This window comes from Planomonospora alba (assembly GCF_039534085.1).
GTDB classification, from domain to species: Bacteria; Actinomycetota; Actinomycetes; order Streptosporangiales; family Streptosporangiaceae; genus Planomonospora_B; species Planomonospora_B alba.
Genome location: NZ_BAAAUT010000016.1, coordinates 54,611 through 111,122, shown reverse-complemented (window position 1 = coordinate 111,122; position 56,512 = coordinate 54,611). Strand labels below are relative to the sequence as shown.

Below are 56,512 nucleotides of genomic sequence, written 5' to 3'. Positions count from 1 at the left end.
CGGTCAGCTCGTCGGGCGCCAGGTCCTCCGGGATGTTCACCCGGGCGCCGTCACGGTCGAGGTAGGGACCGTAGCGGCCCACCCGGATCATGATGTCGGTGCCCTTGATCGGGAACGAGCTGATCTCCTTGGCGTCGATCTCCCCGATGTCGGTGACCAGCTCCTTCAGCCCCTCCTCGTCACCGCCGTCGCCGAAGTAGAAGCGGCGCAGCTCCGGCACCCGCTCCGCCCGGTCGTTGGCGATGTCGTCGAGGACCTTCTCCATCTCGGCGGTGAAGTCGTAGTCGACGAGGTGGCCGAAGTGCCGCTCCAGCAGGTTGACCACGGCGAACGCCAGGAAGGACGGGACCAGCGCGGTGCCCTTCTTGAACACGTAGCCGCGGTCGAGGATCGTCCCGATGATCGACGCGTAGGTCGACGGCCGGCCGATCTCCCGGTCCTCCAGCTCCTTGATGAGCGAGGCCTCGGTGTAGCGCGCGGGCGGCTTGGTCGCGTGCCCCAGCGTGGCGAGCTCGCTCGCGGTGAGCCGGTCGCCCTCGGTCAGGTTGGGCAGGCGCTTCTCCGCGTCGTCGCGGTCGGTGGCCGGGTCGTCGGCGCCCTCGACGTAGGCCCGCAGGAAGCCGTGGAAGGTGATCGTCCGGCCCGATGCGCTGAACTCGACCCGCTCGCCCGCGGCGGACGCGCCGCCCACCTTGACGGTGACCGACTCGCCGACCGCGTCCTTCATCTGGGAGGCGACGGTCCGCTGCCAGATCAGCTCGTACAGCCGGAACATGTCGCCGGTCAGGCCGGTCTCGCCCGGCGTGCGGAACTCCTCGCCGGAGGGGCGGATCGCCTCGTGCGCCTCCTGGGCGTTCTTCACCTTGCTGGCGTAGACGCGCGGCCTGTCCGGCACGTACGCGGCGCCGTACAGCTTGATGGCCTGGCTGCGGGCGGCGGCGACGGCGGTCTCCGACAGCGTGATGCTGTCGGTCCGCATGTAGGTGATGAAGCCGTTCTCGTACAGCCGCTGGGCGATCTGCATGGTGGTCTTCGCCGAGAAGCCGAGCTTCCGGCTGGCCTCCTGCTGCAGCGTCGTCGTCCGGAACGGCGCGTACGGCTTGCGGGTGTACGGCTTGCGCTCGACGGAGACGACCGTGTAGGCCGTGCCGGCCAGCCGCCCCGCCAGCGCCCGGGCGGCCTCCTCGTCCAGGTGGAGCACGTCGGCGGTCTTGAGCGTGCCGTTGCTCGCGAAGTCGCGGCCCTGGGCGACGCGCCGGCCGTCCACCCCGGTCAGCACGGCGGTGAACTCGCGGGGGCTCTCGTCGCGCCCGGTGTCGAACCGGGCCTGCAGGTCCCAGTAGCTCGCGCTGGTGAACGCCAGGCGCTCGCGCTCGCGCTCCACGACCAGCCGGGTCGCCACGGACTGCACCCGGCCCGCGGACAACCGGGGCTTGACCTTCTTCCACAGCACCGGGCTGACCTCGTAGCCGTAGAGGCGGTCGAGGATGCGCCGGGTCTCCTGGGCGTCGACCAGCCGCATGTTCAGCTCGCGCGGGTTGGCCACCGCCTCCTGGATCGCCCGGGGGGTGATCTCGTGGAAGACCATGCGGTGGACCGGGACCTTGGGCTTGAGGACCTCGCGCAGATGCCAGGCGATCGCCTCGCCCTCGCGGTCCTCGTCGGTGGCGAGGTAGAGCTCGTCGGCGTCCTTCAGCAGCTGCTTGAGTTTGCTGACCTGGGCCTTCTTGTCGGCGTTGACGACGTAGAGTGGTTCGAACCCATGGTCGACGTCGACGCCGAGGCGGGCCCAGGGCTTGCCCTTGGCCTTCTCGGGGATGTCGTCGGCCTTCTCGGGGAGGTCGCGGATATGCCCGATGCTGGACTCCACGACGTAGCCGCGCCCGAGGTACCCGGCGATGGTCTTCGCCTTGGAAGGCGACTCGACGATCACCAGGCGGGTTCCGCCGGCGTTGCCGTTCTTGGCTGGCACGCTGCTTCCTACCTCGCTGTTCGCATTCGTTCCCCGTTCGCTCCCCCTCGGGCTACCCGATCCTGGTCGGGAGCACTCCCGGGGGAAGCCGCAAGGACGCACAATAAATGCCGATGAGCACCGACGTCCCTCAGCCCACCTTTCGGAGACTAACCGCTGTGCTGGACTACTCCTACTTGGTTCTTCATCTTCCGCGTGGCACCTCCAGGAACGCGGCCCGGCAGATCCTGACCGAGCACGCAGAATACGGCGGCTGGGAGCTCGACCGCCTGCGACTGTATCCCGACGGCCGCCGGGACGTCCGACTGCGCCGGAAGATCATACGCGCGACCAAGACGATGTGACCTCGGACACGCTGTCCGGATCCGGACATGGCTTTGCCCGCCCCGGGCCACGCCCCCGGAACGGGCAAAGCGTCTGTGCCGCTCCCGGCGGAACCGGGAGGGCGCCCCGCGCCGGGCGGCGCGGCGAGCGGTACGGCCGCCGCTCACCCCGCCCGGCACGGAGCCCGGCCGTCGGGCCGGGTCGGTGGAGTCTCCGCCGTCCTAGCCGCGGACCCGGCGGGTGCGGACCCGGCGGGTGGCCGCGAACAGCGTGGCGGAGGCGGCCGCCATCCCTCCGAGCACCAGGGCCAGCAGCGAGCCGGAGGTCATCCCGGTCACGCCCGCGGGACGGGCGGCGCTCATCAGACCGATGTCACCGACGGGCACGGCCCTGGTCAGGCCGGCCGCGGGGAGCGAGGAACCGGCGGACCGGGCGGGCGCCTCGGAGAGCCCGGGGACGCTGCCGGCGGCGGGCGCCGCGGACGGGGCGCTCTGGCTGTTCAGCGCCGGGACGACGGGCAGCGCCGGGAGCAGGCCCGAGGAGCGCTTGCCGTGGTGCTTGCCCGACGGGCCGTGGCCCTTGCCGTGGTGCGAGCCGCCGACGTTCGCGCCGCCGAGGCATCCCGCGGCGGCGTCGCCCAGGACGGCCACCGCGTTGCCGCAGACGTTGACCGCCGCGGTGATCGGCGCGACGACCTGGTTGCCGCTCAGGATGCCGCCGTCGCCGCTGGTGCGGTTGCCGCCCGCACCGCCCTTGCCCGACTGCTTGACCGACGCGCCGCCCTTGCAGCCGGCGAACGCCTGGCCCAGCACGGCCCCGACGGAGTTGCCGCACACGTTCACCGGAGCGGTGATCGGCGCGACGACCTGGTTGCCGCCGAGGACGCTGCCGTCGCCGCTGGTGCGGTTGCCGCCCGCACCGGAGCCGCGGCCGTGCCCGCTGTGGTAGCCGTGGCCGGGCTTGCTGCCGCCCCCGGTCACCTCGGCGCCGCCCTTGCAGCCGGCGAACGCCTGGCCCAGCACGGCCCCGACGGAGTTGCCGCACACGTTCACCGGAGCGGTGATCGGCGCGACGACCTGGTTGCCGCCGAGGACGCTGCCGTCGCCGCTGGTGCGGTTGCCGCCCGCACCGCCCTTGCCCGACTGCTTGACCGACGCGCCGCCCTTGCAGCCCGCCTTGGCGCGGCCGACGACCGCGACCGCGTTGCCGCACACGTTCACCGGAGCGGTGATCGGCGCGACGACCTGGTTGCCGCCGAGGACGCTGCCGTCGCCGCTGGTGCGGTTGCCGCCCGCACCGCCCTTGCCCGACTGCTCGACGGACGCGCCGCCCTCGGAGCGGGCCGCCGACCCTCCGACGACGGAGACGGCGTTGCCGCTGATGTCGACCGGCAGGGTGATGGGGAGGTTGAGCTGGTTGCCGCCGAGGACGCTGCCGTCGCCCGAGGTCTCGTCGGCGAGGGCCGTGCCGCTGCCGAGGGCCATGACGCCCAGCGCGAGAAGGGCCGCAGGGCTCGTCCTCTTAACCCACGTACGCATGCTTTCAAGCTCCTTGTGGTTCATATAGGGGGTACCTGACATCCCGTGCGTGGCATGCGGAGGCGGACGAGGTCCCGGTGGGGACCCGCACAGCGGACACCCACGCAGCCGTCACGAGAACTGGAATCGCTCATCACCCGTTGTGCGGAACGGCTCCCCGCCCAGGGGGACCACGGCGCGTTCCGCCGACCGACGCGTCCATATGGGGAGACAAGGCCGGTCCGCGCGACGGGATCAGTCGGGAGAGAAAGAAGGGTCGTCCGCCGCTGTGCGGACGACGGGAGGGAGCACGCACGCGAGCGGTGCCCGCTGTGCCCGCAGGCGCGGGTCGAAGACGAACCGCGCGATGTCCCCCACCCCCGGTCCGAAGAGACCGGATCCACCGTTGCTCTGCGGAACGAAACCGTTCGCGCCGGCGTGGTCGACGGTGGAACGCGCCGGGGATCCCGGAGACGACTGGCTGGTGAGCCCGTCGACGCCTCGCCCGGCCATTGCTTCGGCGTTTCCTGTCGCCGACAGATGACCGCTTTCCGTGGGGAAGTCACCGGCCGGGGAGGCCGGTCCGGAAGCGGCCGCACCGAGGGCGCCGGAGCCCGCCGTCTCCGCTGCCGCCTCCGACACCACCTCTGTCACCGCGGCGGTGTCCGCGGCCGCCGGAGCGGCGCCGAGGAGCCCGAACACGACGGCGAGCAGCCAGCCGACGGCGAACAGGCCGCCGACCGCGAGGACCCGCCGGACGGTCGACCGGGCACCCGTCGCGGACCGCACCGCCCGGGCACCCCGGACGGCGGTCGCGTCATCGGAGGAGGGACCCACGGGCGCGCACGGGACGGCGGGCGGGAGAACCTCCCGCAGACCGTCCGGCGTGCGCGCCACGTGACCTCCCCAGCTCCTGGCAAGGCTGTGTGAACACAGCCCCCCTTCAACGGAGAGTTACGCTAGCACTACGTCGAGTCAGTGCAATGGTTTTTCGGAGAACGCCTCAGCAGCCGTCCAGGAAACGGTCAAGGACCCGCACGCCGAACCGGAGCGAGTCCGTCGGCACCCGCTCGTCCACCCCGTGGAACATCCCGGAGAAGTCCAGGTCCGCGGGGAGCCTGAGCGGCGCGAACCCGAAGCCCCGCATGCCCAGCCGGCTGAACGCCTTCAGGTCGGTGCCGCCCGACAGCGTGTACGGCACCGCCAGCGCCCCCGGGTCCTCGGCGGCCAGCGCGTCGGCCATCGCGCGCACCAGAGGACCGTCGAACCCGGTCTCCAGCGCGATGTCGTGGTAGACGAACTCCCTGGTCACGTTGGGGCCGAGCAGCTCGTCGATCGTGGCGAAGAACTCGTCCTCGTAGCCGGGCAGGAACCGGCCGTCCACGTGCGCGACCGCGCTCTGCGGGATGACGTTGGCCTTGTAGCCGCCCGCCAGCATGGTCGGGTTGGCGGTGTTGCGGAGCGTGGCGCCGATCATCCGGGCCAGCGGCCCGAGCTTGGCCACGGTCGCCTCCGCGTCGTCGGCGTCCAGCTCCAGCTCCAGCGCCTCGGAGACCTCGGCCAGGAAGGTCTTGACGGTCTGCGTCAGCCGTACCGGCCACTCGTAGCGGCCGATCCTGGCCACCGCGTCGGCCAGCTCGGTGACGGCGTTCTCGTCGTTGAGCATGGAGCCGTGCCCGGCCCGGCCCCGGGCGGTCAGCCGCATCCAGGCGATGCCCTTCTCGGCCGTCTCGATCAGATAGAGCCTGCGGGCCTCGTCGAGGGAGACGCTGAACCCGCCGACCTCGCCGATCGCCTCGGTGCAGCCCTCGAACAGGTCCGCGTGCTTGTCGGTCAGCCACTGCGCGCCGTACGAGCCGCCGGCCTCCTCGTCGGCGGTGAAGGCCAGCACGACGTCCCGCGGCGGGCGGCGGCCCTCGCTGAGCCGCTGCCGGACGACCGCGAGGATCATCGCGTCCATGTCCTTCATGTCGACCGCGCCGCGCCCCCAGACGCAGCCGTCGGCGATCTCCCCGCTGAGCGGGTGGTGGGTCCAGTCGTCGGCGTTGAAGGGGACGACGTCGAGGTGCCCGTGGAGCAGCAGCGCGTCCCGCGAGGGGTCCTCCCCCGCGACGCGGGCGACCACGTTCGCCCGGCGGCTGTCGGACTCCAGGATCCGCGGCTCCAGGCCGACCTCGGCCAGCTTCTCCGCGACGTACTCGGCGGCGGCCCGCTCACCCGGTCCCGCGTTGTCGCCGGCGTTGGTCGAGTCGATCCGGATCAGGTCGCGGCACAGCTCGACGACCTCGTCCTCACCATTGAGCGCGGTCATGTCGACTCCTTCGGTTCAGTACGGCTTGCGCCTCCCATCCTGCCGTCGCCGCGGCGGCGCCGGTATCCCCCCTCGGACCTCGACGGTTTCCGATATGACGCACGCTCAAAGGTTTGCTAACCTAGGTCCGCCGACGAGGGACGACGGTCTCGCGTGCAGGCACCACGTCCGGGTGGCGGAATGGCAGACGCGCTAGCTTGAGGTGCTAGTGCCCTTTGCGGGGCGTGGGGGTTCAAGTCCCCCCTCGGACACCCAGGAGGCCCCGAGTTTGTGCAGGTCACAGGCTCGGGGCTTTTGTGTTTTCGCCACCAGAACGAGCCGTGATACTGCTCTGATACTTCCGGCCTTGATCAGCCGTTGCCGCCCATGATGGCGGCGAACCTCTCGACCGCTTCACGCTGGATCGTCGGGAGGCAGTGCGAGTAGATGTCGAGCGTGATGCTCACCGTCGAGTGCCCGAGGCGCTCGCTCACGATCTTCGGGTTCACGCCGGCAATCAACATGATCGTGGCGTGCGTGTGGCGGAGGTCGTGGAGCCGGATGTCGGGCGGCGGCTCGATCCCCTGCTTGGCCAGTTCCCTACGGCAGCGGGCGAGATGCTCCTTGAACGTGCGGCTGAACCGCTCAGGGTGCCGCCACACGCCCTCATGGTCACCGAACACGAGAGCGTCGCCCTGGGCAAGCTTGAGGGCCAGGCCCCCGCGCTCCTTCTTGTGCTGACGGAGGAGTGCCACCGTCGCGGGGTCGAGGTCGATCACGCGGGCTTTGCAGCTCTTCGTGGTGCCCTCCTGGATCTTCTTCCCCTCCCCCTTGATCCTGATCAGCCCGACCGACCGTCGAACGCTCATCTTGCCCTTGTCGAGGTCGAGGTCCCGCCAGCGGAGCGCGAGGAGTTCACCGCGCCTGATGCCCGTGTAGGCCAGCACGAGCCACGCACTATGGAGGGCGCTGTTCTCCCGTGACCAGTCGAGGAAGGTCCGGAGCTGCTCGTCGTTCCACGGGTGCATCTCGGGGGCTTTGGCCTCCTTCGCGGTCGGCGGCTTGGCCTTGTCAGCGGGGTTCTTGGCGAGAAGGGCGGGCTCGGCATCGACTGCGGCCTGAAGCGCCGACCGCAGGATGGTGTGGATGTAACGGACCGTACGCGCGGACAGACCCTCGCCGATCAGCTCTCCCTTGCCGTTGCGCATGCCCTCCTTCTCCAACATCACGTACAGCGCCGTGATCTTCGCGGAGGTGAGGAAGCCAGGGGGATGCTGCCGATGTACGGCTTGAGGTGCAGCCGGATGTTCTTCTTGTACGAGGCGACGGTGCTGTCAGCCTTGCGCAGGCCGTTCACCCAGTCGTCGAGATAGCCGCCCGTGGTCTGCTTGGACGGCTCGATGAACTCGCCCTTGTCCACCTTTGACAGGGCCTCACGCACGGCCTTCTGTGCCGCCGCCCTCGTGGTCCACGGCCTGCCCTCGTCGTCCCGACGACGGAGCACGGGCTTCTTGGTCCCGTCCGGCTGAGGAACCATGAACTTGATTCCGAACTGCGTCTTGCCGTTGGCAAGCTTGTATTCGAAGACGCCACCCTCGCCGGGGGACCTCCGCCGGGGCTTCTTCTCGTCTTTACTGCTCACTCGTTCTCTGAGCTTGCTCCGCTTTGGCGGACACCTTCGGTGTGGTGATCAGGCCGCGACAGCGGCCTCGTAGGCGGCAGGGCTAACGTAGCCCAGACTGCTGTGCAGTCGATGCAGGTTGTACCAGCCCTCGATGAACTCGAAGACCGCGCTGCGGGCAGCGGCCCGGCTGGGCCAGGCCCGATCACCGAGCAGTTCGCCCTTCAGCGTGGCGAAGAACGACTCGGCCAGGGCGTTGTCCCAGCATTGACCGGTCCGGCCGGCCGACAGCCGCACCCCGAGCCGCTCGGCCAGCTCGGCGAACGCCCCACTGGTGTACTGAGCTGACAGCCGCGGTCCGAGTGGAAGATCACTTCTTGGGCGGGGCGGCGTCGTCGGCAGGCCGCTTGCAGGGCGTCGGCGACCAGCTCGGTGCGCAGGCGATCGGCGGTGGCCCAGCCCACCACGCGACGTGAGGCGATATCGATGACCGTGGCCAGATACAGCCAGCCCTCCTCGGTCGGCAGGTAGGTGATGTCCCCGCACCAGCGGGTATCGAGCGCGGCCGCATCCGGGGTGAAGTCCCGGCCGATGAGGTCGGGACGCAGCGCGGCGCACGGATCGGCGACGGTGGTCTGCTGCCGGCGGCGCCGGTGGCGGCCCTGCAGCCCGGCCGCGCGCATCAACCGGGCCACCCGGCGCCGGTCGCAGCCGGTCCCTTCCCGTTGCAGGACCGCATGGATGCGCGGAGCGCCGTAGGCGCCCCGCGAGTGCCGATGGACCTCGGCGATGCGCTCGGCCAGGTGCGCATCGCGCACCGCCCGGGGACCGGGCGCGCCCTGACGGCGGGCGTAGAAGGCGGATCAGGAGACCTCCAGCAGCTCACACGCCCGTTTGACGTTGTGGCCGCCCTGCTTTTCCGCCTCGATGAAGGGATGCACCTTCACCGGGTCTCCTTCGCGAAGAAAGCCGTGGCCCGCTTGAGGATGTCGACGTCCTCGCGCAGGCGGCGGTTCTCCCGCCGCAGCACGGCCAACTCCTCGCGCTCACTGCTGGTCAGCCCGTCACGTCGGCCGGTGTCGACCTCGGCCTGGCGGATCCAGTCGACCGCGGTCTCGGTCAGGTCGAAGTCCTTGGCCACCTGGCCGATCGAACGGTCTCCGCGCCGGCACAGCTCGACGATCTCCGCCTTGAACTCACGCGTGAACGAGCGGCGAGGACGCGGTTTCTTCTTCCCCATGTGCTCCATCATGGACATCCTTTCGGGGGCGAGCCCCTGATCTCGGATGTCCGTCAAACCGGATCAAGCCCAGTCGAACTCCAGGAGCATCGGGGCCGACGTGGCGTTGCGCTCGCGTTCCAGATGAGAACCATGTTCGGAGGGCATGACCGCGACGGTAAGAACGCGTGATACCGCACCTTAACGAGGTTGCTCGTCTTTGACAGAGGGCGAAGTGTGGGGGCCGATCTAGAAGACGCATGGCAATCTCTGGCAAACATCTTGAGTCCGGTCATCCAGCATGCAAACTCAAGCACAGCACGTCCAACCCCGTAGGAGGACCTTATGGCACTGCGATTCCTCGGTAAGGACCCCGACAGCCCCGACGGTGACTCGCCCACTGTCTGGGAGGACGGTGACGACTACATCCTCCAAGGCTTCGTCACCACCGAGCCAGCCGTCCTCGATCAGGTCGGCGACCTGCCAAAGGGGGAAACGGTGATCCGCTTCCCCAAGCGCATGATGCAGTTCTTCCCGGAGGTAGCCGGTGCCAGCCGGACGGACGCTTGAGCAACTCCTCGCCGACTGCCAGCACACCGCCGTACATCTTGAGATGCGTGACGTGTACGCCCTGAACGATCCCAAATTCGATGCGTGGAAGGCCGGCCATCGCATCGACCTCAACGACCGTTCCTCATGGTGGCGTCCGTGGCTCCAGAACATCGTGGACGCGGTTACTCGCGGTGTGGAAGTACGACGGGCGCGGATCGTCTCCGAGCCGGTCAGCAACTACATCCGGTACGAGTACGACATCACCGTGCCCAATCTCCGGGCCGGCGAGCAGGTTCGCTGGCTCCCCCGTCGTAGGGCGACCGACCTGGCCTTGCCCGGCAACGACTTCTGGTTGTTCGACGGCGCTACCCTGCTCATTCACCATTTCAGCGGCGAGGGCGACAAGGTGGACAGCGAAATCATCACCGACCAGGCGGTGACCAAGCTGTGTGCTGAGGCGTTCGAGGCCGTCTGGCAACGCGCCGTTCCTCACGAGGACTATCGGCCCGTCTGACCATCCATGAGCACGTTTCCCTCGTCCAGCGCCCAACGGGCGCTCGAAGTGATGGGCGCTCGTCTCCGGAGCATCCGACGCGAGGCCAGCCTGTCCGGTCGCGATCTCGCGCGGCTGGCAGGTTGGCACTCGTCGAAGGTAAGCCGTATCGAGCATGCCCAGCGCACCCCTTCCCCCGCCGATATCCGCGCCTGGTGCCGCCACTGCGGAGTGCCGGAACAAGCACCTGACCTGGTGGCCTCCCTTGAGGCGATCGAGGGGATGTTCGTCGAGTGGCGGCACATGGAACGTACTGGGCTGAAGAAGGCTCAGGAGGCGGTCGTGCCTCGATGGGAGCGGACACGCCACTTCCGCATTTACTCTTCCAAGCTCATTCCCGGACCGCTGCAAACCCGTGCCTACATCGCCGCCATCCTGTCGGCACTCATGCGGCGTCGCGGTCTCCGAGACGATGTCGAGGCAGCGGTTCAGGTGCGGGTGGACAAGCAGCACGTCATCCACGAGGGCGACCATCGATTCGCCGTGGTTCTGGAGGAGAGCGTCCTACGCGCGCCAATCGGAGGGGCTGACGTTATGGCAGGGCAACTCGGCCGCCTCCTCACCGTGAGCGCCCTGCCCTCGATATCGCTCGGCATCATCCCCTCGACGCTGACCGGTCCACCATGTGGCCTGTGGAGGGGTTCTTCATGTTCGACGACGCCGAGGTCACCGTCGAACTTGTCTCCGGCCACCTGACGGTCACACAGCCCCACGAGGTCGCCTTGTACGCGGGGGCGTTCGCCGAACTGGCCGCCCTGGCGGTGTATGGCAAAGCCGCCCGTGTTTTGATCACCAAGGCGATCCAAGCCGTGGATGGCTAACGACGAAGGACCTATTGGGAAAGTCTCTGGCGGCGCCACAGTTGTGCGGGGGCCTTCCCGATATCCCTATTGCGGTCGCATCAAGTCGATGTCCTCGCCCCATGCGTCCAGCACCGTGCCGTGCCCGGCGCGCCGGGCCGCTGCCTCGACATCGGCGAAGAGGCGTCGTTGCAGGGGCACGTCGCCCGTTCGTGAGATGCGGTCCACGGCGTCCAGCAACATGCCGGTGTCCCAATCGGGCAGCGGGTATCGGGTGAGTTCCCATTCGAGGTACTTGTTGTAGGGGCGGGGGCGTCGGTCCATTGCGAAGAGCAGCTCCAGCAGAAACCGGATGCTGTCGGCGGCGTCGAGGCGGGCGGCGAGTGAATGTCCGTCACGGTCGTTCTTGACGGAGCGGTAGAGGGAGTTGGCATAGGCGTCGAGCCATTCACCGGAGTCCTTGAATGCTTCATCGGCGTCCAGCCGTGCCTTGGCGGCCAGAATTTGGGCGATGCCTCCGTCGAGCCGATCGAGCGCGATCCTGGCGCGGGCGAGGGCGTAGCGCTCGAAGCCGGGCATTCCGGCCGCGCGAAAGTCGGCGAGGGAGATGATGACGAGGTCGAGTTCGGGGGTGCGGTGGCCCGTAAACCGAGTGAGATCCGATGTCGCGCCGTCGGCGAGGACGACGTACAGGTCATAGTCCGAGTGCTCGGTGATCATGTCGTCGTGGGCGTGGGAGCCCTTGAGGACGAGTCCGACGACGGCAGGGTCGGCGGCGGCGAGTTCAACGAATGCTTGGTAAGTGAGGGGCTGCTGAGCGGGCATCATGTGACCTCGGTGGGACGGCTACGCCTGTCAGGGCGGCCCCACCTGTCGGGGTCACCCGCACCGTTGCGGCGGCATCTGGCCTCCGCCCCGGAAGATCAACGCACGGCTGGACTCTATCGCCCGAGCCGTCGAAGAGGCAGCGAATCCGAGGGCGAGCACCGCCTGTCCTGATTCTTGGCGTGATACTGCCGCCTATGTATCCGGGTGTTCTTGGATGCACAAGCCAAAGATCGAAAACCGCTTTGGACCAGCTCACGGCAAGTTTCTAGGTATCCGGATGCCCCCCGTTGTCCCCCGGGTGCCGAGAGTTCAAGTCCCCCCTCGGACACATCTTCACCGATTGAAGAGCTCGCTCTCCGGAGCGGGCTCTTCTGCGTTGTTCCGGCTTGTCGTGCGGGTCCCTGTCCCGCACGCGGTGGTCCGCGGAGCATTCGTGTTCGTGATCCGCTGAAACCGGATCCCCATGGTCACCCGGTGCGCGCTCAGGCATGACCGGCCTCGCGTTCGGCGGTGTCCATGTCGTCGTCGGTGACGGTCCTCATGCCCGCGATGAGGAGGAGGATCAGCACGGCCATGGTGGCGAACACCGCGCGGAGCCCGAAGACCGAGGCCAGCAGGCCGCCGGCCGCGGCGCCGAGCGGGCGGGTGCCCCAGGCGACGAGCCGGTAGCCGCTGTTGAGCCGGCCGAGCAGCCGGTCGGGGGTGATCCGCTGCCGCAGGGAGACCGTGACCACGTTCCACAGGACGATCCCGGCGCCTCCGATGAAGAATCCCGCACCGGTCGGGAGAGGGTGAGTCGTCGCCGCCGGCACGCCGACCAGCAGTGCACCGCATGCGAAGGCCGTCACCAGGGAGCGCGCCCGGCCGAGCAGTCGCTCGATCCGTTCGGCGGCCAGCGATCCGCACAGGCTCCCGGCGGCGATGGCGGTCAGCAGCAGGCCGAAGGCAGGCTCCGGCAGCCTCATCGCGGACTCCGGCCCGACCGCGTACAGGACGAAGACGGCCAGTACCGCGTTGGTGGCGAAGTTGAACACGCCGACCATGACCGCGAGGGTGCGCAGCAACCTGTGGCGCCACAGGAAACGCAGTCCTTCGGCGATGTCGGCGCGCAGGCTGGTGCCTCCCTCCCGATCGATCCGGAACGACCCGCGCACCAGCAGGAGCGGGGCCACCGCGAGGATCCACATGATCGCGGGAGCGGTGAAGGCGACGGCGACGCCCGCGGCCATGAGAAGACCCGCGAGAGGCGGGCCGATGAACTCGTTCGCGGTCAGCTCGGCCGCGTACAGCCGTCCGTTGGCGCGTGACAGCCGGTCGCGGTGCACGATCTGGGGAAGGATCGACTGCGCTGCGGTGTCGTAGATCGTTTCTGCGGTGCCGAGGCAGAACGCGACGGCGTACAGCGCCCAGATCGAACCGGTGCCGAGCACGACGAGCAGCACGAGCCCGGCGAGCAGCGCGACGCGCGCCGCGTTGGCGGTGAGCATCACCTTCCGGCGGTCGAGCCGGTCGGCCATGGCGCCGGCGTGCAGCGCGAACAGCAGCCAGGGAATCGTCAGCGCGATGGTCAGACCCGCGATCAGCGCAGGGGAGCGGGTGACCTGCACGGCCATCAGCGGCAGCGCGATGCGGACGATGCCGTCGGCGAGGTTGGACAAGCTGCTGGACACCCACAGTTTCCCGTAGGAGGCGCCCAGGGATGATCGTCGTGTTGGAGAGGCGTGCGCGCGAGTGGAGTTCATCACGAATGGAGCTTCTTCCATCGATGGATAAAAATCGATCGATGTATTCCAGTCCACCAGTAGATACGATGACGGCCGTGGGCGAACAGGTCGGTGCCGGACAGGGACAGCAGCCGGACGACTCTCCGCGAGTGCAACGCAGACGTCGCGCGGCGACGGTCCGCGAGGCCAAGGCCCTGGCCCACCCCCTGCGCGTGCGCATCCTGCGCCTGTGCGCGCAGCAGGAGCTGACGAACAAACAACTCGCCGACCGGATCGGCCGCGATCCGGGTACGGTGCTCTACCACGTACGGCAACTCGCCGAGGCGGGATTCCTGGAGTCGGCGCCGATCCGCACCGGCGCCGGCGGCGCGCTGGAGAAGCCCTACCGGTCGACCGGGCTGTCATGGTGGCTGAGCACCCCGGTGGATGCCGCAGACCCACAGGCCGCACTCGCTCCGATCGAGGCGTTCCAGAACGAGCTTCGCGAGGCGGGCCCGGAGTCCGTCCAGACGTTCGCCCGGTTCATGCTGCACCTGTCACCCGAGGACGCCACTGCGCTGGAACGCCGCATCCTCGCGATCCTCGACGAGTACATCGCCACGGACGGCGAACGCCTCGGCGAACCGGCCTACGGCGGCATCGTCGTCCTCCACCGGCTCGCCGCCCAGTGAGACGCTCAGGCCGGGCCTCGCTCTCCGTCGCAGCTCCGCCAAGCGCCTGATCCACCATCCTACTTTCAAAAACAAGCTTATTTTTGAAAGTAGGCGAGCTACGATGAGCGCATGGCCGTTTCCGATGAGCGGACCCGCCTTGTGGTGGAGGATCTTGCCGACCTGCTCTCCCTCGCCCAGCACCGGGCCTCGGACCGCGCCCTGCACGCCGCCGTCCGGCGCATGACCCAGCGGCACGACCAGGGACCGCATCCCTCCGCGGTCCGCCTGGCGACAGCGGCCGAACTCCTCGATGTGACCCTCCCCACCGTCCGCGCGTGGATTCGCCACGGCGTCCTGGAAGCGGTGCCCGGGCGGGGTGTCGCTCGGGTCTCCGCCACCTCGCTGGCCAGAGCACTGGTCGTGCTGCGCGAAATGGAGGAGGGCGAGGCCGGCCACCGCCGCCTGGCGAGAGTCATCGACGCCCTCCGCGATCGGGACCTCCTGCAGCGAGCTCAGGACACCATGTCCGACACCGCTGATTTCGTGGAGTACTCCGAGGACGACCTGGAGGAGTTGCTCCGCTGATGAGCCGACGCGCTCGCCGCGCCGGAGAAGTCTCCCGACCGGCCCGGTTCCGCATCATCGTGGCCAAGCACGTCGATGTCGCCGTACGGGACACCCGGACACCACGGCGTGTCAGGGATGCCTTCGTGCACGTCCATCGCGACGCGGCGCAACGGGGATGCGCGGCCGGCGCGCCGACCGAGGCGTGCACGGTCTGGGTGTCCAGGACCACCGCGGTGGGGTCCTCTCACCGTCCGGCCTTCTCCCGGACCTGGCAGCGCAGCAGGTCATGGATGGTCTGGCCGGTGCCGTCGTCGCGCCAGGCGGCGAAGTAGCAGTACACCGCGGTGTGCGGCGGCAGGCCATACTGACTGGACACCGACGATCATCAGGGGTCGCGTCTGTCATCTCCGCGTTGGGGCGCCCTTACTCGGTCACTCGACCCAGGGGTGCAGTCTCACCGTCCGAGAACGCAACGGCCTTGGCCTCTGTGTTCGCCATGACCATTGAGGACCGTCGCGCAACGTCGCCTCAACCGGTACACGGACGGTGCCCGAGTCCTTCGGTGGCCCTACGCCACCGCCGCGGCCAGGCGGGTCAACGACCCGTCGAGCTCGTCGGCGGAGATGACCGGCAGGCGAGGCACCACTGCCGGGTGGGTGACCGCCGTCCAGTCGTAGGTCTGGGTCACCTCGGTGTGACCGTCGTCGATCGGGATGAGCTTCCAGGTGAAGCGGTCACCGGCCGGGCGCTGACCCGGTTGGCCGGGGGCCCAGGCGATGACCCGGTTCTCGGTGAAAGCCACGACGTGGTTCTCGATCAGATAGTCGCCGATCTCATCGTTGTGCATAGCCATGACGAAGGTGTCGCCGACGGCGTCGACCAGGTGGGAGGTTCTGGCCTGCCGCAGGAGGCCGGTGGCGTCGAGTTCGGGGTGGCGGCGGGGGTCGCGGAGCACCGCGAAGATTCGTTCGGCCGGGGCGTCCAGCACCCGGGAGACGGTGGTGTGGGTCGGGCCGTCCATGGTGACCGGGTCGGGGTAGAACCGAGCCCATGCGATCCGTCCGTCGCGGGTGGTGAGCACCACCGGGCCGCGCAGCACCACCGTCGCCCCGGTCGGGGCGGTACCTCGCATCTCCCACTCCGACCACAGCTCGTCGCCGTTCTGGGCGTGGCGCAGGATCTCGGCCTGCAGGTCGGGCAGCCCGGCCAAAATCTTCGTCCAGTTCGCGGCGACCCGGTCGGAACCGATGAACCCCTCGGCCGGTCGCAGCGGTCGTTCGGCCACGTAGTCCTCGGTGAAGCAGCCGGCGATCCGCTCCGGGACGTGGGAGTTGATCGCCTCGCGCAGAGCGTGGAGGGCCTGGGGCAGCATGCCGTCGATCTCCTGATGTCTGGTTCGTTCTGACACCCTCGAGCATGAAGATCGGTGGTGCTGCCCGGCAACCGGACAACGCCCGGACAACGCCCGGACACCGCCGCCCTGGTGAGCATAATTCAGCTCATGAACGATTCGTCGAGACCAGCGCGGAAGACGAGCAGCTTCGCGGCCATGCTGCGCGACCTGCGGGAAGCCAGGTCGCTGACCCAGCAGGAGCTGGCCGCCGCCGCCGGACTGTCCGTCGACGCGGTCAGCGCGTTAGAACGCGGGCGGCGGACCCAGCCGCAGCCGCGCACCGTGCGGTCGCTGGCCTCGGCGCTGCAGCTCCGCGACGCCGACCGCATAGCGTTGCTGTCCGCCCTGGGCCGGGCCGGGGACGGGGCCCTCGAAATGCCGCCCCGTACGTTGACGCCCCACCGGCCGTCGCCTCCTGCCGTCCCGGTGTTCGGGCGGGACGACGAGGTCGCCGAGATCGTCGCCGCCCTGCGCACCACGCGGGGCCGGCTGGTGACGCTCACCGGCCCGGGCGGGGTGGGCAAGACCACCATCGCGCTGGTGGTTGCGAATATGGTGGCCGCCGATCACCCGGGCGGCGTGTACTTCGCCGACCTGACCAATGTCACCGACCCCGACGACGTCGTCGCCGTCATGGCCCGCGCCGCGGGATCTCACGCCGACACGGTGACCGGCCTCGGCGCGCACCTCGCCGGGGCGCCGGTCCTGCTCGTGCTCGACAACCTGGAGCGCGTGACGGCCTGCGGCCCGCAACTGGTCGAGCTGCTGGCGGCATCCCCCGACGCGGTGATCCTGGCCACCAGCCGCGTCCCGCTGCGGGTGCGCCGGGAACGTGAAGTGCGCATCGCCCCGCTCGGCCCGGCGGCGGCCGTGCGGCTCTTCGACGAACGGCTGGCCGCCGCCGGCGTGCCACCGTCCCCCGGGAGCGAGGACGACGGTGCCGTCGCGCAGCTGTGCCGACGGGCCGACGGGCTACCACTGGCCATCGAGCTCCTGGCCGCCGGGGCCGCCCGACTCGGGCCACGGGCACTGCTCAAGTGGGTCGATCAGCTGCCGGATCTGCCGGTGGCCGGCCCGCGGGACCTGCCGGCGCGGCAACGCACCATGGCGGCCACCGTCGAGTGGAGCTGCCGGATACTCGGCCCCGCGGCCCGGCGACTGCTCCCCCGGCTCGCCATGGTCCCGGGCAGCTTCTCCCTCAACACCGTCGACGCGATCGCTGCGCCGGACGCGACGGGTGCGGCGGGTGCGGCGGGTGCGCTCGCCGAGCTGATCGAGCACTCACTGGTCACCCGCAGCGACGACGCGGGGCCGGCCGGGCGGTTCCGGCTGCTGGAGCCGGTCCGCCGGTACGCGCTGAAAACACTCGAACCGGCCGACCGGACACAGGTCCGTCGGAGTGTGGCTCGATGGGCCCTGCGGGCGGCGCGCGAACAGGGTGCGCGGATCCGGGGCCACGGCGACATGACGGCGGTCGAGCAGATCGAGGTCGATCGCCACGTGCTGCGGCTCGGCTTCGACCAGCTCGTCGACGACTACCGGCACGACGACGCCGCCGAGCTGCTGTGGTCGGTGTGGCTGCCGCTGTGGATGACCGGGCACACCCACGAAGGCCTCGCCTGGACCGACCGCCTGCACGAGGACGCCCTGAGCGAGCGGGCCAGGGCCCGCTGGCTGGTGGCGCGCGCCGGGTTCAACCGCGTCGCCGCGGACCTGTTCGTCACCGCTGAGCGGGCGATGCGGCTGGCCGAGCGGATCGACGACGCCTCGCTTGCCGCGGAGGCGGCGATCTTCGCGTCGGCGGCGGCGCTGCGCCTGGAGGACTTCGACGGTTCGGAGGCTCTGCTGGCCAGGGCAGAGGCCCACGTGAAGACGCGCCTCGACGTTGAACGCGACGTGTGGGCGGCCGTGCACGTGCCCATCGGCCGTGGTGACGGCGCGCTGCTGCGCGGTGACCGGTCCGCGGCGGCGCGGCACTGGCGGGCGGCCGCGGCCACGGCGCAGGAGCTGGGCAGCGGGTTCTCGGTGGCCGCGGTCCTTGCGGAGTGCGCGCAGGCCGCCCGCGGCGAAGGACGCCTGGACGACGCGGCCGTGATGCTCGCCGTCGCTGGCGAGCTGGTCCCCCGGAGGGACGGTCACCGGCCGGGGGCACACCTGGCGGGCGTGGCCGCGGCCGTGGCGGCCGACCTCGGTGACGTGGTGTCGGCGCAGTGGTGGGAGGGCGTGGCGGGGTCCGCAGCCCCGTTGGACACCGATGAGCTCGGCGAGCGGTTCCGGGAGCTTGTCCGACGTGCCGACACCGTCTCCGGGCGGGACTGAGCTCGGCCGCCGGCTCGCCGCAAGGCGGCGCGTCACGGTCGTCAGCGGCGGCCGGCGGCTGGTTCACCGACATGGCGCCCGCGAAGAACGCCGTGCTGCAGGAGGGCCGGATGGACCGGCGCCCGATGTCCACCCGCTTCGACGGCGAGCACGTCATCTGGTCCGACGGCACACCCGAGCGGGTGGACACGGTCATCTTCGCCACCGGCTACCGGCCGGACCACTCCATCACCGCGGAGCTACGACTCGACCCGGACCCCGTTCTCGGGACCACTCGCCCGCTCGCTCCCCTGATCGACTCCAACGATCACTCCTGTGGCACCGTCCGCCCCCGCGGTGTGGACGAGCCGGCCCACCCCGGACCCGGCTACCACGCCATCGGCATGAAGAGCTACGGTCGCTCCCCCACCTTCCTGCTGGCCACCGGACACCCCCGCCAGGCTCATGGCCGCCACCGCCCACCACCTCGACCGGCATCCCGACCCCGCCGACGCGGTGCCGGCGGCGGCCGAGCTGGGCGTCGACCCGGCAGCGGCCGTCAAGCTGGCAGCCCTCGCCGGTCAGTACGAGCGCGGTGACGGGCGCTCAAGCCCGTCACCGCGCTTCGGCTTCCGCCGCTATTTCGGTTTGCAGCGGTTAGTCAATGAACAGCTTCAGCGTGAATCCCATGGCCTCGGCCAGCCATCCCTCTCCGTTCACACAGCCAGCAGCCTCGGACCCACCCGGACCTTTAACGCCCGAGGGTGGAAGCGGCGTGGCTACACGGCTCCTCGCAGATCACGGTACACACGACACGCTCCCTGGCAGGAATCCAAGCATCGATCTGCCCGCTTCTGTCGCCAAGCGAGCTTGGTAAATGTTGAGTCGATGAACGACCGCGGGGCTCGGCTCACCCCCGTCGACCTCCTCAAGAGCTACCTCCTCGCCAACGTCGGCGAGGGGCAGGAGAAGCTGAACGACCGCTGGCGGAGAATGCTGGCCGAACTCACGAGCACACGAGACGACCATGGCGCCACCAGTCGTTTCGTCAAGGCCGCACTCCAAGCCCGGTACGCCCGCGTGGACGGCGGTCACGACGACATGGGCGAGATCGGCAGAGCGCTCAACCTCTGGGTACGCCGGAACGAGAACTATCTGGGGCTGACCAGGACCGATCGTTTCCACTCCTTTGTCGATCACCTCCTCGAACTCGCCACCCTTCACCGAACCTTCTTGCACGCCAGCGGGAGTGCCGTACCGCCGCCGGGGTCAGCCGAGTGCTGGGCCGTCAAGTGGCGCGGGAGGAGTACGACGCCGTCGTCCTGGACGGTTTCGGGCTACGAGGAACGAATCGGCATCAGGTCAAGTACCTGCTGGCTCGCCTCACGGCGTTCGTGCAGGAAGGCTGTGGGCGCAGGGGTGACGTCGCCGAATACCTGAGCGACACCAGGCCCTACCAGATCGAACACCTCTTCGCGAACAAGCCGGCCCGCCACAGCGCCGAAGCGCCCGACCCGGTCCGCTTCCGTTCCCTCCGCAATCAACTCGGCGGGCTCGTGCTGCTCCTCGACAAGGACAACGCCAGCCTGGGCGCCATGCCATTCGAGGAGAAGGTCAAAAGGTACGGCCGGCAGGACGTGCTGGTAGGAGTGCTCAACCGGGAATACCACTCGAATTTCCCCCGGCTGCACGAGTTCACCAAGGCGAACGGGCTGGAGTCCCTCCTGCGGCCGTTTCGCCCCAACACCCCCATGGCCGAGGTCATCAAGGTAAGGCAGGAGTTGTACCTGCGGCTGTGCTCGCGGATCTGGTCCCTGGAGCGGATGGGTATCCGGAAAGAGGACCTTCCCGAACACAGGGATCCCTTCATGACCGTGCCGTCACCCCTCGCGCCGCCTGCGCGCGCACGGCCCAGGACCGATGTGGCGCGCATGGTTTCGGCGGGGGTCGTCGAACCGGGCTCGCGCATCGTCCTCACCCACAAAGGAACGGACCACTGGGCCGAGATCGACGCCAACGGCCGCATCGCCTTGAAAGGCACCGGCGCGCTCTACAGCAAGGCGGACGATGCCGGTTGCATCATCCGCAACACCAGGACCTGTGACGGTATGAAGCTCTGGCACCTGGTCAGCGAGGACGGCACCAGGACTCCCCTGCGTGAATTGCGCGATCGATCAATCGTGTCAGGAGTCCTGAGAAGCCGCCGTAGTCGAGTGCCGTGACCGAAATCAGCCACGTCACCACTTGCCGTGGAGCGGCGCTGGAGTCAGGCGCTCCTGCCGTTCCTGATATCTGATGCTGAATGTCGATCGCGTGCGGCATCCTGAGGGAGTGCTCGTTCAGCTGGTTCGGCTCCCCCCTCGGACACGTCTTCACCGATGAAGGGCTCGCTCTCCGGCCCGGGCTCTTCTGCGATGTCCGCCTCCCACGTCCCCGTCCGGCGCGGGCCGGGGGAGACCTCACCCTCCGAGGTCGCCGCCCCGGCCGGTCGGGCCTTGCGAGAGATACCCGCTCGACCTGCGGATCCACCAGGAGTACAGGGCGCTCACGAGGCCGTCGGGCATCGGCCTGCCCGGCCGGTTGGTGATCTCGGCGCCGGCCAGCCTGGCGGGCAGGCGCAGTTGCCCGGCCCGGGTCTTCTCGTAGCCGCGCAGGTCATCCAGCGAGCGGGTCAGCAGCCAGGCGTCCTCCACCGCCTGGTTGGTGCCGGGGGCCAGGCTGGGCGGCATCGTGTGGGCCGAATCCCCCAGCAGCGTGGCCGGCCCCCTCCCCCAGACCCGCGGCACCTTGTGGCGCCAGTGCGGGAACGCCTCCATCCCGGTCACCGCCGACAGCACCTCGGGCACCAGGCCCCTCCAGCCGCCGAAGACCTCCTTGAGCCGGCCGACCGGGTCGGCCTCGTCCAGCCAGAGCGGCCGGCCCGGAGCCGTCCGCACCTCGAACCAGCACAGCACCCGGCCGGGGCCCGCCGGAGACAGGCCGCACATCCCCTCCTTTCCGGTGATGACCAGGGAGCGTCCGGTGCCGACCAGTTCCCGGGGCGCGTCGGCGAAGGTCTGCCAGGTGACCCACTCGGTGCGCTCGGCCGGGTCCCCGCCCCACAGTGCTCGCCGTACCACCGAGTTGCGGCCGTCCGCGCCGACCAGGACGTCACCGCGGACGGTGCGCCCGTCGGCCAGCGTGACCTCCGCCCGCTCGGGGGCGACCGCCACGACCTCGCTCCCGTACCGGACGGGCACCCCCTCGGCCAGGCGTTCCGCCAGGGCCCGGCGTGCGACGTGCACGCTGGGCGCGCCGTACCTGCGCTCGGCGCGGGTCAGGTCGACGGCCACCGACCGCCTGCCCTCCGGCGTCCACCCTTCCAGCCGGGTCAGGCGGCTGCCCAGTCCGGACGGGTCGGCGCCGAGCTCGCGCAGGATGCGGACCGTGCCCGGCCACAGCGTCACCGAGCCGCCCGAGGTGCGCAGTCCCGGTGCCCGCTCCAGGACCCGCACCTCGTGCCCGGCGGCGGTGAGCGAGCGCGCCGCCGCCAGCCCACCCGGTCCCGCGCCTATGATGACTATTCTGATACCCACAGTATCTGATACTAGGAGTCTCACTTATGGCGCGCAAGCCCGATCCCGAAGTCGACCTCCGCATCAAACAGGCGGCCGCCACCTTGATCTTCACCAAGGGCCTGGACTTCACCATGGACGAGGTGGCGCAGGTCGCCTCCGTGGGCAGGGCGAGCGTGTTCCGCCGCTACGCCGGCAAGCGGGACCTCCTGCTCGACGCGCTCGGCTCGGCGATGGACGCTCAGGTGACGATGCCCGACACCGGGTCGTTCGCGGGCGACCTGCGCGTGGTCGTCTCCGAGACGCTGGATGCGTGGCAGGCGTCCGCGCCGGTGGTCAGGCAGATATACGGCGAAGCCGGGCGCGATCCCGCCGTGGCCGAGATCATGCGCTCGGCGATGCGGTCGCGGATGGAGCGCTCATGGGGCATCTACGAGCGGGCGCTCGCGCGGGGCGAGGTGCGGGCGGACGCGGATCTGTGGCTGCTGAGCGACATGCTCGTCGGGCTCGTCGTCTACCGCGGGCTCCTGGAGAAGCCGCCGCCCTCCGCCGACGAGGTCGTCGAGGCGCTGCTGCACGGCTTCGCGCCGCGCTGAGCCGCCCGGCGGGAGGCCGCGCCACTGCCGGGGCCGCGCCGAACCCGCCGGGATCGCCCCGGCGCGTCCCGCTCCGCGCCGGACCCCAGAGGGGCGCAGTCCGGCGAGGAGGATCCCGACCATGCGCCGGGCCTCGTACCGCGGGTCCTTGCCCGCGCCGATGCAGAGGTTGCCGACGCCGCGCATCGACTCGAGGGCCTCGACGTCGGGGCGGATCCCGCCCGCCTACGCGGCCGCGGCGAGCAGTTCGGCGCAGACGGGCACGAGGCGGTCGATGAAGCAGGCGTGCAGGGTCACGAAGGCGGCGCCGTCGGACTGCAGCGCCTCGCGAAGCCTCCGTTCCCGGCCTCGCGGGACGCCCCGACCACGACCGCGTCGCCGCAGCCGGCCACTCCTGGGGCGCCCAGACGGCGAGCATGCCGCTGGGCGCGCGGGTCCTCGACGCCGCAGGCGTCCCCGGCGAGGACATGTCCGACCCGCGGATCAAGGCCGGTGTACTGCTCGCCGTACCGGGCGCGGGCGGCGCCGACCTGACGCCGTTCGCCGCCGAGCACTTCCCTTTCATGAACCCGGACTTCACGGAGACGACCACGCCGGCCCTGGTGGTCGCGGGAGACGAGGACCGGTCCGCCCGGACCGTCCGGGGGCCGGAGTGGCTCACCGACGCCTGCTTCCTGAGCCCCGGGCCCAAGAGCCTGCTCACCCTGTTCGGGGCGGAGCACTCACCGGGCGGGATCTTTGGCCACACCGTCACGGAGACGACGGACGAGAGCCCCGAACGGGTCGCCCTCCTCAGCGGCTCACGTGGGCGTTCCTCCGCAGTGCGCTCGCCCCGAGGACACCGCCTGGTCCGAGGCGAGCGCCGGGCCCGCGAAGGGCACCGATCCCCTCGGCCGCATCGCATCCAGGTGACGCTCCGGGAAGCGCCCCGCCCGTCCTGCAGAGGCAGGCGGCCGGCCCCCGGCCCCCGGCCCCCGGCCCCCGGCCCCCGGAAAGGATCCCCCATGCCGAGCTCCAGGATCATGACCGCCCCCCGTGGACCCGTCCGGCGGCCGCCGGACGCCTCAGAAGGTGATCCGCTGCAGGACCGTCCCTCCGGCACCGGTGACGACGAGGCTCCGCACATCGGCCCCCCGGGGATACTCGACCGCCCAGAGCGCGAGCCCCGCGCCGACGCCTCGCGCGAGCTCGCCCGGATACCTCCGCCCGTCCCCGGTGACCGCCGTCACCGCGCGGACGTCGTCCTTGGCCACCCCGAACCAGACCTCCACGCCGCGGAGCCCTCCCTGCCTCCGGGCGAACTCATCGGCGGCGAGCGGCGGGAATCCGGCGCAGGCGCTGCCGTGCGGCCCGCTCTCGCACAGGATGAGCCCGTTCTTGCGGGGCGCGTCGCTCACCCACATCAGCAGCGGCGGCACCGAGGCGACCCTCCCCAAGGGGGGATGCTTCTGCTTCAGTTCCGCGAATCCCTCGTGGGCGGGCCGCGGAGTGGCCGCGGCGGAGGGCCTGGCCGCCGCGGACGTGACCGGTGCCGCGGGTACGGCGACGGTGCCGCCGTCCTGCCTCCCCGGCCACGGACGGACCGTCCCGGCCACGAGGACGGCCCCGGCCGCCAGCGCCGCCGTGACCCCGGCGACGGCGGCACGACGACGTCCGCGCATGGCGCGCCCTTCCATGACGGCCCGGTTCACGTCCACCGCGGCAGGCGGCTGCTCCTGCCGCGCCAGCGAGTCGAACACCTGCTTGACGTCCATCAGTGTTCCTCCGTACGTGCGAGACGGGACTCCGGCGCGTCGAGCATCGAGCGCAGGGCTGCCAGGCCCCGGGCGGTCTGGCTCTTGACGGTTCCGGTGGAGCAGCCCAGGGCGTGGGCGGTCTGCTCCACGCTCAGGTCGCAGTGGAAGCGCAGCACGAGGGTGGCGCGCTGCCGCGGAGGAACGGCGGCGAGGGCCCGGTTGACGTCCATGGCCGCGTCCCGGTCCCCGTCCTCGATCGGCCGGTGGGATATCGCGGAGGTAGGCCGCACCCGGGAGAACCAGCCCCCTCGCTGTTCGGCGAGGAAGACCCGGACCAGCATCGTGCGTACGTAGGCGTCGAGGTCGTCGGCGGCCCGCGCCCGGCGCCACTTGACGTAGAGCCGCGTTATCGCCGTCTGCACCAGGTCGTCGGCGCGGTGCCAGTCCTGGCACAGCGGGTAGGCGATCCTCCGCAACCAGGGCAGCCGGCCGCTCACGTAGGCGGTGTACTCCTCGTCAAGATTCATGGGTCTCCCAGGTGGACGGCTTCACATCCCAGGAGATGCGTCCGGCCCGGGCACGGGTTGCAACGCGGGCCGGTGATTCTCCCTCGCTCCGGCCCACCGGACACATCGGAAGGCGGCCCTGCCGGGCACGGGCGCCGCGAGCGGGTGGAAAACCGGGTGACATTCCGCGTCGCTTGCCCGAGGGTTGGACGCGGTCGATGAGTTTTGTCGGTGGTGCCGGTCATTCTTGTACGACCACCACTCCTTGCGAGACCCACGGCCGTGACGTCGGCCGTGAACAGTCATGTCCGACGACCCCGATCGAGGTGCCGTGTCCAGTCGACTGCTCGACTCACCCGCCGAACCCACGACCGCCGCTCCAGGTCGCACGCCGGCCGTGATCCGGTTGCTGGTGCTCGCCACGTTCGTGGTCATCCTCAACGAGACGATCCTGATCAACGCGATCCCGCGGTTGATGAGCGCCCTGCACATCACCGAGCAGACCGCGCAGTGGCTCTCGACGGCCTTCATGCTGACCATGGCCGCGGTCATCCCGATCACCGGGTGGTTCCTGCAGCGGGTGCCCACCCGCGCCGCGTACGCCACCGCGATGGGCCTGTTCCTGCTCGGCACGGCGCTGGCCGCCGTCGCGCCGTCGTTCGAGGTGCTGCTGGGCGCGCGCATCGTCCAGGCGTCCGGGACGGCCGTGATGATGCCGCTGCTGATGACCACGCTGATGCAGGTGGTGCCCGAGGGAGACCGGGGGCGGGTGATGGGCAACGTCTCGCTGGCCATCTCGGTCGCGCCCGCGATGGGACCGACGGTCTCGGGGGTGATCCTCCAGTTCGGGTCCTGGCGTCTGCTGTTCGCCGTGGTGCTCCCCATCGCCGCCGTGATCACCTGGAGCGGCCTGAAGCAGCTCAGGAACGTCGGCGAGCCCCGGCCCGGCATCATCGACTGGTTCAGCGTGGTGACCGCCGCCGCCGGGTTCGGTGGCCTGGTCTACGGGCTCAGCCGCTTCGAGGGCGGTGACGTCCGCACCGCCGCCGCGATCGTGGCGGCCGGCCTGGCCACCATCACCGTCTTCGTCCTCCGCCAGTTGTCGCTGCAGAAGCGCGGCGTGCCGCTGATGGACCTGCGCACCCTGCGCCACCGCACGTACACGGTCGCGCTGATCCTGATGGCGGTGGCCTTCATGGCGATGCTCGGCTCGATGATGCTGCTGCCGCTGTACCTGCAGAACGTCCGCGGGCTCAACGAGTTGCAGGCCGGGCTCCTGGTGATGCCGGGCGGCCTGGCGATGGGCCTGCTCGGCCCGACCGTCGGCCGCCTGTTCGACCGGTTCGGCGGCCGGGTCCTGGTCGTCCCCGGCGCGATCGGGATCATGCTCGCACTCGCCGGTTTCACCCAGATCACGATGACCACGCCGTACTGGCAGCTCCTCGCTCTGCACGCGCTGCTGATGGTGGGGCTGGCCGCGACCTTCACCCCGGTGTTCACACTCGGGCTCGGGGTGCTCCCCCCGCGCCTCTACTCCCACGGCAGCTCGATCCTGAGCACGCTCCAGCAGGTCTCCGCGGCCATCGGCACCGCGCTCGTGATCACTGTGATGAGCGCACGGGCCGACGCCCTGAAGTCCGCGGGGACCGCCGAGGCGCTCGCCGACCTCGGCGGCATGCGGCTGGCCTTCGTCATCGGCGCGGCGCTGTCCGTGGCCGTGGTCGTCACCGCCCTGCTCCTACCGGCCCGGGCGGGCAACACCGACGAGCTCGAGGTCTCCGGCCGATGAGGCCCGTAGGACGGCGGCGGAGCACGACGCCCGGGCCTTCCTTGAAAGGCATGCGCGCATCGAGCGCGTCGCCCTCCGGACACGACTGATCAGCACGACTCAGAAGGCGCCAGGTCGGAAGACCTGGCGCCTTGCCTTTTCTTCTCCGGCTCATCCGGCGTCCCCGCCTCCCGGATCCCCGTTTCTCCGGCGTCCCCGCCTCTCCGGCTTACCGTTTCTCCGGCCCGCCGGTCCCGGCCTCCCCGCCCCGAAGCCCCGGCGCTCCCCGGCCGCCGTGGCAGCCGGTTCCCGGCCCTCTGCCGCCGGTATGCGGGGTGCCGTCCCGCACGGGAAACCCCCGCCCCTCCGGCAGCGGCGCGGATCGGATCCGACCCGGGAAAGCCGGGTTTCTCCTCAATCCGCATGGAGCCGTGGCGGCGGAGCATGAGAAGAGGGTGAGAACAAAACGCGGAGGCGCCGGCTTGGACGCACCCGACTATGATCGCGGCATCAGGGTACGGTGGCCGCACCGCTTCTGGTAGCTCCTCTTACCGGAGAGGGCGCCAAAGGCCGCGACGCCCGAGCCCTTTGACGTGAAGAGCTGCCGCAGACCGCTAAGGTACGCCTCACCACAACATATCTGGAGCATGACATGGCTAAGAAAGTCGTGGAGACTTTCGTCGACGACCTCGACGGCGGCGAGGCTTCGGGCACCATTTCCTTCGCCCTCGAAGGAACCGCCTACGAGATCGACCTGAGCGACGAGAACGCGGACAGGCTGCGCGAGGCGCTGGCTCCCTTCATCAGCGCCGCCCGCCAGGTCCGCCCTGAGCGGCAGGGCCGCGGCCGCCGAGGGAGCTCCAGCGGGAGCCGCGCGATGGACCGCGAGAAGAGCGCGAAGATCCGTGAATGGGCGAAGGCCCGCGGCATGAACGTCAGCGAGCGCGGCCGGATCGCCTCGTCGATCGTGGAGGAGTACGAGGCCGCTCATTAAGGCACGCCGGCCCCCTCTTCCCGAGGGGGCCTTTTCCGGCGTCCGCCGCGGACGATAACCGGAATCGCCGCAAAGGCCCCGATCGGCCGCGCCCGCACCGCTCCTTTCAATGGACTGTTTTCGTCCCGACGGCGCCGGTCGGCGCGGGATGCGGGCGGGGCGTTCGCTTCACCGGACCGGACCGCTTCAAGGACCCGGGCTGTTTCAGGGCTCGGGCTGTTTCAGGGCTCGGGCTGTCCACTTCATCCGGTCCGGCGGCTCGCTTCACCGGGCCGAGACCGTTCAGCACCTCGCCGGCACGGCTGCCGTTCCCGTTCACCACCTCGCGGCGGTATTTGCGGCCGGTGCTCTCGTGCACGCCCAGCGCCCGGCCGAGCGCCGCCCCGCCCATGTCCGGGTCCTCGGCGAGCAGTGCGGCCACGAGCGCCCGCCGGTCGGCCTCGCTCTGGCCGTTGCGGGCCGGACCGTCACCGTCGGCACGCGGCCGCGCACCCGATCTTTCCTCCGGCCCGCCCGTCCCGGACCCCTCCTCCCGGCGCGCAGCCGCCGGGGCCCGGTTCGCCTCGCCGTCCCCGCCCGCCTCCCCGGCCTGTTCCCGGTCGAGGGGTCCTTCCCGGTCGAGGAGTTCGCGACCCGAGTGGATCACCCGCATGATGAGCTCACAGGAGATCACCAGCGCGATGGCGGGCCAGGCGGCGAAGGCCGCGGCGAGGGGACCGCGCTCCACTCCGTGCAGGATGTTCGCGGCGAGCGTCGCGGCGATCCACAGGACCAGGGCCCACCGGGCCGGGGGAGGCACCTTCAGCCTGTACCGGGCGCACCAGAGCAGCACCATCGGCGAGGCGTAGATCACGCCGCCCGCCGTCGCGGGAACCCGGTGCGCCGAAAGCGTGTCCTCGGCCCCGTACTTCTCGATGACCGCCACGGCGTGCCAGGAGGAGACCCACGCGACGGCCGCGACGGCGAGGACCACGGCCGTCATGGAGGCGCGGATCAACCGGTCGCCGGCCCGATGCGTCTGTCTGCTCGCTACCCCCCTGGAATGTCGCCATGCCCAGATGTCGGCGTGATGTCGGAATCACTCCGCGGTGTGCCACTTCTCGCGGCTGCGGCGCCCCGCCGGAGGAAGGGGGCCCCGGCGGGCGGGTGCCGCTCGCCCGCCGGCCGGGGAGCAGGGCGCGACGGCCTCCCGCGCCCTCCGGGCCCGTTCTTCCGGACGAGGGGGACGGTTAGAGGTCAGGTCGTAAATCATGGATAGGGATGACCTAACCGAGCGGAACAGACATATGAATTGAATTCATATCATGTCAACAAAAGTGATCATGGATAGCGGGGCGAGACCTCCCCGAGGAGGCCGGAAGACGCCTGCGACACGGTCGGCAGCGGACGGGTCACCGAGCGAGTCTCTAGAGATGTCCTGGTAGGAGGCTCCCCGACCACCCGGGCAGCCACACTATCCCGGATTTCGGATAGACCGTATTCCGATGCTTCTGCCATTTATATGACAGAAGCTTTAAGCGCTAATAACCCTGTCCCTTTACCTTCCCCCGGGATCATTGTCAGTCTAATATCGGGTTCTATGTCACGGCATGCCTCAGATTCCCCGGACAGGCGGGGCTGGCACTCTTGGCGCATTGATGCCCCTGCCGGACATGATTTCGACGACGGCGGCTGGGAGCCCGAACGGCTGTCCGCACCCCGGTGGAAGAAGGTCGCCCTGTTCGCGACGGCCGCCACCGTCTTCAGCGGCGTGGGAGTCTGGGCCGTCCTGTCCGCTTCCAGCGCGTCCCGGACCGTGCTCGCGGGCACCACTCCCGCGCCGGAGGAGACGTCCTGGGAGGCGGCGGTTCCGCCCCCGGACGGCGGCACGGCCCAGTCCGCGCCCTCCCCGCCCTCCGCCACGGAACGGTCCGAGCCGACCTCCGCAGCGCAGCGGTCCGACGCCGCCGAGCCGCTCCCCTCCACCACCGGGACGCGCACCCCGGAGAAGCCCGCCGGGAAGTCCTCCGCCGGGAAGACGGCCGCCCCGGCGGAGCCCGCCCCCGTCGAACCGCCGGCCGGTGCCTCCGGCCCCGCCGCGGAGACCGTGCCGACACGGGTCACCGCCAAGGAGGCACGCCGCATCCACAGCCGCTACGCGCGGGACCTCTCCCGCGCCCAGGCGGAGATGGACGAGCGGGCGATGGGGAGGCTGGAGCACGGCCTCGCGCTGGAGATGTCCCGGGCCTCCCTCGAGACCGCCCGGATGGAGGGCACGCAGCCGGGGGCGGGCATGTGGCCCCGGCCGGAGATCTGGGTGCCCCGCGACTCCCGGGGCGCCACCGACTGGTTCGTGGCGGTCGCCCATCGCGAGGGGGTCGCCCGGATCATGGATGTGATGGCCTCCACCACCGCCGGATGGCGGTTGGTGGCCTCCGCCGCCGACACGCGCCCCACCCCCGCCGCGCTGCCCGAGATCGCCACCGACGCCGAGGGCTACGCCACGAGCCTGCCGGAGGACGCCTCGGGGCTGGTCGCGACCCCGCGCCAGATCGCCCGCGCCCACCTGGCGAGCCTGGAGCGCACCGAGGCGGACGCGCGCTTCGCCGACGGCCCGTGGACCAGCGAGGCCGCACTGTTCTGGCGGCAGGAGCGCGCCCAGCTGGAGCGGGCCGGGTGGAGGCTCACGCTCACCTACCGGCCGGAGGGGCCGGTCCGCTCACTCATGACCCGCGACGGCGGCGCCCTGGTCTGGTACGCCGCCCGCTCCACCGACCTGCGCACCGCCCGGCGGGTGGGGGCGCTGGTCACGTTGAAGGGTGCGGCCGCGGTCCGCACCCGAAGCAAGGCGTTCGCCCACTCGGCGAGTGTGACGTACGGCCGCATGTACGTGGCCTACGTCCCGCCCGCCGGTTCCGACGAACGGGTCCGTGTGCTCGGCGAGTGGTCCGAAGTTCTGGAGAGCCACGGCACCTGACGTTCCCACCGGAGGAAGAGGAACATTCCATGACGACACCATCACGTAAGCCCTCGCGTGCGACGGTGGTCACGGCGAGTGTCGCGATCGGGGTCTTCGCGGCCGGCACCGGCCTCGGCGCCGCGATCGCCGCGCTCTCCCCGCCGGAGGCGGAGACGGTACGGCTGGCCACCGGCACCTATGTCCTGGACGCGCGGACGGGCACGTGGACCGCGCTGACCCCGGAGGGCCGCGACGCCGCACAGGCCGGCGCGGGCACGGCGGCCGCCGCGGACGCGAGGGTCTGCCTCTCCCTCACCCCGGACGGCCGCGCGCTCGCCGACACCGGCGACGGCTGCACCTCCCTCTCCTCGATCGGTATCGCCCTCGCCTCCGCCCAGCGTCCCAGTGATCCCAGCGGCAAGCCCGCCCCGCCCGAGAAGGCCGACGATCCGCCGAAGTCCTCCGGCTCGAAATCCGGCGGCTCCGGCTCCGGCGGCTCCGGCTCCCGCCAGACGGCGCCGAAGCAGCAGAACGCCGCGCCGCCCGTGCAGTCCGCGCCGAAGCAGCAGAACGCCGCACCCCCCGCCCAGTCCGCGCCGAAGCAGCAGAACGCCGCACCCCCCGCCCAGTCCGCGCCGAAGAAGCCCGCCGCGCCCGCCCCGAAACCGACGGAGAAGATCAGTACCGAACTGGAGGAGGGCAGCAAGATCACGCAGCCCGCGCCGAGCAAGCGGGCCGTCCAGGCACCCGACACGCAGGCGCCCGGCCGTACCTCCCCGTCCTCCGGCGCGACCTCGCCCCGCGGCGGAAAGGCCTTCGCGGACGACCGCAGATCCACCCCGCAGAACGGTGCGGACAGACGCACGGACGACGGCCGGCGGGCCGACCGGCACACGGACGACGGCCGGCGGGCCGACCGGCACACGGACGACGGCGAACGGCCGCAGGGGGCCCCGTCCACGGGGCCGCGGAAGCAGGCCCGGACGGCGGACCGGCCGGTGAACCCGGTGACCTCCGCCCCGCCCGTGCAGGACGGGAAGACCGCTGCGCCGCCCGTACAGGGCGGGAAGGGCTCGCCTCCCACTCGGGACGACGGGAGCGGACCGCCGGTGCAGAACGAAAGGACCGCCCCGCCCGCGCCGGACGGCGAGACCGCCCCTCCCTCCGCGGAGTCCCTCCGGCCGGCGGTGCCTCCGCGGAGAGGCCAGGACCCGCAGCCACCGGGAGACGACGGCGCGCCGCAGGCCCCGCAGGACACCCGGCCGCAGGAGAGCCGGGCGCCCGCCCCCGCGGACACGCAGGCGCCGCCCGTCCAGGACCAGGCCCCCGGATGGAACGGCTCTCCGGAGGACGACGCCCCGCCGCCCGTCACCTCCGTCCCCGCCGACGAGGACCTGCCGGACGCGGGCGTCTCGCTCCCGGTGCTGCGGGACCCGGCGCTCCTCCGGCGCGCCCAGGAGGCCCTCGGGCTGGACCGGAACATCCGGTACACCGACGAGAACGGCGCGTGGGACCTCGACGTCGCCCCGCCGGGCACCCCGCCGTGCCGTGACTACTCCGCCGCGGAACTGGCGGAGCTGAGGTCCGCCTCCGGCGGCGCGGCCCTGCCGGAGAACGCCGTGCCCCGCGACTCGTGCCGGTGGCCCGCCTTCCTGCGCTGGCTCTTCGCGGAGCCGGCCCCCGGCGAGATCAGCAACTGGACCAAGTTCACCGGGCTGTCCGACAGCAGCCTGGAACTCGTGGTGACCGACACGCCCGCCGTACGGCCCGAGCTCCGGCGGACGGCCGGGACCGACCGGCCGGAGCAGCAGGAGCGGCCGGCCCGGACCGGGCGGTCCGGGCAGCCGGAGCTCGTCCGGCCCGACACCGGCGGGACCGGTCCCGTGGCGCCCGCGCAGCCCGGCGGCGACCGGCCCGGGCAGCGGTACGGCGAGACCGGCGACGACGGGTCCGGATACGGCGGGCACGGAAACGACGGGTCCGGGTACGGCGGAGGCGCATACGGCGGGCCCGGAGACGGCGGAGGCGGATACGGCGGCCCCGGGGACGGCGGGTGGGGGTACGGCGAGACCGCCCCGGATCCGGCCGGGTACGCGGGCCCGTGAACTCGCCCACCGGAACCGGGAAGGCCGTGCTCGGCCCCGGCCAGTGGGCGGCATGGGTGGACGAGCACGGCGCGCACCTGCTGGACTACGCCGCACACCACCTCGGACCCGACCGTGCCGCCCGCGCGGCCGCCGCCGCGTTCGCCGCCTGCGGCACGCGGGCCGCCCCCGGGGGCGTCTCGGTCCGGGCCTGGCTCCTGGCGGTGCTCCGCAGGGAGTGCTTCACCCGGCCCGGGCACCGCGACGGGTACGTGCCGGGCACGGGACCGGGCATGCCCGCCGCCCCGCTGCTTGAGCGGGCGTGGACGCTCGCCGGCCCGCTGGGCACCGAGACGCTCCGGCTGATGTTCCGCCACGAGCTGACCTCCGACGACCTCGCGCACGTGCTGGCCCTTCCCCGCGAGGAGGTCGACCGGCTGGCGACCCGGACGCAGGACGTCGTCGAGACCCTGGTGAGCGCGCTGGACGGCCTCGCCCACGGGCGCGCGTCCTGCCCGGCGCTGCGCCCGCTGGCCGAGGCCCCCTTCCCCGGCGGCCCGGAGGCGGCCGCCGGGCCCGGGCGGGACCCGGGCGGTGCCGGTACGGCGGGTGAGGCCCTGCTGGCGCACGTCACCCGGTGCGCTACCTGCGCGCGACCGATCAACATCCGCTACACGGTCCCGCAGATGAGCTCCCACCCGCCGGTCGCACCCCTGACCGCGCAGGTGCGGGCGCTCCTCCTGGACGCCCTGCCCCCGGCCGCCGGGCGGTCCCCGGAGGCGGGTGTCCCGGCCGCCGGGCGACCCTCGGACACCGCTCCCGGGACCACCGGACGACCCGCGGAGGCGGGTGCTCCCGCGACCGTGGCGCTGCCGGTGCCGCGGCGCGGGACCGCCCCGTACGCGGCGCCGGCCGGCGGACAGGTGAGGGCGCCGTCCCGGAGACCGCCGTCCGGCCCGCCGCCGTCCGGTGCCGTCCTGCCCGGAGCCCTCGTCCCCGGGACCGCCCCACCCGGGCCGCCGCCCGGGGCGGCCCCGGAACCGCCCACCCGGGCCGCGCCCCGCCCGGCCGGGGCGCGGCCGTACCCGCCGCCCGTCCGGCGGGCGGGAGCGGTCCCCCCGCCCGCGCAGGTGCGTCCGTCCGAGCCCGCGCCCGCCTCGGGTCCGGGACAGGACACCCCGCTGTACGACGCGCTCCTGTCGCAGGTCATGTCCCGTACCGGGCCGACCCTGGACGTGCCCCGCACCATCCCCGCCGCGGACCGTCCCGGGGGCGCGGGCCGTGCCCCCGGAGACCCGCACGACGGGCCGCGGATCCGGCTCTCGGAGGCGCTCCGCTGGGCGGGGGTCCGGGTCCGGAGCACGACGTTGAAGATCGTCGTCATCGTCGCCGCGGGCACGGCGGGCACTCTGACCGGGATGAACCTCCTCGGTCCCGCCACCGGGAGCGGACCCGTGACCGGGAGCATCCCCTCCGCCAGACCCCAGGCCGCCACGGCGGTCCCGTCCGTGTCCGGGCCCCCCGGCTCGGCCGCCTTCCCGTCCGCCGGGGACACCCGGGACACCGCGGGCGACGCGCTCGCCTCCCGTGTCTTCCTGCCCGCCGAGGTGACGCTGGACGCCTACGGCAGGGGGGAGCTCACCCTGACCGGCACCTCACAGGAACCGCTGACCTGGCGCGTGTCGGCTCCCGGCCTGGTCGTGAACCCGTCCAGCGGGACCTTGGAGCAGGGGGACACGCGCGTGCTCACCCTGCGCGCCCTGCGGGTCCGCCACTGGTGCGGACCCGCCCCGCTCGTATCCGTCCCGCTGACCGTCCACGGTCCCGACGAGGCCTCGATCTCCACGACGGTGCGCTGGCGCACCTGCTGACCGCCTCCGGCCCGCACCGCCTCCCACGAAAGGACCCCGACGATGACAGAGACGTCCCCGCAGACCCGGTCAACCCCGCCCGCGAGCGCGCCGGGCGCGCCCGGCCCCTCCGGCCCGACGGAGGCCCCGCCGGAGGCCCCGGCGGGGGGCGCGGCGGGTGGCCCGGCCGGAACCCCGTCCCCGTCCGGGCTCCCGGCGGGCGCTCCCGGAGCCCCCGGCTCGTCCGGCGAGATCCTGCCCGACGCGTCCGGGGCCCCGCCGGAGACGGTCCCGCTCACCGCGGAGCACCTGCTCACCAACCGGCGGTCCGAGCCCTCCGGCGGCTGGCGGCGGCTCGTCTGGCTGCTGTCCGGCAGGCGCTTCATCCCCGCCGAGTCCGCGGCGGAGCTCGAACGGCGCACACTGATCGCTCAGGCCCAGACCCCGGTCGCGCGCGGCCACCACCGGATCGCGGTCATGAGCCTCAAGGGCGGGGTCGGCAAGACGACGACGACCGCCGCCCTGGGCAACACCCTGGCCTCCCTGCGGGGCGACCGGGTGATCGCGATCGACGCCAACCCCGACCGGGGCACGCTCGGCCTGAAGGTCAAGTCCGAGACGGCCGCGACCATCCGCACCTTCCTGGCCGAGGCGCCGCACATCGTCCGCTACGCCGACGCCCGCGCCTTCACCTCGCAGTCGCCCGCGCGGCTGGAGATCCTCGCCTCCGACACCGATCCGGCCGTGAGCGAGGCCTTCGACGCCGAGGACTACCGTACGGTGGCCGGTCTGATCGAGCGCTACTACTCGATCTGCATCACCGACTGCGGGACCGGCCTGCTCCACGGGGCCATGGGCGCGACCCTGGAACTGGCCGACCAGATCGTGCTGGTCAGCCTCGTCGCCGTGGACGGGGCCAACTCGGCCGCCGCCACTCTGGACTGGCTCAACGCGCACGGCCACGCGCACCTGGCGAGGAACGCCATCGTCGTGCTGAACGCGGTGGAGCCGAAGACCGACGTGGACCTGGACCTGCTGGAGCGGCACTTCGCCTCCCGCTGCCGCGCGGTGATCCGCATCCCCTACGACCCGCACCTCAAGGAGGGCGCGGAGGTGGACCTGGCCAGGCTCCGGCCCACCACCCGGGGCGCCTACCTGCGCCTGGCCGCCGCCGCGGGCCAGGCGTTCAACCAGCACCCCGGCCGGAGCCACTAGTGCCGCCGGCCGTCGAGGACACCGTGTTCGACGTCGACCTGGGTCCGCCGGGGCGTTCCGCGCGGCGGAAGGTCGCCGTGGTCCTCACGGTCGTCGGCCTGATCGTGGCGGCGGCCGTGGGCTGGCGGCTCCTGCGGTCCGACCCGGCGCCGCCGCCCGCCACCTCGCCGTCCGCCTCCGCCCCGGCCGCCGTCACGCTCGCCTCGCCCGCCTCCTACCACGGCGACGAGGGCTACCCCGTCGGCTTCCCCCGGACCGAGCTGGGCGCGGTCTCGGCCGCGGCCGCCGCGCTGGAGGCCGCCTGGACGCTGGACGCGGCCCGGGCCGAGCAGGCCGCGGTCCTGTACGCGCCGCCCGACCAGCAGGACGCCGCCCGTGAGGCCGCCCGCGCCACCGCCCGGGGCTGGCGGGAGACCCTCGGCCTGCCCGCGGAGGGCGGGCTCCCCGAGGGGGCCGCCCTGCGGACGGAGACGATCGGCGTGCAGTGGCAGACACGCGCCCACAACCAGGTGCAGGTCTCCCTCCTGGTCAGAGTGACCGCCACCAAGGGCGGCGAGGACGCCGGGCCGGAGTACTCCAGTCCCGTCGCCATGAGCGTGCTCATGGTCTGGCGCCCCGGTGTCCGCGGCGGGGCGGGTGACTGGGTCAACACGCCCGACCCGCTGCCCACCGTGGTGCCCCAGGTCGCCCTGCCCGGCACTCCCGAGTTCGTCACGGCCGGCTGGAGAGCCGTCACCGGACCCGCCTCGTAGATCGCACGGATCGCCTCATGGATCGAGGAAGAGCCCATATGCCTCCACACAGTTCCTCCCGGAACCTCACGCTCGTCTCCGGTCTGCTCCTCGCGGGCGTCTCCGCGGCGGCCGGTGCGTTCATCGCCCGGCCCTGGGTCGCCCTGGCGGATCCCGGCTCCGTCCCGGGCACGCAGGGCGGCCCCCAGCCGGTCCCGGCGGACCTGCCTCCCCCGGCGGCCCCGGAGTCCGAGGGCGATCCCGGCCCCGAGGCCACCACCGGTCCCGGTACGCACGACGAGGGTGAGCCCGTCCCGGACCAGGACGGCGCGCCGCCGCCGGAGGACGCCGGCGCGTCCGTGCCGGAGGCCGAGGACGCCCCCGCACCACAGACCGAGAAGGCACCCGCACCGCAGGACGAAGACACCCCCGCACCACAGACCGAGAAGGCACCCGCGCTGCAGGCCAAGAAGGCACCCGGCGACCGGAGCGCGGTGAAGGTCCCGGAGACCGGTGAGCCGGCTCCCACCGCCGCCGCGACCCGGGCGCCCGGCACCTCCCGAGCCGGGACGCCCGCGCCGGAGAGCACGGCCCGGCGGACGTCACCACCGGAGCGGGCCACCGACGCCTCGTCTCCGGCGCCGTCCCGGTCCCGTACGGCCGGGCCCGCGGAGGAACCGCAGAAAGACGGCACGGCCGGGCCCGCACCGGGGCCCACCGGAACCAAGCCCGCCCCGGGCCCGGACATCACCGGGAAACCGGGCGCCTCCCCGAAGCCGGACGCCTCCGGAAAACCCGCGACCCCCGCCCCGAAACCGACCACCACCAAGAAACCCGCCTCCTCCACCCCCAAACCCACCACCAAGAAACCCCCGGCCCCCACCCCCAAACCCACCACCAAGAAACCCGCGACCCCCGCCCCGAAACCGACCGTCACCAGGCCCGCACCCGCCCCCACCGCGACCGGCCGGCGCCCGACGGTGAAACCGGACCCCACGAGAGTCGGCGCGCCGCGACCGACCGCCGCGGAACCGGGCACCGCGCGACCGGACCGCACGCAAAATCCGGCGCCCACCGCGGCGGCTCCGACGACCGCCGCAGACCCGGCCGAGGCACCGTGGTCCGCCCTGCCGTACACGTCGGGATCCCCTGCGGCACCGGACATCCGGCCGCTGCCGCTGCCGTCCCTGCGGGACCACTGCCCACCCTCCGGCACCGCCGCCACCTGCTGGAATCTCGCTCCGTGGCACGGCCGTACCGCCGATTCTCCTGACAGCTCACCTGCGGCGGAGCATGATGGACAGGCGTCGGCGACGCCCCGATGGGTCTTCGCACCCCCCGTGGCCTCGACGACCGATCCGTCTGCCAAGGGCCGTTCGGCCCCCGCTCAGGCTGGTTGCTGGGCCTTCAGCCCGCCTGCGCTCTGTGCCAGATTCCAGGAGAGCCGTCAATGATCCTCCGTTCCCACGCCCGGACAGCCGTTCTCAGCATGGTGACGACGCTGGCTCTGGGCACCCTCGGAGCCGCGCCCGCCGAGGCGGCCGCGGCCGCCTGCTCCGCCGCCCCGGACACCAAGAGCGCCGCCAGGGTCCACGGCTGGGGGACGCCCGTCTGGTGCGACGAGTTCGAGGACGAGTACCTGGACTCGGCCGACTGGGTCTTCTACGACTCCCCCGGGCACGCGGGCAAGGGCCGCCGCACCTCCCAGGAGCTCTACCTGGGCAACGGCGCGCTCTACCTGCACGGTCTGCCGGACGGCACCACCGCGGGGCTCGGCGCCCGGCACGCCCAGTCGTACGGCCGGTGGGAGACCCGCATCCGCCTCTACCGGGGCGCGGGGGCCTACCGCCCGATGGCTCTGCTCTGGCCGAACGGCGGGGGCGGGGGCGAGTACAGCGCCACCCGCGAGGAGATCGACTTCATGGGGGTCTACAACGACCCCAGCCGGCAGCGGGCGGACTTCTTCCTCGAGACCCCCAAGGGCGGGCACGAGCTGGGATACGCCGACGTGGACATGACCAAGTGGCACACCTACGCCGTGGAGAACAGCCCGGCCGGGGTCGTCGGCTACCTCGACGGCCGCGAGTGGTTCCGCTCGTCCCACTCCACGCGCAGCCCGATGTCGCTCTGCCTGCAGCTCGACTGGTTCCCCGGCGAGGGCAGCAACGGCGAGGCCTGGATGGAAGTGGACTGGGTCCGGATCTACCCGATGAACGCCGGCGGCGACGGCTGAGGCCGCACCCGACGCACCCCGCGCGCCGGGCGTCCGGACGGCCAGGCGTCCGGACGGCCAGGCGTCCAGGCGTCCAGGCGTCCAGGCGCACCCGGGCCGGCGGGACCGTACGGGCGGGCTCCTCACCCGGGCCTCCCCATCCGGATCTCCTCGCCCGGGTGCCGCGCGGGGCACCCGGGACCCTTCAGAGCCGCATCTGAAGGATCTGCCCCGGCCATTCGCCGACGCTGAACGTCTCGGCCCTGGTGAAGCCCCGGCTCTCGTAGTAGCGCACCAGGCGGCCGTCGTCACCGGCGTAGCAGTCGACCCTGAGCAGTGAGACCCCCAGCTCGACCGCCTCGGCGCGGGCGCGCGCCAGCAGCGCCGCACCGACGCCCCGGCCGTGGAAGCGCCGGTCGACGACCAGGGCCTGGACGTAGAGCTCCGGTTCGGGGGCGGGGTCGACGTAGGGCATCGGGGGGCCGAGGACGGCGCACCCGGCGGGCTCGCCGTCGATCTCGGCGATGCGCATCCCGTCCGAGGCCGCCCACCGGCTGATCCGCTCCACCCGGGCGGGGTCGGCGGAGAAGGGGTCGCTGCCCCACTGGCCGGTACGGCCCTGCGCGGTCAGCCACGCCACCGCGCTGTCGAACATCCCCAGAACGGCCTGAACGTCTCCGGGATCACCATTGCGGATAATCACCGGCGGATCGTAACAGGAGCGACCTCCGTGTTTCGCCACGTCAGCACTGGTCGCGCGGTTCCGCGGAACTCCGCGGGGCGATCAGTAGACTCGGCGGCCGGAACACGGCTCCTCGGCCGGGGACCAGCCCCGGCCCGTCCATCTCTCTGGAGTCACGTGAGCAGCGGACTGATCGACGCGCCTGCGAAACCCGCGGACCCGGCGAAACCCCGGCGCACCCGCCGGTGGGTGTGGTGGCTGGTGGCGGCGCTGACGGCCCTCGTGGTGGGGGTGACCGCGACGGTGGTCGGCGCCTACGTGCGGCTGTCCGGGAACGTCAGGCACGTCGAGGTCGGCCGGGAGGACCTGGGGCCCCGGCCGGTCAAGGTCGCGGCCAAGGCGGTGAACATCCTGATCGTGGGCTCCGACCAGCGCGACGGCCGCAACGCCAGGTACGGGCGGTTCGCCGGTGAGCGGACCGACACGATCATGCTCGCGCACCTCTCGCCGCGGCACGACAACGCGATGGTCGTCAGCTTCCCGCGCGACTCGATGGTGCAGCTGCCCGCCTGCCGGGCCCGCCAGGGACTGCCCGGCCAGTACCCGCACCTCGGGATGATCAACGAGTCGTTCACCTACGGCGGCATCGCCTGCACCTGGAAGACGATCGAGACGCTCACCGGCATCCACATCGACCACTTCGTGAAGGTCGACTTCACCGGTTTCAAGGACATGGTCAACGCGATCGGCGGGGTCGAGGTCTGCGTCCCCGAGCCGATCGACGACCCCAAGGCGATGCTCGCCCTCGACGCCGGGCGGCAGGTGCTGCGGGGGGAGCAGGCGCTCGGCTACGTCCGCGCCCGCTACAGCCTTGGCGACGGCTCCGACATCGGGCGCATCCGGCGGCAGCAGATGTTCATCGCCTCGATGGTCAAGAAGGTGATGAGCGGCGAGACGCTGACCGACCCGGCGAGGCTCTTCCGTTTCCTCGACGCCGCCACCCGGTCGCTCACGACCGATCCCGGCCTGACCCCCGCCGTCATGAAGGACCTCGCGATGCGGGCCCGGGGGCTGGCGGCGGGGCGCATCCACTTCGTTACGACGCCGTGGCGCTACTCGCTCACCCACCCCGGCAGGGTGGAGTGGGTCGAGCCGCAGAGCACGCAGTTGTTCCGCATCATCGCCCGGGACAGGCCGATCGCCGGGTCCGGGGTCAGGGGCGGCCAGACCCGCGTGCCGCGCTCGCAGGTCACCGTCGAGGTGCGCAACGGGACCTGGCGCTCCGGCATGGCCGCGCTGGTCGCGGCCCAGTTGGAGGAGCGGGGCTACCACGTCGTCGAGATCGGCGACACGGTGCGCAAGCCGCGCCCGGCGACCACGATCGCCTACCCCGCGCGGAGCGCGGACGAGGTGCCGACCCTGACCCGTGACCTGGCGGGCTCCGCCGCCGGGCGGCTCACCCCGGCGCGGAAGGGCGGGCGGCTCGTCCTGGTGATCGGCGACGACTGGAAGGGGCTCAAGGAGCTCCCCCGCAACGACATCGCCGGCCTGAAGGGCTTCGACGCCACCCGCGACTCCTGCGCGGACGCCTGACCTTCCCGCCCCCTCCGCGGACGCCTGACCCCGGCCCCTCCGCGGCCACCGGGCCGGACCCGCGCCCCCGCGACCGGCTAGGACAGACCCCGCCTGCGGATATACATTGCGCAGGAATTCGGAGACTTCGCTGGATTTGAGGGGGGCGCGATGAAGGCCCGTATCACGGGCGTCGCGACGTATCTGCCCGAACGGACTCTGTCCAGTACGGACGTGGAGTCCCGGATCGAGGGATACGTCCCCCACCGGGGGATCGTCGAGCGGATGACGGGGATCCGCCGGCGGCACGTGGCCCGCGAGGACCAGCAGGCCTCCGACCTCGCGGTGGAGGCGGTGCGCGCGCTCGGTCCGGCCCCCGGGGAGGACGGAGCCCTCTACGCCGACGCCGACCTGATGATCTTCGCCTCGGCCTCGCAGGACATGGTGGAGCCCGCCACCGCGCACATCGTCGCGGCCAAGCTCGGCCTGTCCTGCCCGGTCTTCGACGTCAAGAACGCCTGCAACAGCATGCTCAACGGCATCCAGGTGGCCGAGGCGCTGATCCTGTCCGGGGCGCACCGCAAGGTTCTCGTCTGCTCCGGTGAGACGCCGTCCCGGGCGATCCGCTGGCAGGTCCGGGACCGGGCGCAGTTCGTGGACTCCTTCGCCGGATACACGCTCTCCGACAGCGGGGCGGCCGTGCTCGTCGAGGCGGACGCCGAGCGCGGCATCTTCTACCGGGACTTCTCCGCCGACTCCACCGCGTGGGCGATCGGCACCCTGCCCGGCGGCGGCTCGGCGCACCCCCGCGACCCCGACCACTCCTACTTCCGGGGCGACGGGCGGCGGTTGAAGGAGGCCTTCGAGCGCATCGGCCCCGACATCTTCCTCACCGCGCTCAAGCGGACCGGCCTGACCTGGGACGACTTCGCCGTCGTGGCGGTGCACCAGGTCGCCCTGCCGTACCTGCGCTTCCTGGCCGAGGTGCTGGACATCCCCGGCGGGAAGCTGGTGGTCAGCCTGCCCGAGCACGGCAACTGCGCCTCGGCCACCCTCCCGCTCCAGCTCGCGCTGGGCTCCTGGCGCCCCGGTGACCGGGTGGCGCTGCTCGGCCTGGGCGGCGGGATCAGCATGGGCGTGATGCTGGCGGAGATGTGATGGACCTGTGGGTGATCGTCCCGGCCTACAACGAGGCCGCGGGCATCGAGGCGACGCTGCGGGCGCTGGCCGCGCAGGACGACCGCGGTTTCACGCTGCTCGTGGTGGACAACGCCAGCACCGACGGCACCGCCGAGGTCGTCCGGCGGCACGGCGTCCAGGTGGTCCACGAGCCGCACAAGGGCACCGGCGCCGCCTCCGACACCGGCGTGCGGCACGCCATCGCCCGCGGCGCGACCCACGTCGCCCGCACCGACGCCGACTGCCTGCCCCGCCCCGACTGGGTGCGGAGCGTCCGCCGCGCCTTCGGCGACGGGCTGGAGATGGTCGGCGGGCGGCTGCTGCCCCGGACCGACGAGTTCCCGCTGAAGTTCTGGGAGCGGCGGCTCATCCCGGCCGTGATCGACGTGGCCGCGGCGTTCGGCCGGTTCCGGCCGGGCAACCGGGACCCCCGCTACAAGGGGCCGTACGTGATGATGCCCGGCTGCAACCTGGCCATCACCGCGGACCTCTACGAGCGCGCGGGCGGTTTCCCGCGGACCGCGATCGAGGAGGTCCACGAGGACCGCGCCCTGGTCAACCGGGTCCGCAAGGTCACCTCCGCGTACGGCTCCCGCCGCGACCTCGTCGTGTACGGCTCGGTCCGGCGGCTGCGCGCCTACGGGCTGGTGGGCACCCTGGCCTGGTACGCCGACCACCACTACCGACCCGACGTGGTGGACATCCGGTGAGGCGGCCGGTGGCACGCGGAGGGCGTGCGGGGCGGCCGGCGGACCGTCCGGCGAGGCGGTCGGGGCGGCCGGTGGACCACGAGCGCCGGCTCTACCTGGCCGCGCACCCGCTGGCCTACCCGCTGATGCGGCTGCTGGCCCGCTTCGGCCCGGTGGTGCGGGTCCCGGGGCTGGGCGTGGTGGTCAACGACGCCGCCGTGGCGCGCGCCGTGCTGACCGACCCGAACTTCCGCAAGGACGGCCCCGGCTCGCCCGCCGACCTGTGGACGCCGGTGCTGGGGCCGTCCGTGCTGCTCAACATGGAGGGTCCGGACCATCTGGCACTGCGCAGGAAGCTGGCGCCGCTGTTCGCCCCGGGCTACGTCGCGGACCTGGTGGCCGGTGTGCTGCGCGAGCCGCTGGCGGCGCTGGACGCGCGGCTGGCACGGGGCGAGACCGTCGACCTGGTGGACACCATGCGGGTGATGGCCGGCGCGGTGATCTGCCGGATCATCGGCCTGGACCTCGGCCCGGACCCCGGCACGGGCACGACCCCCGGCACGGGCACGACTCCGGCACCGGGTCCCGCACCGGACCCCGTTGCGGGCGCGTTCTCCGAGGCGCGGGCCCGGGAGCTGTTCGCCGAGGGGGAGCGGGTCGTCTCGATGGTCTCGCTCCGCTCCCGGAGCCTGTCGGAGCGGCAGATCGCCGTCGCCAAGCAGGTCCTGGACCGGATCGGGGACGTCGCGCAGGCCGCCTACGAGGCGGGGGACCCGTCCACGGTGATGGGCCGGATGCGGGAGCTGGGCCTGTCGGCGGCCGAGGCGCGGGGCGCGGCCGGGGCGTTCTTCCTGACCGGCACCGAGACCGTCGCCACCCTCGTGCCCCGCCTCGTCGCGCTGGTCTGCGACCACGGCCTCGACCGCCGCGCCGTCCTGGCGGACCTGGACCGGATGATCGACGAGGCCATGCGGGTCACCACCCCCACCCCGGTGATGCTCCGCTCGGTGGCCGCGCCCGCCCGGATCGGCGGTGCGCACGGGTCCGGCCGCACCCCCGCGGGGCGGGCAGCCGACGGGACCGGCCGGGCGGGCGGCGACGACGGCGTCGCGGTACGGCCGGGCGACCGGGTGCTGATCGTCACCCACAACTGCGCCCGCGCCCACGGCCCGTTCGACCCGTCCCGCCCGCACCCGCCCGAACTGCGCCACCTGTGGTTCGGCGCGGGCCCGCACTTCTGCATCGGCCACCCGCTGGCCATGGCCGAGATCCGCGCGGTGGCCTCGGCGGTGCTCGCCCACGACGTCCGGGTCACCGGCCGCCGCGCGGCCCGGGGGGTGCTCATCCCCACCTACGAACACCTGTGGGTCACCGCGTCCTGACCGCCCCGGACCGCTGCGGGCCCGGCTCTCCCACGGGCCCCGGACCCCCCTGACCGCCTCCGCCCGGAGCACGGCGCCCCGGAAGGCACAGCGCCCCCGAAAACACCCGGAACGCACCTTTTCCGAACCTCCACCCCATCTCCCCGCGAACCAACATCGAGTCCTGCGAGTCACTCCGTACGGACCGCCCCCGACCCCCCTGGACCGCCCTCACATGAACGACATCGTCACCGGGATCATGGCCGCCGCACGGCGGGAGCCGTACCGGACCGCGCTCATCGACGGCCGCGGCCGGGAGGTCTCCTACGGCGTGCTGGCGCGCCGGGTGGACGCGGTCCGGGCCGCCATGGACGGCCTGGAGCCGGGGGACGGGGTGCTGTTCGCGGTACGGCCGGGCGTGAACGCGGTGGTCACGGCGCTGGGCGCGGTGGCGGCGGGCGGCACGCTCGTGCTGGCCGACCCCGGCCTGGCCCCGGGCGTGCTGGCCGCCCGGATGGCCGCCACCCGGCCGAGGTGGGTGGTCACCGAGTCGCTGCTGCACACCCTGAGCGGCCCGCTCCGCCCCCTGGCCCGCCGCCGGGGCCTGCTCCTGCCGGACCTGCGCGATCCGCTGCCCGGCCAGGCGGTCCGCCACCTGTACACCGGTCCCTGGCTGCCGGGGGTGCCGCGCGGCGCGCTCCGGCTGGAGCGCCTGCCCGCCCCCTCCCCGGACGGCGCGGAGGCACCGGCCCGGACCGATCAGCCCGCGGCGGTGATCTTCACCTCGGGGACCACGGCCGACCCGCGCGGGGTGGTGCACACCCGGGGATCGCTCGCCGCGGGCCTGGAGCTGTTCCGCAGCGCGTTCCCGCTGGGGCCGGGCGACGTCGTCCACACCGACCAGCTCATGCTGGGGCTGCCCGCGCTGATGGCCGGCGCCGCTTGGTCGCTGCCGGGCGGCGGCCCGCTCGTCGGGGAGCTCGTCCGGCGGAGGGCGACCCACACCTTCGCGGTCCCGGTCCGCCTGGACCGGCTGCTCCGCGAGACGCCCCGGCTCCCCGGCACGCTCCGCCACCTGCTGCTCGGCTCCGCGCCCGCCCCGGCCGGAGTGCTGCGCCGGGCGGTCCAGGCGGGACCGGAGGTGCTGTCGGTCTACGCGATGACCGAGGCGCTGCCCATCTCGGTCGCCTCGGCCGAGGAGAAACTCGCGCACACCGCGTCGGGGGCCGAGGGGGACCTGCTCGGCGCCCCGCTGCCGGGGGTCGGTGCGCGGGTCGCCGAGGACGGCGAGCTGCTGGTCTCCGGTCCGCACCTGGCCCGGGGCTACCTGGGCGAGGAGCCGCTGCGCGAGGTCGCCACCGGTGACCTGGCCCGGATCTCCGGCGGCCGCCTGGTCCTGCTCGGCCGGAAGAAGGACATGATCCTGCGCGACGGCTTCAACATCTACCCGGGGCTGTACGAGCCCGCGATCACCGCGCTGCCCGGCGTCGCCGAGGCGGCGATCGTCGGCCTGGCCGATCCGGGGACCGGGGACGAGGAGGTCGTGCTCGCCGTCGTACCCGCTGCGGGCTATGACGAGGCGCGGCTGCGCAGGGCCCTGCCGGACCTGATGGACGCCGGCGCCCTGCCCGACCGGATCGTCGCCCTCGGCGCCTTCCCCCGCTCCGGGCGCGCCGACAAGCTCGACCGCGCCGCGCTCCGCGCCCTGGTGGCACGGTGAGGGGGCGCCCTCCGCGCCCGGGCGGCACGGTGAGAGGCCGCGTCCCGCGCCCGGGCGGCACGGCGAGGGGCACGATGGCGGGGGCGCCGAGGCCGAGGGGACCGGCGGGGAGGGCGGGAGTCCGATGAGGATCGCGGTGACGGGCGCGTCGGGGTTCGCGGGCGGCGCGGTGTGCCGGGCGGCCCGCGCCGCCGGGTGGGAGGTGCACGCCTTCGGCAGGCGGCCCGCGACGGCGGCCGGGCACGTCGGCGGCGCGCCGTACCGGTCGTGGGACCTCCTCGGCCCGGCGCCGCCGGCGCTCCCCGAGGTGGACGCCGTGGTGCACTGCGCGGGCGCCGTCACGGACTGGGGGCCGCCGGAGGAGATCTGGGCGGCCAACGTGGCCGGCACCCGGAACGCGGCGCGGGCGTTCCCCGGCGCCGCCTTCGTGCACGTGAGCACGGCGAGCGTCTACGACCCGTTCCGGCCGACCGTGCTGGCGCGCGAGGAGGAGGCGCCGGTCGCGCGGTACGTCAACGCCTACGGGGCCTCCAAGGCCGCCGCGGAGCGGGCCGCGGCCGAGGCCGCCGCGGGGCGGACGGTGATCCTGCGCCCGCACGCCGTCTACGGTCCCGGGGACACGACCCTGCTCCCGCGCGTGCTCGGCGCGGTCCGGGGCCGGCGGCTGGTCGCGGTGGGCGACGGCCGGCAGCGGGTCAGCCTGACCTCGGTGGACAATCTGGCCCGCGCCTGCCTGCTCGCGGCCGAGGCCGCCCGCCGGGGCGTGCACGGCACCTTCAACGTCACCGACGCCGAGCCGGTGGTCCTCGACGAGGCGCTCCGCGCGGTGCTGCGGGAGCGGGGCGTCGACGCCGAGCCGTACTATCTGCCGCTCCGGCTCGCCGAGCCGGTCGCCGCCGTCGCCGAGACGGCCGCCCGGCTGCTCGGGCGGGCCCGTCCGCCCCGCCTGACCCGGTACGCCGTCGGGCATCTGGCCGTCGAGCGCACGCTGGACATCACCGCCGCCCGCCAGGTGCTCGGCTACCGCCCGGCGCCGACGTCGTTCACGGGGGCCGCCGACTGGTGAACCCGGTGGAGGGCCGCCGACCGGCGAGCCCAGGGCACGGCGCCTATACGGCTCAGACCGGACATGACCCTCTATATGCCCTAAAAAGCCCGTATCAGTTACCAATCGGTGACGAATAGACGAACGGGCGGGGAACATGGAGTAAATGGCAGGTCACCGGCGGCGTCCGAGCATCGGATCGAGCCTGGCGTTCACGCTCGGCTCGGCCGTGCTGTGGGGCCTGGGCCACCTGCGGGCCGGACGGCGCACCGCCGGCGCCCTGCTCATGGTCTCATGGCTGACGGTGGTCGCCGCGGCCGCCACCGCGCTGCTGACCGCCCAGTCGCTCCTGCTCAACCTGGCCGTGCGCCCCGGGTGGCTCCAGGCGTTCGGCCTGGTCGTGCTCCTGCTGGGGACCGTCACGGCGGCCGTGGTCGTCCGCTCCCACCAGCTCCTGCGGCCCCGGCGGGCCGGCGCCGCCGCCCGCCGCCTCTCGGCCGCCGTCGTGAGCCTGCTCTGCGTGCTGGTGATGCTGCCCGCGATCGGCGTCGCCCGGCTCGCCTACGTCTCCCAGGACGCGATGACCTCGATCTTCGCCGCCGGGGACACCCCGGTGCCGGGCGATCCGTGGCAGGGCCGGGACCGCCTCAACGTCCTGCTCCTCGGCGCGGACGCCGCCCCCGGCCGGTACGGCGTGCGCACCGACAGCGTGACCGTGGCGAGCGTCGACACCCGCACCGGCGACACCGTGCTGTTCGGCCTGCCGAGGAACCTGGCGCGCGTCCCCCTGCCGCCCGGCCCGGCCCGCGACCGTTTCCCGCACGGATTCGCGGGCGAGCCGCCGTACACGCCGGGCATCCTCAACGAGATCTGGCAGTACGCCGAGGACCACCCCGAGATCGTCCCGGGAACCGCCGACGGCGAGCGCGGTCCCGCGCTGCTGAAGAAGGCCGTCGGCGGGGTCCTCGGCCTTGACGTCCCCTACTACGCGATGGCCGACATGCGGGGGTTCGCCAAGCTGGTGGACGCGATGGGCGGGGTGCGGATCACCGTACGGGAGCCCATCGTGTACGGCCGGCACGACGAGGGCCTGATCACCCCCGGCACGCGCGTCCTCAGCGGCTCCGAGGCGCTCTGGTACGGCAGGTCCCGCACCCACACCAGCGACTACGTCCGGATGGCCCGCCAGAGGTGCCTGATGAACGCGGTCATCGACCAGGCCGACCCGGTGACGGTCCTCGGCGGCTTCGAGCAGATCGCCGACGCGGCGGTGGACACCGTCTCCACCGACATCCCCCGGGCGCTCCTGCCGCACCTGGTCGACCTGGCGGACAAGGTGAAGGGCTCCCCGGTCAGGAGCATCCAGTTCACGCCCCCGCTGACCGACCCCGTCGCCCCCGACTACGGCCTGATCAGGCAGAAGGTCGCCACCGCCCTGAACCCGGACACCCCGGACCCGGCCGCGCACCCGGACACTCCCGGCCGGGCCGCCGGGCGCCCGGCGGACAGCCCGGCGCCGACGCCCGCACCGACGTCCCGCGGCACCGTCATCCTCGACGAGGCCTGCCCCTGACCTCGTGCCGTCATCCGGGTGTCCGGGTGTCCGGGTGTCCGGGCGCCGGCACGCGCCCGGCGCGTCACGCGTGCGCCGCCGCCCCCGCCCTCGCCATCCCGGAGACCACCAGGTGGTGGAAGGGACGGATGACGTTGAAGTAGACCGGGCCGGTCCAGCGGTGGTACTTCACGATGGTCACGACGTGGAAGCGGCCGGGCTCGGCGACCACCGCGAGCCACGCGGTCAGGTGCGACTCGGTGGAGCCCGCCACGAAGTAGCGGTCCTCCTCCGCCGCGGCGACGGTGAAGAAGCCGAGCTTCTCCCCGGGCGTGAACGGGACGTCCCGCGGGCGCGTCCCCCGTGCCGAGGGCAGTTCTTCCTGCCGCATGCCGAGCAGGCGCACGAACCCGGCCCTGACGCGGTAGAGGAAGCGGATCCAGCCCGGCTCGTAGGAGACGAACCCGGCGAGGAACTCCCTGAGGGTGACCTCCCCCTCGACGGTCTTGACGTCCACGTGGTCCGCGCCCTCGGTGTAGGCGCGCAGTTCCGGGGATCGTGCGGCGTCCGGCATGGTCGCTCCCGCTCTGCAGAAGGGGACGCGGCGCCCGTCGGCGGGATCTCCGCCCGGCCCGCCGCGATCTCTCGGAACGACGATTCCACACGGCTCCGCCGGGGTCGCGGGCGGGGCGGGTCCAGTTGCCCGGCGGCCTCGCGAAACCTCAGCCCCGCGAAACCTCAGCCCCGCTAAACCCCGGTCCCGCGAACCGGCCGGCCGGCCGGTCACGACCGGTGACCGCCTCCGCCGGCTCCCGGCCCGCCGGATCCCCATGCGACGGTTGAGGGATACCCGCCCTCCGGCGGCGTACCGCCATGACATGCCTTTCTTCCCGCCAACGGCGCACCAGGATTCCCGCTGATCCTCCTGCGCGCGCTCACGCACCGTGGCATGATGGCCACCCGTACGGGTTGCAATGGTTTTCATAATCAGATTGGATCGTCATCGTGAGGGTGGCATTCGTCGGCAAGGGCGGCAGCGGCAAGACGACGCTCTCGGCCCTGTTCGCCAGATACACAGCACACCGGGGCGGGCCGGTCGTCGCCGTCGACGCCGACATCAACCAGCACCTGGGCATGGTCCTGGGCGTCGAGGAGCACGCGCTGCCCCGCCCCATGGGCTCCCACCTGGCCGAGATCAAGGAGTTCCTGCGCGGCGAGAACCCCCGCATCACCTCGGCCGCCGCCATGGTCAAGACGACCCCGCCCGGCCGCGGCTCCCGGCTGCTCCGCCTGCCCTCCGCGGACGGCCCGGCCGACGACCCGGTCCACACCCGCTTCTCGGTCCCGACCCCGGAGGGCCCCCGCCTGATGGTCACCGGCCCGTTCAGCGAGGAGGACCTGGGCGTGGCGTGCTACCACTCCAAGGTCGGCGCGGTCGAGCTCTACCTGAACCACCTGCTGGACGGCCCCGGCGAGTACGTCGTGGTGGACATGACCGCCGGAGCCGACTCCTTCGCCTCCGGCCTGTTCACCCGCTTCGACATGACCTTCCTGGTCGCCGAGCCGACCCGGCAGGGCGTCGGCGTCTACCGGCAGTACCGCGACTACGCCGCCGACTACGAGGTGCCCCTCGCCGTCGTCGGCAACAAGGTCCACGGCCCCGACGACGTCGCCTTCCTGCGCGAGCACGTCGGCGACGACCTGCTGGTCTGCCTGGAGCACTCGGCCGCCGTGCGCGCCATGGAGCAGGGCCGCCCGTTCACCCTGGACGACCTGGAGCCCGCCAACGCCCGCGCCCTCGGCACCCTGCTGGCGCACGTCGACGCCCAGGAGAAGGACTGGGAGCGGTTCGGCCGCCAGACCGTCGAGTTCCACCTGCGCAACGCGCGGGCCTGGGCGAACCGGGCCGTCGGCGAGGACCTCGCCGCCCAGGTCGACCCGGAGTTCGTCTTCGGGCCCACACGAGTGTCGCTCCACGGCTAGGTGGAGCGGTGACCGGGGCCGATCTAGTGTCGGAAAGATCCCCTTCTCGAGAGGAGAACGCAGCATGTCGCTGACCGTTCCGAACGACCTTCTCGCCCAGGCGAAGGCCGGCGAGGTGGACGACGCGGCGTTCGTCGCCTGTGTCCGCGACTCCCTGCCCTACGCCTGGTCGCTCATCAGCGACCTGGTCGCCGAGCGGGAGCGCACCGGCGCCGAGTTCGCCGACAACACCGTCCCCCCGCCGAGCGAGGAGGCCCGCGGCCAGCTCCTGCGCTGCCTGGCCAGCGACGCCATGCGCGGGGCACTGGAGCGCCACTTCGGAGTGAAGCTGGCCTTCCAGAACTGCCACCGGGTCGCGGTCTTCGACCCGTCCGCCACCAAGGCCCGCGCCGAGTTCACCACCGCCCGCTCGCAGATCCTCAACCAGTCCCCCGAACTCGTCGACTGCTGACCAGGCCACACCCCAGGGCGCGGACACATCCGTCCGCGCCCTGGGCATTGCCGAAGTGGCACGCGGTGGGGATCGGCCGGACAGTGACGTCGATCTCCTCTACGTGCGTGCCGCAGGATCGGCTCCCGGCCTTTCGAGATCATGACTCTCCAGGAGGAGCTGGAAGACCTGTCCGGCCGTCCTGTCGATCTGTTGGCCAAGCCGTACCTCAATGAGATCACCAAGGAGGAGGTCCTCCACGGCGCCCAGGTCCTCTATGCGGCCTGGCGAGCTCTACCGTGTAGACATCGTGAAAGCCGTGCGATCGATCGCGGCCTTCCTCGAAGGCGCCGAAGAGACCCGATGGCTCAGCGACGAGCAGTTGCAGTCGGCGGTGCAGTGGAAACTGATGAACATCGGCGAGGCCGCCAGCGGAATCAGTGAAGCGACCCGGACCAGGCGTCCCGATGTCCCGTGGAAGAGGATTCACGGCTTCCGCAACGTTCTCGCCCACGCGTATTTCTCCGTCGGCCTGGACGCGGTCTGGACGACATGCAACACCTCCATCCCAGCGTTGGAGAAGGATGTCCTCGATCTTCTCTGGCTGATGGACCCCGACCGGGCACGCCGCTTCGGATCACCTCACGGAGATCTCGGATAGATCCCCGTCACAGCGGGATCCCCTCCGGGCCGCTCAGCGCACCCGGGGCAGGACCTCGGCGCCGAGGCGGCGGATGTTCTCCAGGGTGCGGGCGTGGTCGCCGGCGCCCTCGACCATGAGGATCAGGTGCCGCAGGCCCGTCGCCGCGGCGGTCCGCTCGATCGAGGCGACGCAGTGGTCCGCCGAGCCGACCGGGTGCGTCGCGCACAGGAAGTCCACGTACGCCCCGACGTCCCGGCGCGGCCGGGGCCGCCCGTCCACCGGCACGTAGCCCGCCAGCCCCGGCTCCAGCCAGCGCGGCATGCTCTCCTTCAGCTCCCGTACGGCCTGCGCCGTCGAGTCGGCCACGTACCCGACGGCGGCGGCGACGTGCCCGGGGTCGCCGTCCTCCGGCAGGCCGGGCCCGGCGGGGCCCGACACCGCCGGGGCACGCACCGGTCCGCCCCCGCGGAGGCCCCGGCCGGGACCCCGGCCGCCGGCCAGCTCCCGGTAGGACCGGATCGCCTCCGCCTTCTCCTCGTCCCCGACGTGCATGCCCAGCAGCATCGGCAGCCCCCGCGCGGCGGCCAGCGCCACCGTCGGAGGCGAGGTGCACGCCACCACCGGCCGCAGCCGCGCCGACGGGACCACCGGCACCGGCCGGAACCGGAAGAACTCCCCGTCGGCCGCCACGGTGTCCCGCTCCAGCGCCGAGCAGAGCAGGTCGAGCGACTCGGCGAAGCCCCGCTCGAACCTCTCCAGCCCCGTGCCGAACACCTCCAGGTCCACCCACGGCCCGCCGCGCCCCACGCCGAGCGTGAAGCGCCCGCCCGAGACCTGGTCGAGGATCGCCGCCTGCTCGGCCAGGTCGACGGGGTGCCGGGTGGACAGCACGCTCACCGCCGTCCCCACCCGGATCCGGCTCGTACGGCCCAGCGCCACCCCGGCCAGCGTCGCCGCCGACGGGCACACGCCGTACGACATGAAGTGGTGCTCGGCGATCCAGGCGTCGTCGAACCCGGCCTCCTCGGCGGCGGCGACCGCCTCCACCGTGTCGCGCAGCACCTGACCCGGCGGGCGCCCGGGGAAACCCGCCGCGACGAGGAAGACACCGATCCGCATCCGCCGCCTACCCGAAGAGCCCGAGCTGCTCCCCGCCGGCCTCGCGGTGTTTCCGCAGGTGCCGCCAGCGGGGCAGCTTGTCGAGGTAGGACCAGGACAGCCGGTGGTGCGCGGTCGGGCCGTACTCGGCCAGGGCCTTCTGGTGGACCGGGGACGGATAGCCCGCGTTGCGGGCGAAGCCGTACTCCTCGCAGCCGAGGGAGGCCATGTAGGCGTCGCGGCGGACCTTGGCGACCACGGAGGCGGCGGCGACGGAGACGCACGACAGGTCGGCCTTGACCTCGCACCGGACCCGCCAGGGGGCGCCGAGGTAGTCGTGCCTGCCGTCCAGGATCACCGCGTCGGGCTCGACCGGCAGCTCCGCCAGGGCGCGGCGGGCGGCCCGGCGCAGCGCCTCGGTCATGCCGAGGGCGTCGATCTCCTCGTGCGTGGCCTCACCGTACCCGATGCCGGCCGCCCAGGCGGTGATCTCGCCGACCATGGCCTCGCGGCGGGCCCGGCTGAGCAGCTTGGAGTCGGTGAGCCCGGCGGGCGGCTCCGACAGGTCGGTGACCACCGCGCAGACCGCCACCGGCCCGGCCCAGGCGCCCCGGCCGACCTCGTCGATGCCGGCCACCAGCTTCGACCCGCCGTCGGACAGCAGGCGTTCGAGCGCGTAGGAGGGAGGCACAGCGGGAGTTTAGTGCGCAGGCGGGCTCCCGCGGGGCGCGCGGGCCCCGAGCGCGGAGCCCGGGGACCCGGACGCCCGGGGTCCGGAGGCACGCCCGGGCCCCGGAGGTTCAGGGCGCCGCGGGTTCGAGCGCGGTGAGGTCTCCGGCGAGGTAGCGCGCGGCGGTGTGGATCGCCCGGAGGGTCACCGCGACGGCGGGGCGGTTCACGCTGGAGGTGCGGACGACCGCGTACACGTCGCGGCCCGCGGGGGCGCCCGGGATCTCCCGTACGGCGATGCCCCGCACCCCGGCGGCCAGGGCCAGCGCGGGCACCGCGGCGATGCCGACGCCCTTGGCGACCAGGCTGAGGATGGTGCTCAACCCCTCGAACTCCCACGGCACCGGCCGGCCGCCGCCCACCTCGGCGAGCATCTGGTCGACCGCCATGCGGGAGGGCTCGCCGTCGGGGGTGGCCATCCACGGCTCGTCGCGCAGCCGCCGCAGGTCCACCGGCTCGTCGGGGGAGGCCAGACGGTGCCCGCGCGGCACCACGAGCACCAGCGGGTCGCGCAGCAGCGGGAAGATCCGCATGGTCGGCGACTCCCGCATCCGGCCGTACCAGTCGTCCACCAGGGCGATGTCCGCCGCGCCCGACTGGACCTCGCGGGTGCCCCGCCCGGCGCGGCCCTGCCGCATCCGCAGGGTCAGCGCGGTGTGCCGGCGGAGCAGCCGGGCCAGTGCGGGCGCGAAGGCCACCGCCGCGGTGGGGAAGGCGGTGAGGGTGACCCGGCCGGACGGGGTGCCCGCCTGGGCGGACAGGTCCGACTCCGCGGCCTCCACCATGGCCAGGATGCGCTCGGCGTGCTCGACCAGGCGGCGGCCGGCGTCGGTCAGCTCGGCGCTGCGGGCGGTCCGGTCGATCAGCGCCGCCCCGGCCTCGCGCTCCAGCGCGGCCAGTTGCTGGGAGACCGCAGAGGGGCTGTAGCCCAGCGACGCGGCGGTCGCGGCGATGCTCCCCTTCCGGGCGAACTCGCAGATCAAGGCCAGACGGCGCAGATCCAGCATCGCATTTCCTTATGCCCACCCACACGAACCGAAGCTTGTCCTTACGCCTGCATCCCATCACGCTGGGAACGTTCCGCAACAGAGGGGGAAAAGGCATGAATGTCACTCTTTCTGCCACTTTGGCAGCCAACGAAGACATCGAACGGAGGCGGCACGCGGGCCAGCGCGTGCTGAACCTCGCCTTCGGGGAGGCCGGCCTCCCGGTCCACCCGGCCCTGCAGGAGCGGCTCTCGGCCGCCTCCGGCCAGAACGGGTACGGCCCGGTCGCCGGGGCGCCCGCGCTGCGCGAGGCCGCGGCCGGCTACTGGACCCGCCGCGGCCTGCCCACCGACCCCGCCCTCGTCGTCTGCGGCCCCGGCAGCAAGCCCCTGCTGTACGGCCTGCTGCTCGCGATCGGCGGGGACATCGTGCTGCCCGTGCCGAGCTGGGTCAGCTACGCCGCCCAGGCCGACCTGGCCGGGATGCGCTCCCTGCCCGTCGCGACGCTCCCCGGCGAGGGAGGAGCGCCCGACCCCGACCGGGTGGCCGCCGCGGTGCGGCGCGCCCGCGCCGAGGGGCGGCAGGTGCGCTCGCTGCTGGTCACGCTCCCCGACAACCCCACCGGGACGCTCGCGAGCGCCGAGACGGTCAAGAGGCTCGCCGAGCTCGCCCGCGACCTCGACCTGGTGATCATCTCCGACGAGATCTACCGCGACCTCGTCCACGACCCGGCCGCCGGCTTCGTCAGCCCCGCCGAACTCGCCCCCGAGCGGACCGTCGTCACCAGCGGGCTCAGCAAGAGCCTGGCCCTGGGCGGCTGGCGGATCGGCGTGGCCCGGCTGCCCGCCGCCGGCCTGCGCGACCGGCTGCTCGCGGTGGCCAGCGAGATCTGGTCCAGCCCCGCCGCCCCCGTCCAGCAGGCCGCCGCCTACGCCTACACCGAACCCGCCGAGCTCGTCGAGCGGGTCGCCGCGAGCAGGCGGCTGCACGCCGCGGTCGCACGGGCGGTGCACGCCCGCCTCGTCCGGACCGGGGTGCGGACGGACCTGCCGCGGGGCGGCTTCTACCTCTACCCCGACTTCACCGGCGCTCCGGGCCTCGACGGCCTCACGACCTCCGCCGGCCTGGCCGCCCGCCTGCTCGACGAGCACGGGGTCGGGGTGCTGCCCGGCCAGGTCTTCGGCGACGACCCGCGGGCGCTGCGCGCGCGGGTGGCGACCAGCCTGCTGTACGGCGAGACCGCCGAGCAGCGGCTGGCCGCGCTGAGCGCCCCCGACCCCCTCGGGCTGCCCTGGATCGCGGCCTCCCTCGACCACCTCGGCGAGACCCTCGCCGCGCTGACCGCCCGGTGACCCGCGCGGAGGACGTTCCGCACACCACCCGGCGACCCGCACGGAGGGCACCGCGCGCGCCGTGCGGCGACCCGCGTGCAGGGCGCCCGGCCGCCGCGTTCCGGGACCCCGGATCCCGGCACGTTGCAGTTTGGACAACGCGCCCGGCCCTCCACCGCCTCGGGGACGGGCTCCACCCGCCTGACCTGCTGGTTCACCTGTCCGACCGCGCTCCGGCGGGCACGTCGCCTGATGCTCACGGAGATGTCCCGCGCCATTTGGCATTAGACGCCGTAGAGAGCCCTCATCATGTGCTCATGCCCGCTTTTGTCACCCTGTCCGGGCGCCTCGTGCGCCTGGAACCGCTCAGCCTCGAGGTCGTCGACGACCTGGTCGCGGCGGCGAGTGAGGACCGTACGACCTACGGCTTCACCCGCGTCCCCAACGGCCCAGGCGAGATGGCCTCCTACGTGGAGGCCGCGCTGGCTGAGCAGGCGGAGGGCCGCACGATGCCCTTCGCCATCCGGTGGCTGCACACCGACCGCATCGTCGGTGCCACCCGTCTCATGCACCTGGAGTACTGGCAGGGCCCCATGCCCTGGCCGCCGGGTGCGCGTGGCGCGGTGGGCGAGGTCCCGTCCGTGGCGGACATCGGTTACACCTGGCTGGCGGCGTCGGCCCAGGGCACCGGTGTCAACCGGGAGAGCAAGTACCTGATGCTCTCCCTCGCCTTCGAGACGTGGCAGGTCCACCGCATCACCCTGAAGGCAGACGTACGGAACGTACGCTCCCGGGCCGCCATCGAGGCCCTCGGCGCGCACCTCGACGGTGTGCGGCGGGCGGAGAGCCGAGGCGCCGACGACACGGTCCGAGATACCGCGTACTACTCGATCCTGAGCTCCGAATGGCCGCTCGTGCGAGAACGCCTGCGCGCGCGGCTCGGTCTGGTCGAGGCCGCGTAAAGCACACCCCGTCACCATCCCACGACCACAGCACATGGACGAAGGCCCGCCCGGG

52 protein-coding genes, 1 tRNA gene and 1 pseudogene (1 of these 54 only partly in view) are annotated in these 56,512 nt (G+C 72.5%); 31 read left to right on the top strand and 23 right to left on the bottom strand.

Annotation, left to right across the window (positions count from 1 at the left end):
• Positions 1-1,972, bottom strand: partial view of a type I DNA topoisomerase gene (gene topA, locus ABD823_RS12275; protein ID WP_344858915.1) — the 5' portion only. Its footprint begins 695 nt before the window's first position; only the first 1,972 of its 2,667 coding nucleotides appear in the window; its start codon is at positions 1,970-1,972; its stop codon lies off the left edge, out of view.
• A gap of 158 nt (positions 1,973-2,130) precedes the next feature.
• Between topA and ABD823_RS12270 the strand changes: the two genes are divergently transcribed.
• Positions 2,131-2,316: a DUF5703 family protein gene (locus ABD823_RS12270; protein ID WP_344858943.1), complete on the top strand. Its 186-nt coding sequence runs from the start codon at positions 2,131-2,133 to the stop codon at positions 2,314-2,316.
• Between the two features lie 201 nt (positions 2,317-2,517).
• On the opposite strand, the gene ABD823_RS12265 is transcribed toward ABD823_RS12270, so the two are convergent.
• The 3 genes from ABD823_RS12265 to ABD823_RS12255 all read right to left on the bottom strand — a co-directional run bounded on the left by ABD823_RS12265 (position 2,518) and on the right by ABD823_RS12255 (position 6,124).
• Complete coding sequence (locus ABD823_RS12265) at positions 2,518-3,834, bottom strand: chaplin family protein (protein ID WP_344858913.1); 1,317 nt, start codon at positions 3,832-3,834, stop codon at positions 2,518-2,520.
• Positions 3,835-4,068: 234 nt separating this feature from the next.
• Positions 4,069-4,602, bottom strand: a complete 534-nt coding sequence (locus tag ABD823_RS12260) for a hypothetical protein (RefSeq protein ID WP_344858911.1) — start codon at positions 4,600-4,602, stop codon at positions 4,069-4,071.
• Between the two features lie 214 nt (positions 4,603-4,816).
• The gene (locus ABD823_RS12255; RefSeq protein ID WP_344858909.1) at positions 4,817-6,124 is read right to left on the bottom strand and encodes a M20/M25/M40 family metallo-hydrolase; all 1,308 of its coding nucleotides are present in this window, start codon (positions 6,122-6,124) and stop codon (positions 4,817-4,819) included.
• A gap of 166 nt (positions 6,125-6,290) precedes the next feature.
• Here ABD823_RS12255 and ABD823_RS12250 point away from each other — a divergent pair.
• Positions 6,291-6,375: transfer RNA gene (locus ABD823_RS12250), tRNA-Leu, on the top strand.
• A 99-nt stretch (positions 6,376-6,474) separates the two neighbouring features.
• Here ABD823_RS12250 and ABD823_RS12245 read toward each other — a convergent pair.
• From ABD823_RS12245 to ABD823_RS12230, 5 genes and pseudogenes are all read right to left on the bottom strand, one after another.
• On the bottom strand, positions 6,475-7,311 hold the full coding sequence (locus tag ABD823_RS12245) for a tyrosine-type recombinase/integrase (protein ID WP_344858907.1): 837 nt from the start codon (positions 7,309-7,311) through the stop codon (positions 6,475-6,477).
• Positions 7,312-7,328: 17 nt separating this feature from the next.
• Positions 7,329-7,745, bottom strand: coding sequence for a hypothetical protein (locus ABD823_RS12240; RefSeq protein WP_344858905.1), 417 nt, complete (start codon positions 7,743-7,745; stop codon positions 7,329-7,331).
• A gap of 48 nt (positions 7,746-7,793) precedes the next feature.
• Positions 7,794-8,021 (bottom strand): integrase core domain-containing protein, encoded by a 228-nt coding sequence (locus tag ABD823_RS34615; RefSeq protein ID WP_425566599.1) that lies wholly within the window; start codon positions 8,019-8,021, stop codon positions 7,794-7,796.
• Positions 7,949-8,575: pseudogene (locus ABD823_RS12235) on the bottom strand (IS3 family transposase); the annotation flags it as partial. The gene ABD823_RS34615 and the pseudogene ABD823_RS12235, both read right to left, overlap by 73 nt.
• Positions 8,576-8,667: 92 nt before the next feature.
• Complete coding sequence (locus tag ABD823_RS12230) at positions 8,668-8,976, bottom strand: transposase (protein ID WP_425566598.1); 309 nt, start codon at positions 8,974-8,976, stop codon at positions 8,668-8,670.
• Between the two features lie 312 nt (positions 8,977-9,288).
• Here ABD823_RS12230 and ABD823_RS12225 point away from each other — a divergent pair, with 312 nt between their 5' ends.
• Genes ABD823_RS12225 through ABD823_RS12210 form a run of 4 tightly spaced genes read left to right on the top strand, consistent with a single transcriptional unit; the run spans position 9,289 to position 10,869 of the window.
• The gene (locus tag ABD823_RS12225; RefSeq protein ID WP_344858903.1) at positions 9,289-9,513 is read left to right on the top strand and encodes a hypothetical protein; all 225 of its coding nucleotides are present in this window, start codon (positions 9,289-9,291) and stop codon (positions 9,511-9,513) included.
• A 43-nt stretch (positions 9,514-9,556) separates the two neighbouring features.
• On the top strand, positions 9,557-10,009 hold the full coding sequence (locus ABD823_RS12220; protein ID WP_344858901.1) for a DUF6879 family protein: 453 nt from the start codon (positions 9,557-9,559) through the stop codon (positions 10,007-10,009).
• Between the two features lie 6 nt (positions 10,010-10,015).
• On the top strand, positions 10,016-10,744 hold the full coding sequence (locus ABD823_RS12215; RefSeq protein ID WP_344858899.1) for a helix-turn-helix domain-containing protein: 729 nt from the start codon (positions 10,016-10,018) through the stop codon (positions 10,742-10,744).
• A complete protein-coding gene (locus tag ABD823_RS12210; RefSeq protein WP_344858898.1) occupies positions 10,696-10,869 on the top strand; it encodes a hypothetical protein in 174 nt (57 codons plus the stop codon). Before ABD823_RS12215 ends, ABD823_RS12210 begins: the two co-directional genes overlap by 49 nt.
• 66 nt (positions 10,870-10,935) lie before the next feature.
• On the opposite strand, the gene ABD823_RS12205 is transcribed toward ABD823_RS12210, so the two are convergent.
• Together ABD823_RS12205 and ABD823_RS12200 are read right to left on the bottom strand one after the other, a co-directional pair.
• Positions 10,936-11,673 carry a hypothetical protein gene (locus tag ABD823_RS12205; protein WP_344858896.1) on the bottom strand — a complete coding sequence of 246 codons (738 nt, stop codon included), beginning with the start codon at positions 11,671-11,673 and terminating at the stop codon, positions 10,936-10,938.
• Between the two features lie 485 nt (positions 11,674-12,158).
• Complete coding sequence (locus ABD823_RS12200; protein WP_344858894.1) at positions 12,159-13,439, bottom strand: MFS transporter; 1,281 nt, start codon at positions 13,437-13,439, stop codon at positions 12,159-12,161.
• 110 nt (positions 13,440-13,549) lie between these two features.
• On the opposite strand from ABD823_RS12200, the gene ABD823_RS12195 reads away from it, so the two are divergent.
• Together ABD823_RS12195 and ABD823_RS12190 are read left to right on the top strand one after the other, a co-directional pair.
• Positions 13,550-14,071 (top strand): ArsR/SmtB family transcription factor, encoded by a 522-nt coding sequence (locus tag ABD823_RS12195; protein WP_344858892.1) that lies wholly within the window; start codon positions 13,550-13,552, stop codon positions 14,069-14,071.
• A gap of 111 nt (positions 14,072-14,182) precedes the next feature.
• Positions 14,183-14,638, top strand: a complete 456-nt coding sequence (locus ABD823_RS12190; RefSeq protein WP_344858890.1) for a hypothetical protein — start codon at positions 14,183-14,185, stop codon at positions 14,636-14,638.
• A gap of 226 nt (positions 14,639-14,864) precedes the next feature.
• Here ABD823_RS12190 and ABD823_RS12185 read toward each other — a convergent pair whose 3' ends face one another.
• Together ABD823_RS12185 and ABD823_RS12180 are read right to left on the bottom strand one after the other, a co-directional pair.
• Positions 14,865-14,996 (bottom strand): hypothetical protein, encoded by a 132-nt coding sequence (locus ABD823_RS12185; protein ID WP_344858888.1) that lies wholly within the window; start codon positions 14,994-14,996, stop codon positions 14,865-14,867.
• A gap of 192 nt (positions 14,997-15,188) precedes the next feature.
• Positions 15,189-16,028 (bottom strand): nuclear transport factor 2 family protein, encoded by an 840-nt coding sequence (locus tag ABD823_RS12180; protein WP_344858886.1) that lies wholly within the window; start codon positions 16,026-16,028, stop codon positions 15,189-15,191.
• 93 nt (positions 16,029-16,121) lie between these two features.
• Between ABD823_RS12180 and ABD823_RS12175 the strand changes: the two genes are divergently transcribed.
• Positions 16,122-18,332 (top strand): ATP-binding protein, encoded by a 2,211-nt coding sequence (locus ABD823_RS12175; RefSeq protein ID WP_344858884.1) that lies wholly within the window; start codon positions 16,122-16,124, stop codon positions 18,330-18,332.
• Positions 18,333-19,109: 777 nt separating this feature from the next.
• Here ABD823_RS12175 and ABD823_RS12170 read toward each other — a convergent pair.
• Positions 19,110-19,535, bottom strand: coding sequence for a hypothetical protein (locus tag ABD823_RS12170; protein ID WP_344858882.1), 426 nt, complete (start codon positions 19,533-19,535; stop codon positions 19,110-19,112).
• A gap of 53 nt (positions 19,536-19,588) precedes the next feature.
• Between ABD823_RS12170 and ABD823_RS12165 the strand changes: the two genes are divergently transcribed.
• Positions 19,589-20,533 (top strand): restriction system modified-DNA reader domain-containing protein, encoded by a 945-nt coding sequence (locus ABD823_RS12165; protein WP_344858880.1) that lies wholly within the window; start codon positions 19,589-19,591, stop codon positions 20,531-20,533.
• A 237-nt stretch (positions 20,534-20,770) separates the two neighbouring features.
• Here ABD823_RS12165 and ABD823_RS12160 read toward each other — a convergent pair whose 3' ends face one another.
• A complete protein-coding gene (locus ABD823_RS12160; RefSeq protein WP_344858878.1) occupies positions 20,771-21,886 on the bottom strand; it encodes an FAD-dependent oxidoreductase in 1,116 nt (371 codons plus the stop codon).
• 26 nt (positions 21,887-21,912) lie between these two features.
• Between ABD823_RS12160 and ABD823_RS12155 the strand changes: the two genes are divergently transcribed.
• Positions 21,913-22,461, top strand: coding sequence for a TetR-like C-terminal domain-containing protein (locus ABD823_RS12155; RefSeq protein ID WP_344858876.1), 549 nt, complete (start codon positions 21,913-21,915; stop codon positions 22,459-22,461).
• 1,064 nt (positions 22,462-23,525) lie between these two features.
• Here the strand turns inward: ABD823_RS12155 and ABD823_RS12150 are convergent.
• A complete protein-coding gene (locus ABD823_RS12150) occupies positions 23,526-24,215 on the bottom strand; it encodes a hypothetical protein (RefSeq protein WP_344858875.1) in 690 nt (229 codons plus the stop codon).
• Entirely contained in the window at positions 24,215-24,724 is a 510-nt protein-coding gene (locus ABD823_RS12145; RefSeq protein WP_344858873.1) for a SigE family RNA polymerase sigma factor, read from the bottom strand. The genes ABD823_RS12150 and ABD823_RS12145 overlap by 1 nt, the downstream gene beginning before the upstream one ends.
• Positions 24,725-25,034: 310 nt before the next feature.
• Here ABD823_RS12145 and ABD823_RS12140 point away from each other — a divergent pair, with 310 nt between their 5' ends.
• Together ABD823_RS12140 and ABD823_RS12135 are read left to right on the top strand one after the other, a co-directional pair.
• Positions 25,035-26,492: an MDR family MFS transporter gene (locus ABD823_RS12140; protein WP_344858871.1), complete on the top strand. Its 1,458-nt coding sequence runs from the start codon at positions 25,035-25,037 to the stop codon at positions 26,490-26,492.
• Between the two features lie 631 nt (positions 26,493-27,123).
• The gene (locus ABD823_RS12135; protein WP_344858869.1) at positions 27,124-27,465 is read left to right on the top strand and encodes a histone-like nucleoid-structuring protein Lsr2; all 342 of its coding nucleotides are present in this window, start codon (positions 27,124-27,126) and stop codon (positions 27,463-27,465) included.
• Positions 27,466-27,571: 106 nt separating this feature from the next.
• On the opposite strand, the gene ABD823_RS12130 is transcribed toward ABD823_RS12135, so the two are convergent.
• Positions 27,572-28,447: a hypothetical protein gene (locus tag ABD823_RS12130; RefSeq protein WP_344858867.1), complete on the bottom strand. Its 876-nt coding sequence runs from the start codon at positions 28,445-28,447 to the stop codon at positions 27,572-27,574.
• A gap of 597 nt (positions 28,448-29,044) precedes the next feature.
• Between ABD823_RS12130 and ABD823_RS12125 the strand changes: the two genes are divergently transcribed.
• The 6 genes from ABD823_RS12125 (at position 29,045) to ABD823_RS12100 (ending at position 38,516) form a co-directional block, all read left to right on the top strand.
• Positions 29,045-30,421, top strand: a complete 1,377-nt coding sequence (locus tag ABD823_RS12125; protein ID WP_344858865.1) for a DUF8094 domain-containing protein — start codon at positions 29,045-29,047, stop codon at positions 30,419-30,421.
• 29 nt (positions 30,422-30,450) lie between these two features.
• The gene (locus tag ABD823_RS12120) at positions 30,451-32,508 is read left to right on the top strand and encodes a hypothetical protein (RefSeq protein ID WP_344858863.1); all 2,058 of its coding nucleotides are present in this window, start codon (positions 30,451-30,453) and stop codon (positions 32,506-32,508) included.
• Positions 32,505-34,358, top strand: a complete 1,854-nt coding sequence (locus ABD823_RS12115) for a hypothetical protein (protein WP_344858862.1) — start codon at positions 32,505-32,507, stop codon at positions 34,356-34,358. Before ABD823_RS12120 ends, ABD823_RS12115 begins: the two co-directional genes overlap by 4 nt.
• A gap of 42 nt (positions 34,359-34,400) precedes the next feature.
• Complete coding sequence (locus tag ABD823_RS12110) at positions 34,401-35,552, top strand: MinD/ParA family ATP-binding protein (RefSeq protein ID WP_344858861.1); 1,152 nt, start codon at positions 34,401-34,403, stop codon at positions 35,550-35,552.
• Positions 35,552-36,304, top strand: coding sequence for a hypothetical protein (locus ABD823_RS12105; protein ID WP_344858860.1), 753 nt, complete (start codon positions 35,552-35,554; stop codon positions 36,302-36,304). Before ABD823_RS12110 ends, ABD823_RS12105 begins: the two co-directional genes overlap by 1 nt.
• A gap of 1,429 nt (positions 36,305-37,733) precedes the next feature.
• Positions 37,734-38,516 (top strand): glycoside hydrolase family 16 protein, encoded by a 783-nt coding sequence (locus ABD823_RS12100; protein WP_344858859.1) that lies wholly within the window; start codon positions 37,734-37,736, stop codon positions 38,514-38,516.
• A gap of 184 nt (positions 38,517-38,700) precedes the next feature.
• Here the strand turns inward: ABD823_RS12100 and ABD823_RS12095 are convergent, their stop codons facing one another.
• On the bottom strand, positions 38,701-39,198 hold the full coding sequence (locus ABD823_RS12095; protein WP_344858858.1) for a GNAT family N-acetyltransferase: 498 nt from the start codon (positions 39,196-39,198) through the stop codon (positions 38,701-38,703).
• Positions 39,199-39,354: 156 nt separating this feature from the next.
• Between ABD823_RS12095 and ABD823_RS12090 the strand changes: the two genes are divergently transcribed.
• The 7 genes from ABD823_RS12090 to ABD823_RS12060 all read left to right on the top strand — a co-directional run bounded on the left by ABD823_RS12090 (position 39,355) and on the right by ABD823_RS12060 (position 48,316).
• Positions 39,355-40,770: an LCP family protein gene (locus tag ABD823_RS12090; RefSeq protein WP_344858856.1), complete on the top strand. Its 1,416-nt coding sequence runs from the start codon at positions 39,355-39,357 to the stop codon at positions 40,768-40,770.
• Between the two features lie 150 nt (positions 40,771-40,920).
• The gene (locus ABD823_RS12085; protein WP_344858854.1) at positions 40,921-41,907 is read left to right on the top strand and encodes a 3-oxoacyl-ACP synthase III family protein; all 987 of its coding nucleotides are present in this window, start codon (positions 40,921-40,923) and stop codon (positions 41,905-41,907) included.
• On the top strand, positions 41,907-42,638 hold the full coding sequence (locus ABD823_RS12080) for a glycosyltransferase family 2 protein (RefSeq protein WP_344858852.1): 732 nt from the start codon (positions 41,907-41,909) through the stop codon (positions 42,636-42,638). The genes ABD823_RS12085 and ABD823_RS12080 overlap by 1 nt, the downstream gene beginning before the upstream one ends.
• A gap of 71 nt (positions 42,639-42,709) precedes the next feature.
• Positions 42,710-43,999 (top strand): cytochrome P450, encoded by a 1,290-nt coding sequence (locus tag ABD823_RS12075; RefSeq protein ID WP_344858850.1) that lies wholly within the window; start codon positions 42,710-42,712, stop codon positions 43,997-43,999.
• 214 nt (positions 44,000-44,213) lie between these two features.
• The gene (locus ABD823_RS12070) at positions 44,214-45,698 is read left to right on the top strand and encodes a class I adenylate-forming enzyme family protein (protein ID WP_344858848.1); all 1,485 of its coding nucleotides are present in this window, start codon (positions 44,214-44,216) and stop codon (positions 45,696-45,698) included.
• A 124-nt stretch (positions 45,699-45,822) separates the two neighbouring features.
• The gene (locus ABD823_RS12065; protein WP_344858847.1) at positions 45,823-46,764 is read left to right on the top strand and encodes an NAD-dependent epimerase/dehydratase family protein; all 942 of its coding nucleotides are present in this window, start codon (positions 45,823-45,825) and stop codon (positions 46,762-46,764) included.
• 145 nt (positions 46,765-46,909) lie between these two features.
• Positions 46,910-48,316 carry an LCP family protein gene (locus ABD823_RS12060; protein WP_344858845.1) on the top strand — a complete coding sequence of 469 codons (1,407 nt, stop codon included), beginning with the start codon at positions 46,910-46,912 and terminating at the stop codon, positions 48,314-48,316.
• A gap of 64 nt (positions 48,317-48,380) precedes the next feature.
• Here ABD823_RS12060 and ABD823_RS12055 read toward each other — a convergent pair whose 3' ends face one another.
• The gene (locus ABD823_RS12055) at positions 48,381-48,869 is read right to left on the bottom strand and encodes a DUF2867 domain-containing protein (RefSeq protein ID WP_344858843.1); all 489 of its coding nucleotides are present in this window, start codon (positions 48,867-48,869) and stop codon (positions 48,381-48,383) included.
• A gap of 431 nt (positions 48,870-49,300) precedes the next feature.
• Here ABD823_RS12055 and ABD823_RS12050 point away from each other — a divergent pair, with 431 nt between their 5' ends.
• The 3 genes from ABD823_RS12050 to ABD823_RS12040 all read left to right on the top strand — a co-directional run bounded on the left by ABD823_RS12050 (position 49,301) and on the right by ABD823_RS12040 (position 51,369).
• Positions 49,301-50,278: an ATP-binding protein gene (locus ABD823_RS12050; protein WP_344858841.1), complete on the top strand. Its 978-nt coding sequence runs from the start codon at positions 49,301-49,303 to the stop codon at positions 50,276-50,278.
• A 64-nt stretch (positions 50,279-50,342) separates the two neighbouring features.
• The gene (locus tag ABD823_RS12045) at positions 50,343-50,729 is read left to right on the top strand and encodes an SCO5389 family protein (protein WP_344858839.1); all 387 of its coding nucleotides are present in this window, start codon (positions 50,343-50,345) and stop codon (positions 50,727-50,729) included.
• A gap of 298 nt (positions 50,730-51,027) precedes the next feature.
• Positions 51,028-51,369, top strand: a complete 342-nt coding sequence (locus tag ABD823_RS12040) for a HepT-like ribonuclease domain-containing protein (RefSeq protein WP_344858837.1) — start codon at positions 51,028-51,030, stop codon at positions 51,367-51,369.
• Positions 51,370-51,402: 33 nt separating this feature from the next.
• On the opposite strand, the gene ABD823_RS12035 is transcribed toward ABD823_RS12040, so the two are convergent.
• From ABD823_RS12035 to ABD823_RS12025, 3 genes are all read right to left on the bottom strand, one after another.
• A complete protein-coding gene (locus ABD823_RS12035; protein ID WP_344858835.1) occupies positions 51,403-52,470 on the bottom strand; it encodes an LLM class flavin-dependent oxidoreductase in 1,068 nt (355 codons plus the stop codon).
• 7 nt (positions 52,471-52,477) lie between these two features.
• Entirely contained in the window at positions 52,478-53,140 is a 663-nt protein-coding gene (locus tag ABD823_RS12030; protein ID WP_344858833.1) for a ribonuclease HII, read from the bottom strand.
• A gap of 109 nt (positions 53,141-53,249) precedes the next feature.
• Complete coding sequence (locus tag ABD823_RS12025) at positions 53,250-54,185, bottom strand: LysR family transcriptional regulator (protein ID WP_344858831.1); 936 nt, start codon at positions 54,183-54,185, stop codon at positions 53,250-53,252.
• A gap of 95 nt (positions 54,186-54,280) precedes the next feature.
• On the opposite strand from ABD823_RS12025, the gene ABD823_RS12020 reads away from it, so the two are divergent.
• The gene (locus tag ABD823_RS12020; protein WP_344858829.1) at positions 54,281-55,516 is read left to right on the top strand and encodes a pyridoxal phosphate-dependent aminotransferase; all 1,236 of its coding nucleotides are present in this window, start codon (positions 54,281-54,283) and stop codon (positions 55,514-55,516) included.
• 296 nt (positions 55,517-55,812) lie between these two features.
• Positions 55,813-56,457 (top strand): GNAT family N-acetyltransferase, encoded by a 645-nt coding sequence (locus ABD823_RS12015; RefSeq protein ID WP_344858827.1) that lies wholly within the window; start codon positions 55,813-55,815, stop codon positions 56,455-56,457.
• The last annotated feature ends 55 nt before the right edge of the window (positions 56,458-56,512 follow it).

What these genes read in the sequence shown, in the direction of transcription:
- ABD823_RS12265 (WP_344858913.1), bottom strand. Translation starts at nt 3,834, where the DNA reads ATGCGTACGTGGGTTAAGAGGACGAGCCCTGCGGCCCTTCTCGCGCTG.
- ABD823_RS12255 (WP_344858909.1), bottom strand. Translation starts at nt 6,124, where the DNA reads ATGACCGCGCTCAATGGTGAGGACGAGGTCGTCGAGCTGTGCCGCGAC.
- ABD823_RS12245 (WP_344858907.1), bottom strand. Translation starts at nt 7,311, where the DNA reads ATGCGCAACGGCAAGGGAGAGCTGATCGGCGAGGGTCTGTCCGCGCGT.
- ABD823_RS12230 (WP_425566598.1), bottom strand. Translation starts at nt 8,976, where the DNA reads ATGATGGAGCACATGGGGAAGAAGAAACCGCGTCCTCGCCGCTCGTTC.
- ABD823_RS12225 (WP_344858903.1), top strand. Translation starts at nt 9,289, where the DNA reads ATGGCACTGCGATTCCTCGGTAAGGACCCCGACAGCCCCGACGGTGAC.
- ABD823_RS12220 (WP_344858901.1), top strand. Translation starts at nt 9,557, where the DNA reads ATGCGTGACGTGTACGCCCTGAACGATCCCAAATTCGATGCGTGGAAG.
- ABD823_RS12215 (WP_344858899.1), top strand. Translation starts at nt 10,016, where the DNA reads ATGAGCACGTTTCCCTCGTCCAGCGCCCAACGGGCGCTCGAAGTGATG.
- ABD823_RS12210 (WP_344858898.1), top strand. Translation starts at nt 10,696, where the DNA reads ATGTTCGACGACGCCGAGGTCACCGTCGAACTTGTCTCCGGCCACCTG.
- ABD823_RS12205 (WP_344858896.1), bottom strand. Translation starts at nt 11,673, where the DNA reads ATGCCCGCTCAGCAGCCCCTCACTTACCAAGCATTCGTTGAACTCGCC.
- ABD823_RS12200 (WP_344858894.1), bottom strand. Translation starts at nt 13,439, where the DNA reads ATGGAAGAAGCTCCATTCGTGATGAACTCCACTCGCGCGCACGCCTCT.
- ABD823_RS12190 (WP_344858890.1), top strand. Translation starts at nt 14,183, where the DNA reads ATGGCCGTTTCCGATGAGCGGACCCGCCTTGTGGTGGAGGATCTTGCC.
- ABD823_RS12175 (WP_344858884.1), top strand. Translation starts at nt 16,122, where the DNA reads ATGAACGATTCGTCGAGACCAGCGCGGAAGACGAGCAGCTTCGCGGCC.
- ABD823_RS12155 (WP_344858876.1), top strand. Translation starts at nt 21,913, where the DNA reads ATGGCGCGCAAGCCCGATCCCGAAGTCGACCTCCGCATCAAACAGGCG.
- ABD823_RS12150 (WP_344858875.1), bottom strand. Translation starts at nt 24,215, where the DNA reads ATGGACGTCAAGCAGGTGTTCGACTCGCTGGCGCGGCAGGAGCAGCCG.
- ABD823_RS12145 (WP_344858873.1), bottom strand. Translation starts at nt 24,724, where the DNA reads ATGAATCTTGACGAGGAGTACACCGCCTACGTGAGCGGCCGGCTGCCC.
- ABD823_RS12135 (WP_344858869.1), top strand. Translation starts at nt 27,124, where the DNA reads ATGGCTAAGAAAGTCGTGGAGACTTTCGTCGACGACCTCGACGGCGGC.
- ABD823_RS12130 (WP_344858867.1), bottom strand. Translation starts at nt 28,447, where the DNA reads ATGACGGCCGTGGTCCTCGCCGTCGCGGCCGTCGCGTGGGTCTCCTCC.
- ABD823_RS12125 (WP_344858865.1), top strand. Translation starts at nt 29,045, where the DNA reads ATGTCACGGCATGCCTCAGATTCCCCGGACAGGCGGGGCTGGCACTCT.
- ABD823_RS12120 (WP_344858863.1), top strand. Translation starts at nt 30,451, where the DNA reads ATGACGACACCATCACGTAAGCCCTCGCGTGCGACGGTGGTCACGGCG.
- ABD823_RS12110 (WP_344858861.1), top strand. Translation starts at nt 34,401, where the DNA reads ATGACAGAGACGTCCCCGCAGACCCGGTCAACCCCGCCCGCGAGCGCG.
- ABD823_RS12100 (WP_344858859.1), top strand. Translation starts at nt 37,734, where the DNA reads ATGATCCTCCGTTCCCACGCCCGGACAGCCGTTCTCAGCATGGTGACG.
- ABD823_RS12085 (WP_344858854.1), top strand. Translation starts at nt 40,921, where the DNA reads ATGAAGGCCCGTATCACGGGCGTCGCGACGTATCTGCCCGAACGGACT.
- ABD823_RS12080 (WP_344858852.1), top strand. Translation starts at nt 41,907, where the DNA reads ATGGACCTGTGGGTGATCGTCCCGGCCTACAACGAGGCCGCGGGCATC.
- ABD823_RS12070 (WP_344858848.1), top strand. Translation starts at nt 44,214, where the DNA reads ATGAACGACATCGTCACCGGGATCATGGCCGCCGCACGGCGGGAGCCG.
- ABD823_RS12065 (WP_344858847.1), top strand. Translation starts at nt 45,823, where the DNA reads ATGAGGATCGCGGTGACGGGCGCGTCGGGGTTCGCGGGCGGCGCGGTG.
- ABD823_RS12060 (WP_344858845.1), top strand. Translation starts at nt 46,910, where the DNA reads ATGGCAGGTCACCGGCGGCGTCCGAGCATCGGATCGAGCCTGGCGTTC.
- ABD823_RS12055 (WP_344858843.1), bottom strand. Translation starts at nt 48,869, where the DNA reads ATGCCGGACGCCGCACGATCCCCGGAACTGCGCGCCTACACCGAGGGC.
- ABD823_RS12045 (WP_344858839.1), top strand. Translation starts at nt 50,343, where the DNA reads ATGTCGCTGACCGTTCCGAACGACCTTCTCGCCCAGGCGAAGGCCGGC.
- ABD823_RS12035 (WP_344858835.1), bottom strand. Translation starts at nt 52,470, where the DNA reads ATGCGGATCGGTGTCTTCCTCGTCGCGGCGGGTTTCCCCGGGCGCCCG.
- ABD823_RS12025 (WP_344858831.1), bottom strand. Translation starts at nt 54,185, where the DNA reads ATGCTGGATCTGCGCCGTCTGGCCTTGATCTGCGAGTTCGCCCGGAAG.
- ABD823_RS12020 (WP_344858829.1), top strand. Translation starts at nt 54,281, where the DNA reads ATGAATGTCACTCTTTCTGCCACTTTGGCAGCCAACGAAGACATCGAA.
- ABD823_RS12015 (WP_344858827.1), top strand. Translation starts at nt 55,813, where the DNA reads ATGCCCGCTTTTGTCACCCTGTCCGGGCGCCTCGTGCGCCTGGAACCG.